Origin of the sequence: Gulosibacter sediminis (assembly GCF_014904065.1) — a bacterium.
In the GTDB taxonomy this organism is placed as follows: Bacteria; Actinomycetota; Actinomycetes; order Actinomycetales; family Microbacteriaceae; genus Gulosibacter; species Gulosibacter sediminis.
Genome location: NZ_JACXJG010000021.1, coordinates 134 through 43,447, shown reverse-complemented (window position 1 = coordinate 43,447; position 43,314 = coordinate 134). Strand labels below are relative to the sequence as shown.

Genomic DNA, 43,314 nt, shown 5'->3' with positions numbered 1-43,314 from the left:
TGAAGAAGTCGTACCACTCAATGGTGGTGCCGACGATGGTCGCGCCGACGACGCGCCGGCGCTCTTTCGCAGAGCGCTGCTCCGCGGAGGTTTCAGACATGGGGGACTCCTTTGTCAACCACGATGCAGCGTGGCTTGGTGAGGTTCGCTTCTTCTGCGACGGAGCATGCGGGCGCTCGTCGACCGCGGAAGAAGTTGCCTCCTCAGTTTCCGTCGAATCGTATTTGAAATCAAATCTAATTCTGGGAGGATCTCCGGCCGCCTCTACGCTCGACTGGCTACGATGAGGGGCAAATGTCGCAGGCATGGATGGACACCGACGTCACCGAGGGCCCCGATGGTGCGCCCACCGGTGCTATTCACGTGCCCGGCGGCGGGCGCGACTCGTTCGACCCGGTGAACCTCACGCTCGCGCAGTTTCAGGAGGAAGTAAACGCCTCGTTCGTGCCGCTCATCGTGACGAGCGGGCTCGGCGAGCGCTTCCGCGGCCGCATCAACGGCGTCAACGTGCACGGCGTCGGCTTCACCGACGTGCGCGCCGACCCGCAGCTCGTCGAGCGCACGCCGGAGCAGATTGCCGAGGCGACCGAGCACTTCTGCAAGATCTCGTTGCACCTCGAGGGCACGGGCACGCTCCGCCAGAGCGGCCGCAGCGTCACGCTCTCCCCCGGCGACCTCGCGATCTATGACACCTCTGTGCCCTACGAGCTCGAGTTCACGCACCGCTTCCGCTCGCTCGTGATCATGCTGCCGCACGCGCGACTCAGCGTGCCGCACCGCCTCTCGTCGCAGTTCACGGCGATCCGGCTCGCCGGCTCGGAGGGGCTCGGCCGCGTGGTCTCGCCGTTTCTCGCCACCCTTGGCACGAACATGCACGAGTTGCGCGGCCCCGCGGGCGCGAAACTCGTGCAGAACGCGGTCGACCTGCTCGACACTCTGCTCTCGAACGAACTCGACCTCGTGAAGTTCGCCGCCGACCCGCACCTCTCGCTGCTGCAGCAGGTGCGCGACCGGATTGACGACAATCTGGGAGATCCGGGGCTCAGCCCGAACTCGATCGCCGCCGACGCGTTCATTTCGGTGCGCCACCTTCACAACCTCTTCCACGACCAGGGCCAGACGGTCGCGTCGTACATCCGCACGCGCCGCCTCGAGCGCACCTACCTTGACCTCACGAGCCCAGAACACGCGGATGTCTCGGTCGCCGCGATCGGCAGCCGCTGGGGCTTTAAGGACCCGGCCCACTTCTCTCGGGCCTTCAAACAGGCGTACGGCGAATCGCCCCGCGACGTGCGCCGGCACGCGCTCGGCCGCTAGCCGCGCATCCGCCCCCACCTTTCTCGTGGCGAAGGGCGCCCCACGTACAGTACGATTGGATCCAATCAGCAGATCAAGGGAGAGGCTGCATGGGACCCAACGACGCGACCCACACCACGACGGCGCCACGCATCGACGAGCTCGAAGCGCTCGCCCGCGAGGGCCGCTGGCACGTCATCAACACCGTCACCGCCTCGAAGGCCGGCCATGTCGGCGGCCCGCTCTCGGCGATGGACTTGCTCGTCGCGCTCTACTTCGCGCAGCTGCGAGTCGACCCGGAGAACCCCCAGGACCCGGGCCGCGACCGCTTCATTCTCTCGAAGGGCCACAATGCGATCGGCCTTTACTCGGTGCTCGCGATGCGCGGATTCTTCCCCATCGACGAGCTCGCGACGTTCGACCACGGCGACTCGCGCCTGCAGGGGCACCCCGACATGCGGCTCACGCCCGGCGTGGACGCGTCGACCGGCTCGCTCGGCCAGGGCCTCTCAGCTGGCGCAGGCATGGCACTCGGCGCGAAGCGACTTGGATCCGATAACCACGTCTGGGTGATGCTCGGCGATGGCGAGATGGAAGAGGGGATGGTGTGGGAGACCGTACTCTCGGCGCCGCGCTACCGCCTCGACAACCTCACCGCGATCATCGACCTCAACGGCCTCCAGCAGTACGGCTGGCCCGCGAACGACGACGACCGCTTCGACCGCAGCGAGCCGCTCGGCCACGTCGACCTCGCCGCGGTGTTCGCCGGCTTCGGGTGGCACGTGCTCGAAATCGACGGGCACGACTTCGCCGAGATCCTCGACGCGTTCAGCACCGTCACCGAGGCGCGCGACCGCGACGGCCGCCCATCCGTGATTCTCGCGACCACCTCGAAGGGCCGCGGCATCTCGTTCACCGAGGGCACCTACGCGTGGCACAACGGCATCGCGACCCCCGAACAACTGGCGCAGGCGCGCCTCGACCTCACGCAGGAGCAGGCATGACCGCGCAACGAAGTGTGTGGGGCGAGACCCTCGCCCGCCTCAGCGTCACCGATGAGCGCGTGATCGTGCTCGACGGCGACCTCGCCACCTCGACGAAGGCCGACACCGTCGCGAAGCAGAACCCGAAGGCGTTCGTGCAGGTTGGCATCGCCGAGCAGAACCTCGTCGGCATGGCCTTCGGCCTCGCGACGATCGGCTACCGTCCGTGGCTGTCGACGTTCGGGGTGTTTCTCACGAACCGCGCCCTCGACCAGATTCGCATGCTCGTCTCACAGACGAAGGTGCCGGTGCGCCTCTGCGCCGCCTACTCGGGCCTGCTCAACGGCTCGAGCGGCAAGACGCACCAGGACATCGAGGACTTGGCGATCATGCGTGCGATGCCGAACATGACGGTGCTCGCTCCCGCCGACGAGCACGAGGCCCGCGCGGTCACCGAATGGGCCGCTGGCTTCGACGGACCCGTCTACATTCGCTACGCCCGCGACGCGGTCGCCCCGGTGTTCGACGCCGACTACGAGTTCGAGCTCGGCGCGGTGCACACGCTGCGTCGCGGCGGCGACGTCACGCTCGTGTCGACCGGCGTGCAGGCCTCGCGCGTGCTCGAGGCGGCCGAGCTGCTCGCGGCGGCTGGCGTCGACGCGCAAGTCGTGCACCTGCCCACGCTGAAGCCGCTCGAGGACGCGCGGGTGCTCGCTGTGCTCGAGGGTGCGCCGATCGTCGTCTCGGTCGAGGAACACACCGAGATCGGTGGCCTCGGCGGCTTGCTCGCCGAAATGTTCGCGCGCCACGACGTGTCGACGCCGTTGCGCGTGCTCGGCCTCGCCGACGCCTGGTCGGAGTCGGCCCCGAACGACTTCCTGCTCGACAAGTACGGCCTCAGCCCCGAGCGCGTCGCCGAGCGAGTCCGCGCGCTGCTCTAGGAGGACTAGCGGCGATCGCGGGCGGGGGCTCCGTCGATCGGCAGGTCGATGCCGACGCCGCGTTCGGCGGCCCGGGCGGCGGCGACGGCCGCGAGCGCCGTGTCCCACGAGCCGGCGCCCTGCGAGACGAAGGCGGTGATCGCATCCGCGTCGCCGCGCACCTCGCCGAGCGCGAGCAGTTCGCCGAGCTCGCGCACGTCAGCCCAGTCGATCGCCCCGGCCTCGGCGGCGCGGATGAGCGTGCCGCCCTCGCGNCTGCGCGGCCACGACATCGTCGGTCACGAGCAGGTCGATCTCACGCATCGCCTCGGGCTCGACCTCGGAGTTGGCGGGGTTGTTTGAGCCCGCGAAGATGTAGTGCTTGCCCGGCAGCATGTGCCGGCGGAGGATCACCGGGTCGTGCGCGCTCGTCATGGTGATGACGACGTNNCGTCGGCGATCGCCTCGTCGATGGTGTCGAAGCGGCTCGCGGTCACGCCCGTGCGCTCGGCAAGCAGCGCGGCGAAGGCGTCGGCGCGCTCGGCGTTGCGGCCGTAAACGTGCAGCTTCGTCGCGCCGAGGGCGAGCAGCACCGCCTCGGCCTGCGTCTGCGCCTGGTACCCGGTGCCAACGATCGCGACGGTGTCAGCGCCGCCGGGCGCGAGCTCGCGGGCCGAGACGCCGCTCGCAGCGCCGGTGCGCAGCTGGCCGAGCCGGTCGGCCTCGTAGAGCGTCGTGAGCGCGCCCTCGTCATCGAACAGCAGGCCCCAGAACTTCGCGGCGCCGTTGCCGGTGACGTACACCTTCGCACCGATCGCGTTCGCGCTCGCGACGCTGCCGCCGAGCACGTTGAGCACGAGCGGCCCGAGCTTCGCGCGCGTTCGCGGCGCATTGCCCGAGTCGCCGCGACCCTGGTCGCGCAGCGCGTCGGTCACGGCCTCGAGCGCGTCGCGCTGGTCGACGAGTCCGTCGATGTTGGCCTCAGTGAGAAAACGAACCACGATGGTCTCCTTCCAACCGGGAGCATCCCGGGATGCTACGCCGAGAACACGACGACCGGCTTCACGACGGTCGCGTCGGCCGCCGCGCGCAGCGCAGTCACGGTCTCGGCAATGGTGAACTCCTCAACGATGGCGTGGAGCGCGTCGGCGCGCTCCCCCACGATGCGCTCGGCCGCCGCGAAGTCCTCGCGGGTGTAGGCGTACGAGCCACGCAACGTGAGCTGGCCGCGCACGATCGCGTTCATGTCGAGCGCGACCTCGGCCGCGAACATCGCGGGCACGCCGATGACGCCGCCGCGGCGCACTCGAGGTAGCGCCCCGCGCAGGGCGACTCCGGCGCCGGAGGCGTCGAGCCACGCGTCGAACTCGCGGCCGGGCGCATCCGCCCGCATGTCGAGCGCGAGCGCCGCTGCCATGCGCGACTCGGCGCCCGAGGGCGGTCCGCTGATCGTGACGTTCGCGCCGGCGGCGAGCGCGGCGCAGCCGGCGAGCAAGCCAACGGCACCGGGGCCGCTCACGCAGAGTTCGACACCCCGCAGCGGCTCGATCCCGGCGGCCTCGGTGTCGAAGGCGGTCGCGATGCCCCGCAGCGCCTGGTGCGCGACGGCCATCGGCTCGATGAGCGCGGCGAGCCGGGCGTCGAGCGACTGCTCGGCGAGCACGTGCAGGCGGTCGGCCGCGAACACGAACGACTCGGCGAGGCCGCCGTCGAAGTGCATGCCCATGCAGTTGCGCTCGAGGCAGCGGTTGGTGTGCCCGGCGCGGCAGACCGCGCAGTGGCCGCAGCCGTCGATGGCGATCGGCACGACCCGACGGCCGACGAGCGCCGCGTCGATGCCCTGGGCCACCGCATCCACCACGCCCACCACTTCGTGGCCGATGACGACGTTCTCGGGCACCCACTCGTACCCCGCGTCGGCGCGCACCGCGTGCACGTCGCTGCCACAGAGGCCGACGGCCTCGGTGCGGATGCGCACCTCGCCCGCCGCGGGGCTCGGCTCGACCACGCGGTCGATCACCACATCCCACGGCGTGCGCGAGCGAAGCCGCGCTGCGAGCTGCTCAGTTGCCAAAGTACGACTCTCGCACCACGTCGCTGTCGAGCAACTCGCGCGCTGTGCCGCTGAGGCGCGACTGCCCGCCCTCGATGATGGTGCCGTGTTCGGAAACCTCGAGCGCGTTCTGCACGTGCTGCTCGACCAGCAGCACCGTCATGTCGGCAGTCGCGATCTCGCGCACGAGCGCGAACATCTGCTCGACGATCACCGGGGCAAGGCCGAGTGACATCTCGTCAATCATGAGCACCTTCGGGTTCGCCATGAGCCCGCGGCCGATGGCGACCATCTGCTGCTCACCNGCCCGAGAGCAGCCCGGCCTCTTGCTTGCGCCGCTCGAGCAGACGCGGGAAGTGGTGGTAGACCTCGTCGAGCCGCGACTGGGCGTTGCCGTCCCCGCGGCTGACGAAGCCGCCGAGCAGCAGGTTGTCTTCGACCGACATCGACCCGAAGAGCTTGCGCCCCTCGGGCACCTGCACGATGCCGAGCTCGACGCGGCGCTTCACCGGCGCGTTCGTGATGTCCTCACCGTTGAAGATGATCTTGCCGCTCGCCGCCTTGAGCAGGCCCGAGATGACCCGCAGCGTCGTCGACTTACCGGCCGCGTTCGGGCCGAGGAAGGCGGTGATGCCGCTGTCGGGCAGCGTCAACGACACGTCTTCGATGGCCTGGGCGTCGCCGTAGAAGGCGCTGATGTGCTGAACCTCAAGCATTGGATTGGCTCCCTCGCTGCTCGGCTTCCGAGATGATGTTGCTCGCGATTGTGTCGTCGGTGTGCTTCGTGCCGAGGTACGCCTCGATCACCTTTGGGTCGGTGATGACGTCCTGCGGGTCGCCTGCGGCGAGCACCTGGCCGTTGTTGAGCACCATCATCTGGTCGGAGACCTCCATGACGGCCGCGACGATGTGCTCGATCATGAGAATCGCGACGCCGCGGTCGCGCACCCGCGTGACGAACGGCAGCACCTCGGTGACCTCGCGGCTGTTCAGGCCGGCGAGCACCTCGTCAAGGAGCAGCAGCTTCGGCTCGGTGCCGAGCGCCTTCGCCACCTCGACGCGCTTGCGCATCGCAAGCGTGAGCGACTCGGTGGGCCGCTCGGCGATATCGGCAATGCCGAGCTCGTCGAGCAGTTCCATCGCCTTGGCTCGGGCGACGGATGGGCGGGGATGGTTGATCAGCACCGGCACCATGACATTCTCGACGACGGTCATGCCCGAGAACGGACGCACGACCTGGAACGTGCGGCCGATGCCGCTGCGGGCGCGGGTGGGCAGGTCGGTCTTCGTGATGTCCTTGCCATCGAACTCGATCGTGCCCGAGTCGGCGGGGAACAGCCCCGAGATGAGGTTGAAGAACGAGGTCTTGCCAGCGCCGTTCGGCCCGATGATGCCGATGATCTCGTCACCGCCGAGTTCGAGCGAGACGTCGTTGACCGCCTGCACACCTCCGAAGCGCTTGCTGACGTTGCTCACCTTGAGCAGAGTGTCATTCGCCATTACTACTCACCGTCCTTCTTGTTCGAGTTCGCGCCCCGGCGCATCCAGCCGCGCAGCTTCTTCCAGCCGTCGACGAGGCCACCGGGCATGAGGCGCANGATGACGATGAGCGCGACGCCGTAGATCATGAAGTTGAGGCCCTGCACACCCGAGAACGAGGTGCGCAGCCATTCACCGAGCGGCGTCATCAGCACCGCACCGATGATCGGGCCGACGATCGTGCCCATGCCACCGATGATGCCGTTCAGGGCCGGCTGCACCGAGTAGAGCGTCATCGAGAACTGGGTTTCGGGTTCGATCACGAACAGGTAGAGGGCAGCAAACGCGCCGAACGCGCCGGTGATCGCCGCCGAGACGGCGAGCGTGCCCACCTTGAGGCCGTTCGTGTGCACGCCGAGCGCACGGATCGCCTCTTCGTCGGTCTTCATCGCGCGCAGGTGATAGCCGATGCGCGAGTTGTAGAGCCAGACCGAGAACGCGACGGCGACAATCACCATGGCGAGCACGATGAAGTAGTACGGCTCGCGATTCTCGAACGAGATGAAGGCGAAGCCCTGGTCGGGCGGGGTCGTGATGCCGACCGAGCCGTTCGTGAGCGGCACCGCCCAGATCGCGAGCAGGCGCAGCACCTCGACGAACGCGAGCGACGAGAGGGTAAAGAACGGCCCGCGCAGCCGCAGTAGCGGCACCGCGAGCACCATCGACGCGGCGGCAGCCATGACCATGGCGGCGAGGATGCCGACCCACGGGTTGACCCCGAGGTTCACGTAGAGGATCGCCACCGTGTAGGCGCCAACACCGAAGAACGCGGCGTGGCCCAGCGAGAGTGTGCCGCCGATCGCCATGAGGTTCCAGGCGACGGTGACGCCGACGTAGATAAGGGTGATGACGGCGATGTGGAGCACGTACTGGTCATGCACGACAAGGGGCAGGAGCAGCGCGACGAGGCCGGCGATGCCCAGGCCGAGTATATTGCGGTTCGACATTACTTGAGCCCCACTTCTGCGTTGCGAGCCGAGCCACCGAAGATGCCCTGGGGGCGCACGATCAGCACGACGATGAAGACGGCGAACACTGCGACCTGTTGCAGCGCCGGGTCGATGTAGGTTCCGGTGAGGGTCTCGATGACGCCGAGGAACAGGCCGCCGATGAGCGCGCCGGTCATATTGCCGAGGCCGCCGAGCACGACGACGACAAACGCCATGAGCGTGTAATGCGCGCCGACAAGCGGGTATGCGGCCTGGAACGGGATGATCAGCACGCCGGCGATGCCGGTGAGGGCGGCACCAAGGCCCATCGCGATCATGTAGTAGCGCTTGACCGGGATGCCGAGCATCCGGGCGGTGTCGCGGTCTTCGGCAATCGCGCCGAGCGCCTTGCCGAGCATCGTGCGCTTCATCATCCAGAACAGCGCGACGACGAGCAGGATCGCGACGACGAAGGCAATCACGCGACCGTAGGTGGCGCTCACGCCCCCGACCGAGATCGACTGCTCCGCCCAGCCCACCGTGACGGTGCGGAACTGGCCGCCGAAGAGGAACAGCGCGAAGTTCTGCAGGAACACCGAGAGCCCGAGCGTGACGAAGATTTTCATGTTCGCCGAGGATTCCTGCATCGGTTCGAGGATGAACTTCTGCAGCAGCACGCCCGAGATGAACATGATGGGCGTGACGATGAGCAGCGACACATACGGGTTGACGCTCCACGAGGTATAGAGGAACCACGTGAAGTACATCGCGATCATCACAAGCTCACCGTGCGCGAAGTTCGTGATCTTCACGACGCCGAAGATGATGTTGAGGCCGACCGCGACGAGCGCGTAGACCCCGCCGAGCAGGAGCCCGGCGACGAGGGCTTGAATGAGGAATGTCATGGCTTCGCTGACCTCACTGTCCGAACGGGCTGGTGTGTTTGGGCTCGGAGACGGCGACCTCGGTCGGGAACACCGTGACGAGCTCGTTGTCTTGCCACTGCATGACGTAGTCCTCGGAGCGCTCGTTCTGGTTGTTCGTGCCCATCTTGTAGCCCCAGGTGTTGACGCTCTGGCTGTTCGGCGCCTCGTACTTCAGTGCCGCTTCGTGGAAGGCGTCGGGGTCGTCACTGCCGCCGGTGAGCTCGAGGATGTCGAGCACGTACGAGGTGCCCGCGTAGTTGCCCTGCGGGTAGCCCGAGCTCGGGAACTTGTTGTACCTCTTCTCGTAGCGCTCGAGGAAGCCCGCGAGCTCGGGCGCTGCCTCAGGGCTGAGGCGCGGCTGCGGGAAGTCGCAGTCGTAGACGCCCTCGGCGGCCGAGCCGAGCGCATCCCCGAACTCCTGCAGCGTGTAGCCGCCGCCGATGCCGATGAACGCGCCGACCTTGACGCCGGCGTCGCGCATCTGGCGGCCGAGGAGCACGGCGTCGGAGGCATAGGACACGGCAAGGATGACGTCGGGCGCGGCCTGCTTGATGCGCGCAACGGTCGACGAGAGGTCGGTCTGCTTTGCCGAGTAGGCCTCGTGGTCAGCGAACGACATGCCGAGCGCTTCGGCGTTCGTGTCGGCGCTCGCCGTGACCGACTGGCCGTAGTTCGAGTCCTCATGCACCATCATGAGTTTGAGGTCGGATGGCTTCTTGTCGAGCTTCGGCGCGAGCACTTCGGCAGTGAACTTCAGCGCCTGCTCGGTCTGCTTCGTCGAGGCAGGGTTGATGCGGTAGACGCGCGGGTAGCCGCGGTCGGTGATACCGGCCGCGACGGCGCCGAGCTCGACGAAGCTGTTGCCGGTGCGGGCGAAGACCTCGCTTGCCGCGGTCGACAGCGACGAGCTGTAGGTGCCGAGGCCGAGCTTGATGTTGTTGTTGAAGACGAGACGGCGGGCCTCGGAGGTCGCGGCGTTGACGTCGGGCACGTCGGCGAGTACGACTTCGACGCGCTTGCCGGCGACGCCGCCGCGTTCGTTGCGGTCGGCGACCGCCATCTCGACGCCCTCCCAAGAGGCCTGGCCGAGGAGCGCATTCGTGCCCGACATCGGCATCATGACGCCGAGGCGAAGCACCTCCTCGGTCGTGCCGGGCGCCGAACAGGCCGCGAGCGAGCTGCCCGCCGCGACGGCGACGGCGGCCGCACCGCCGAAGCGGAACAGGCTTCGCCGATCGAAACTTGCATGCAGTGGATTCATCTGAACTCCGTTGTTCTGAGGAGCTGGCCGAGGTGAGCCAGAGCGAGGGGAAGGGTGCAGATTAGGCGGCGGTCCAGCCGCCGTCGACGGTGATGAGCTGCCCCGTGAGGTACGAGGCGGCGTCGGAAGCAAGGAACACGGCGGCGCCAGCGAGCTCCTCCGGGTCGCCGAAGCGGCCCATCGGGATGCGTGCGAGCATTTCGGCGTACCGCTGCTCGTCGGTGAACACGGCCTCGGTGAGCTCGGTGCGGAAGTAGCCGGGCGCGATCGCGTTCGCGCGGATACCGCGGCCCGACCACTCAGAGGAGAGGCTGCGGGCGACGCCATAGACGCCGGACTTTGTCGCGGTGTACGCCGAGATCTGCGGCATCGAGATCGTGCTCGTGAGCGAGCCGATGAAGATGTGCGAGCCACCCGTGCCGCGGTCGAGCTGGCGGCGGCCGAGCTCCTGGCTCAGTGCGAACGGCGCCGTGAGGTTGATGCGCAGCAGGCGCTCCCACTGCTCGGGGTCGAAGTGCTCGGCGGCCTGGCGGTGCTGCCCGCCAGCGGCGTGGAGCACGATGTCGAGCGGCGCGCTGAGGGCGACCTCGGCGTCATCGAGCAGCCGCGCGGGGGCGGCGGTGACGTCGGCCGCGATACCGATCGCGCCGAGCTCGTCGGCGGTGGCGGCCACCGCATCCTCCGAGCGCGCCACCACGACGACGCGCGCGCCGGCGTCGACGAGGCCACGGGCCATCGCTTTGCCGAGCCCGCGACTACCGCCGGTCACGATGGAGGTCTTGCCCGCGAGCGAGAAACGGTCGTGAAGTGACATGCTGCTGCTTTCTAGTGCGTGCGAATCGCGACGGCCTTGGTGCGGGTGTAGAACTCAAGGGCGACCTCGCCCTGTTCCTTGTAGCCCGAACCCGAGTCTTTGAACCCGCCGAAGGGGTGGTGGATGTCCCAGCCGCTCGTGGGCTGGTTGACCGACACTTGGCCGGTGTCGATCTGTGCGACAAACTGCATCGCCGAGCCAAGGTTCTTCGTAAAGATCGCGGCCGAGAGACCGTAGCTCGAGTCGTTCACGGCCTCGACCGCCTCCCCGAAGCTGTCGACCTCGAGCATCCCGACGACTGGGCCGAACACCTCGGTGCGCCAGATATTGTGCTCGCGCGTGACGTCGAGCAGCGTTGGCTCGACGAAGGCACCGGCCTCGGCGGCCGCGCCCGTGAGCTCAGTGCGGGCCACGACGGTCGCGCCCTCGGCGACCGCGCGCTCGACATGGCCGCGAATCTCCTGCTGCGCGCCCTCGTCGACGACGGGGCCCATCGCGACGCCCTCGGCGGTGCCCGGCGCGACGTTGATGCCGCGCACGTAGTCGGCGAGTCGCTCGCGCACCTCGGCGGCGACTTCACGCTGCACGATGAGACGGCTCGTCGCGGTGCAGCGCTGGCCGGCCTGGCCGTAGGCGCCCGCGGCGATGGTGGGAATTGNCGAGGTCGAGGTCGGCGTCGGCGAGCACGACCGCGGCGTTCTTGCCACCCATCTCGGTCTGCACGCGAATGCCGCGGCCCGCGAGCTTGCGCTGCAGCTCGAGGCCGACGGCGGTCGAGCCGGTAAACGAGACGGCACGAATCGAGTCGTCGACAAAGAGCGTGTCTCCGAGGTCGCGGCCGCGACCCGTGACGGTGTTGAGCACGCCCGCGGGCAGCCCGGCCTCCTGGAACAGCTCGGCGAGCTTGAGCAGGATGAGCGGGGTCGCCGATGCTGGCTTGATCACGACCGCATTTCCCGAGATGAGCGCCGGGCCGAGCTTGCGGGCCGGGGTGAGCAGCGGGTCGTTCCACGGCGTGACGAGCACGACAACGCCGAGGGGCTCCTGCACGCGCGCCGCGAAGGTGTTTGGGCGGCCGTCGGCGAGGAGGCCGCCGAACTCGTCACGCCCCATGCCGCCGTAGTACTCGAAGAATTCGGCGGTCTTGCCGACCTCGCCCGCCGCGTCGGCGACGGTCTTGCCGAGCTCGGCAACGATGACGTCGCGCAGCTCGGTCGCGTGCTCGCGGATCAGCGCGGCGGTGCGCAGCAGCACCGCGCCCCGGGTGAGGCCGTTCGCCCGGCGCCACTCGGCCGCGCCCGCGCGGGCCGCCTCGAAGACGGCGGGGAGCTCGTCGGCGGTCATCGCCGGCACGCTGCCGACGATGTCGCCCGCGGTCGCGGGGTTCGTCACCTCGAGGGTGCCACCAGCGCTGGCATCGACGAACTCGCCGCCGATGAGGTTCTTCAGGTGTCCGATCTGCATGTGGAGTGCTCCTCAGGTGCTCAGTTGGCGGTGGCGGCGAAGGCCGCGTCGAGGTCGCCGGTCTCGACTGCGGCAAAGAGCGCGCGCAGGCGCGGCTCGTCCATCGCCTCGGGGTTGGTGGGGCGCTGGTATTCGGCGTTGCAGTAGCGGGCGAGCTCGTCGACCTGATCGGCGCCGATGCGCGCCTCGCCGAGCGTCGTCGGCAGGCCCATGCGCCGCGCGAGCTGCTGCACGGCGTCGGCGGCGTCGCGCAGCGAGGCGCTCGCGCCGTTCGTCAGCGCGAGGGCGATGCGTTCGGCAAGCCGCGGCTCGAGGTGCTGGTTGTAGGCGATGCAGTACGGCAACGCGAGGGCGCACGAGACGCCGTGCGGCATCGGGGTGACGTGCGCGAACGAGTACGCGATCGAGTGGCCGACGACGACACCCGCGTTGAGCGCCTGCCCACCGAGGTGCGAAGCCCACTGCGTGCGCGCGAGCGCCTCGGCGTCGCCGTTGTAGGCGGCCTCGAGGTTCGCGACGAGCAGCTCCATGGTGTGGAAGGAGGCGTGGGCCGAGAGTATCGACGCCTTCGACGACATGAGTGCCTCAACGGCGTGCGCGAGCGCATCCATGCCCGTCGCCGCGATCACCTTGTTCGGCAGGCTGCCGACGAGCTCGGGGTCGAGCACGGCAACCTCGGGCACGTAGCTGCTGCAGACCGAGGCGCGCTTGGCGCCGTCGACCGTGACCATGGCGATGTTCGTCGCCTCGGAGCCGGTGCCGACCGTGGTGGGCACGAGCACAAGCGGGGCGAGGGCGAGCTCGTCGGCAACGGGGCCGACCCAGTCGGCGCTCGTGCCGCCCTGGCGCAGCATGAGCGCGATGAGCTTCGACGAGTCGAGCACCGAGCCGCCGCCGATACCGATGACTGCGGTGGCCCCGGCGTCGCGGGCGACCTGTGCGACCTTATCGACGACCTCGGCCGTGGGCTCGGCGCCGAAACCACCGCGCACGAGCACATCGATGCCGCCGTCGCGCAGGCCCGCCTCAATCGGGTGGATGAGCCCGGCGCCGACAACCGCGTCGTCAACCGCGAGCAGGACGGTGCCGCCCTCGTAGCTCGAGTGCTTGCGGAGGGTGTCGGGCAGGCGTCGGGCGCTGCCGGCGCCGCCAACGACGGCGGCGGGAGCGAGGAAGATCGAGTCGGAAACCGGATTCGGCCACCAGGGTGCGGACGTCATCGTCGCTTCTTTCTGTGCTCGGTGCGGGAACTGCGCAGGGGACGCGATGCGCGCCCCAGGGATCCATCATTGGATCCAACAGTTCCCGATCGAACCACAGTTGCACGCAACCGTCAACCCGATTGGATCCAGCTACCCCTCGCCGAGTGCCTCGATGCTCGCCTCGCCGAGGATGCGCGTGCGGCGAATGTGCAGGCGCAGCACCTCGCCGAGCGACTCGGCATCGTTGTGGTCGATGTAGTAGGAAATGAGCTGGTGGTCGGCGTGCGTTGCGACGTTGTCGGCGTTGGTGAAGCGCGGCACCGTGATGCGGCGATAGCGCTGGGTCTTATTCCACAGCTGCACGACGCGCTCGTAGAGCGACTCCTCGCGCACGCCGGCGAAGGTCGCGAGGTGGAACTCGCGGTCGCGGCGCGTGAACTCCTCCACCACATCCAAGCGACCCGTTACCTCGGCCGTGGCCGCCGCCAACTCGTGGATACGCTCGCGGTGTTCATCGGTCAACTTCGGCAAGCTGGCGCGAATCGCGAAGGGCTCGAGCACCTCGCGCAGCTGGTACGTCTGCACAAAGTCCTCGTGGTCGATGCTGCTCACCCAGGCACCCGCGTTGGGACGGAGCAGCACGAGCTCCTCAGCCTCGAGCTGCTTCAGCGCGACGCGCACCGGCATGCGGCTGGTCTCGAAGCGCTCGGCGAGTTCCTCCTGCCGGATGCGCTCCCCCGGTGCGAGCTCACCCGTGAGAATGAGCGTGCGTAGCGCGTCGGTGATGCCCTCGCTCCCGCTGGCGTCGCTGGTCCTCACACGTCGCTCCCTCTCTGGTGCCGGCAACCTTCGCATTCATCATGCCGCGAGTGCCGCGGAATTGCATCCAGCATAAGGTCGGCATTCGCCCATTTGGATCCAATTTGCAATTTCGGAGTAGGGTTTCGGGCAGAACCTCGACTACCCGCACGAAGGAGTGCTCTGTGACCGAGCCCGACCAGATTCTCGCTATTACCGGCGGTGCCAGCGGCATCGGCTTTGCCACCGCGACGCGCTGGCTGCGCGACCCCGCGCGCCGCGTGGTGCTGCTCGACCTCAACCGATCCACCCTCGACGAGGCGGTCGCACAGCTCGGTGACCGCGCGCGGGGCATCGTCGTCGACGTGACCTCGCGCGAGAGCGTCGATGTGGCGTTTGCCGACATCGCGACGACCGAGGGCGTGCTGCACGGCCTCGTGAACAGCGCGGGCGTCGCCCGGCCCCGCCCCACCGCCGAGCTCAGCGATGAGGACTGGAGCTTCCTCATCAGCGTGCACCTTGACGGCACAATGCGCGCCTCCCGCGCCGCCTATCCGCTGCTATGCGCGGGCCGGGGCGCGATCGTTAACCTCACTTCGGTCGCGAGCAAGGTGGGCATGCCCCAGCGCGCGAGCTACAACGCGGTGAAGCACGGCATCGATGGGTTCACGAAGACCCTCGCGGTCGAGTGGGCACGTGACGGCATTCGCGCGAACTCGGTCGGCCCCGGCTACGTCGACACCCCGTTCAACCGCAAGCTCGAAGCCGAGGGACGCCTCAATACCGAACTCATCAGCCGGCGCATCCCGATGCGACGCTTCGCCGACCCAGCCGAGATCGCGGGCCCCATTGTCTTCCTCCTCGGCGCCGAGGCGAGCTACATCAGCGGCCACAACCTCATGGTCGACGCTGCGATGACCGTCGCCGGCGAGTGGTACGAGGAGGCGTAGTCATGGTGCGCTTCACCGACAAGACCGTCGTCATCACCGGCGCCGCGGGCGGCATCGGCTCTGCACTCGCGCTCCTGCTGCGCGCTGAGGGAGCGCGGCTCGTGCTGCACGACCTCTCCCCCGACGCGCTCGCGGCCTTACCGGCCGAGCTCGCCGCATCCGCCGAGGTCGTGCACGTCGCCGGCGACGGCACCGACGACGAGGTGCAGGCGCGCATCGTCGCGGCGGCCGAGGCGCTCGGCGGGGTCGACGGCTTCGCACCCGCTGCGGGCATCTACCTCGAGGCGCCCCTCGCCGAGCTCACCTTCGCGCAGTGGCGGCAGACGCTGTCGATCAATCTCGACGCGGTGTTCGCGCTCACGAGCAAGCTGCTGCCGAGGCTCAACGACGACGCCGCAATCGTGACGTTCGCCTCAGTCGCTGGGGAGCGCGGCTCGCGCGGCCACGCCCACTACGCCGCGTCGAAGGGCGCGATCGTCGCGTTCACCCGCACCCTCGCGCTCGAGCTCGGTTCGCGCGGGATCCGCGCGAACGCGGTGTCGCCGGGCATCATCCGCACCCGCATGACCCATGACTCCGTGTCGAAGCACGGCCACGAGTGGGCCGCCGACACGCCGCTCGGCCGCCANGGTGAGCCCGAGGAGGTCGCCCGCGCGGTCGCGTTCCTGTTGTCGCCCGATGCCTCCTTCATCACGGGCGTGCAGCTCGACATCAATGGCGGCCTCTACATGGCGTAGCGCTTGCAGCATCTTGAGTTGCATGCAACACTGCAAGAGTTACATGCAACTTGCGAGGAGGGTGAGGATGCGCGGACTAGACCAGCCGTTCGAGCGCAACCAGCGCATCCGGCGCGCCAAAGTCGGCACGGCTCGCCGACTCCTGCCGCAGCAGCAGCTCGGCGGTGTTGAGGATATGCGAGCGCATCGCCGCCCCCGCTGCCTCGCCGTCGCCGCTCGCCACCGCGTCAACAATCGCGCGGTGATCCTCGGCGCACTCGACCGTGCTGCGCATGTGCGGCACCGTGCCGACGCCGGTCTTCAGCACCATGTTTCGTTGCTCGGTGAGCACCTCGACGGCGCGCACATTGCCGGCAACCTCGAGCAGGCCCCGGTGAAAGTCGCGGTCGCAGCGCAACGTCGCGTCGACGTCGTCCGACTCGGCCACCTCGACGAAGTGCGCGAACTGTGCGGCAATCTCGGCGCGCTGCTCGGGCGTCGCCGCACTCGCCGCGCGGCGCGCGAGCGGCACCTCGAGCATGAGCCGCACTTCGAACCCCTCAACGAATGCCTCAAGACTGGTCGGCAGCACGCGGATGCCCCGGTTGCGCTCGACCGACACGAGGCCGAGGCGCGCGAGCTCCTGCGTGGCCTCGCGGATGGGCGTGCGCGACATGCCGAAACGCTCGCCGAGTTCGGTTGCCGAGTACCGCTCCCCCGCCTCGAGTTCGCCGAGGACAATCGCCCGTCGCAGCTGCCCCACGGCACGCTCGCTCAGTGTCGGGCCTCGATCATTCACCGTCGCCATGGCGACAGTCTCTCATTCTCCACAACGTCTCTCAGAAAGGGGCTCCCCCTATGACCACCCCAACCACCCGTATCGCTGTGATCGGCGCCGGCATCATCGGTGCCGCGGTCGCGCGCGAGCTCAAGCAGCGCTACCCGCAGTCGCACGTCGTGCTCTTTGAGAAGGAGGATCACGTCGCTGGCCACCAGACCGGCCACAACTCCGGCGTCGTGCACGCCGGACTCTACTACCAGCCCGGCAGTCTCAAGGCGCGGCTGTGCCGCCGCGGCGTCGACCTCATCACGAACTTTGCTGTCGAAAACGACGTCGCGATTGACGAGTGCGGCAAGGTCGTCGTCGCGCAGAACGAGGTCGAGCGCGAGCGCCTCGTCGAGATCCACAAGAAGGCGACCGCGAACGGCGTGCCCGACGTGGCCCTCATCGGCGCCGAGCGCCTGCGCGAGCTCGAGCCCAACGTCGTCGGCGAAGCCGCCGTGCACTCGCCCCACACCGCGATCATCGACTACACCGGGCTGACCATGGCACTCGTCGCCGACTTCGAGCGCGACGGCGGCGAGATCCGCCTCAGCACCGAGGTCGAGCGAGTCCAGAGCGCGAACGGATTCGTCACCGTGATCAGCACGACGAGCGCCGAAGTCTTCGACCACGCGATCGTCTGCGGCGGGCTGCAGTCCGACCGGCTCGCGCGCGCCTCCGGCGCCGGTGCCGACCCGAGCATCCTGCCGTTCTTCGGCCAGTACTTCATCCTCGAGCACGAGCACGCCGACGTCGTGAACGGGCTCATCTACCCAGTACCCGACCCCGCATATCCGTTCCTCGGTGTGCACATCACCCGCCGCATCGACGGCGAGCTCATGATCGGCCCGAACGCGTTTCTCTCGTTCGCTCGCGAGCAGTACAAGGGTTTTCCGTTCAGCCTGCGCGACTCGCTCGCCATCGCGAAGGATGCGGGATTCTGGAAGTTCGCATCGCAGAACGCCGGCGCCGCGCTGCGCGAACTCGGCGGCGTGATCTCGATGGACCGCTTCGTCGAGGGTGCCGCGAAGTTCGTGCCGCAGCTCGAAGGCGCGAAGGGGAAGCGTGCGCCCCGAGGTGTGCGCGCCCAGGCCGTCGACCGCCAGGGCAACATGGTCGACGACTTTGTAATTCAGCAAAGCGGTGGCGCGATGTTCCTGCGCAATGCCCCGTCGCCCGGCGCGACCTCGTCGATGGCGATCGCCGAGTACCTCGTCGACGAGCTTGCCGAGCGCTACGAGCTCGGCACGGCGCGCGCGGCGTAGGCACCGCGGCCGGAGCGTCGACTAGCGTTCCCGTATGGCGAGAACGACGACGTTGCCCGCGGTCAACCGCTACGCACGCACGAACCGGGCCGTGCATCCAGACCGAGCCTGGGTGCGCATCCTGCGCCTCGCGCTCGGCCTCGCTGCGCTCGCCGGCGTCGCCTGGAACTTCTACCGCGCCGCGAACGGCATGGTCGAGTCGACGCTGATCGAGTCGATGTCGCAGTTCACGAACATCTCGAACCTGCTGTTCGGCATCGTGCTCATCGTCGGCGCGCTGCGCGCCCGCGCGAGCCTGCCGCTGTGGTGGGACGACCTGCGCGGCGCCGCCGCGTTCTACATGGTGATGACCGGCCTCATCTACGCGATTCTCGTCGCTGCGCCGGGCGAACTGGCGCGCTGGGATCTCGAGTGGTCGAACATCCTGCTACACCGCATCACGCCGATGCTCGGCTTCGTCGGCTGGCTCGTCATCACGCAGACGCGCCGCGCCTCGTGGGGTCGGCCCCTCGCCTGGCTCGCCTACCCGCTGCTCTACCTCGTCTACACGTGGGTGCGCGGCGGCATCGTCGGCTGGTACCCGTACGCCTTTCTCGACCCGACCGGGCCCGGCGGCTGGGGCTCGGTGATCGCGACGTCGGCGCAGGTGTTCGTCGCGTTCCTCGCCGTCGCCGTCGTGCTGCACGTGCTCGGGCTGCTGCGGGTGCGGCTCGCTAGTCGGCCAACAGCTCGCGCACGCGCGGAATGACCTCTTCGCCGTAGAGCTTCNAGCGACGACATCGCGTACTCGTGGGGCATCTGGCCCGACTGATACTTGAGGTCGAAGCGCTGGGCGCCGAGCGAGCGCATGCCGAATGCGATCTTGCGAGCGACGGTGTCGGGGCTGCCGACGTGCAGGGCGCCGTCGCCGGCGATGCCCGATTCGAACTGCTCGCGCGTGGCGGCCGGCCAGCCGCGCTCGGCGCCGATGCGTGTGGTGCTCGCCTGCCAGAACTCGAAGAGCTGCTCCTTCGCCTCGGCGTCGGTCGCGGCGATGTGGCCCGGCGAGTGGTAGCCGATCACGGCGCTCTCGTGGCCGAACTTCGCCTGCGCCTGCCGGTAGAGGTTCGCAAACGGCGCGAAGCGGCTCACGCCACCGCCAATGATCGCGAGCATGAGTGGGAAGTCGTAGTGCGCTGCTCGGATCACCGACTCGGGCGAGCCGCCGACCGCGACCGCCGTCGGTAGCACCCCCGGGGTACCGTCGGCCTGCGGCTCGACGGGCGGGTAGACCGAGACGTCGGTGAGGGGCTTGCGCACCGAGCCGGTCCAGGTGACGGGGCCGCCGGCCGCGAGCTGCGACCAGAGCTGCGCCTTTTCTTCGAAGAGGCGCTCGTAGTCCTGCATCTCAAAGCCGAACAGCGGGAACGACTCGGTGAACGAGCCGCGGCCGATCATGATCTCGGCGCGACCCTGCGAGAGCGCGTCGAGGGTCGACCAGCGCTCGTAGAGGCGCACCGGGTCGTCCGAGCTCAGCACCGTCACGGNCGAGCCGAGGCGGATGCGCTCGGTCTGCGCCGCGATCGCCGCGAGCACCATCTCGGGCGACGACACGGCGAAGTCGTCGCGGTGGTGCTCGCCGATGCCGATGAGGTCGATGCCGACCTGCTCGGCGAACACGCCCTGCTCGACGATCTCGCGAATGGTCTGCGCGTGGCTATTCAGCTCACCATCGGCGCGCTGCGTGAGGTCGCCGAACGTGTTGATGCCGAACACGAGGGCATCGGGGTCTACCTCGGCCGGGATCTCGGCCGCGCTGGTCTGGTCGGTCATCGCTCGCTCCAATTTGCTTGAAAAGTCATTCACCACAATTGAACACGGGCCGACGCGCTTCCATTCCCAGGATGCGCACCGGCCCGTGCGCGAACGAGCGCCTAGCTGAGCTCGTCGACCCCGACGACCTCAGTCTTCGGGGTCATTTCGGCACCGATGAGCGCGTACCGCTCGGGCCGCGCGCCGCGGAGCCAGAGCGTGTAGAGCACGCCGACGATGCCCGGCACGATGATCAGCGCGGGCAGGATGAACGTGGTCGCGTTCGACTCCTCCCGGCCGAGCATGAGGTCGAAGTTCATGAGCACGAGCGCAAACACGACCGCGAGCGCGACGCCCGAGATCGCCGGCGCGACGAGCCGCGACCAGATGCCGACGCCCCGAGCATCCCGCCGGAAGAACGNCGATGACGGCGATGGCGACGAGCACCATAAGCAGCACGAGGCCGAAGGCGCCCGTGTTCGTGAGCCACGTGAACATCGTGAGCACGGGGAACAGCGGGTCACCGGTGTCGGCGATGATGAAGCCGATCGTCGCGAGCAGCGCGAGGAGGCTCTGCGTGAGCGAGCCGACGACGGGCGAGCCTGAGCGGTTGAGGCGGCCGAAGGCCTTCGGCAGCACCTCCTCGCGCCCGAGCTCCGAGAAGTAGCGCGAGACGGCGTTGTGGAAAGACATGAGCGCCGCGAACAGGCTGGTAATGAAGAGGACATTCGCGAAATCGACGAGGATGCTCGCGGCGTGCTCTCCGAGGAACGCGAAGAGTAGGCCGGGGCCAAGATCGGCCGATTGCTCGACGATGTTCGACTGGCCGTAGGCAACGGTGAGCGACCACGCCGAGATGGCATAGAAGACGCCGATGACGATGACCGCGAGGAAGGTCGCGCGGGCGATCGTGCGGCGAGGGTCCTTCGCCTCGTTCGCGTAGATCGCCGCCGATTCGAAGCCCATGAACGCGGCCACGCCGAAGGCGAGAAGCACACCGACGCCCGGGGTGAACAGCGACGCGGGGTTGACCGGCTCGAGGCTGTACCCCTCGGGCGCGACCGTGAGGGCGATGATGTCGAACACGAGCACGACGAGGAACTCGAGCGCGACGAGCACGCCGATGACCTTCGCCGAGAAGTCGACGCGGAACAGCCCGAGGGCGCCAACGATGACGATGCCGACGAGCACCCAGAGCCACCACGGCGTGGTGATGCCGAAGCGGCTAGACAGCCAGTCGGCGATGCTGAAGCCGAACATCGCGAAGATGCCGATCTGCATGCAGGCGTAGGCGACGACGNGCCGAGACCGCGGTGCCGACGCCCATGGGGCGGCCGAGGCCGCGGGCGACGTAGGCGTAGAACGCGCCGGCGTTCTCGATGTGACGGGCCATTGCGGCGTAGCCAAAGGCGAACACAGCGAACACCGCGGCGAGCACGATGTAGCTCGCGGGCACGCCCGTGAGCCCGCTGACGGCGAAGCCGGTCGGTGCCCCGCCCGCGATCGCGGTGAGGGGTGCCGACGCGGCGATGATCATGAAGGCAATCGCAAGCACGCCAAGGCGGCGCTGCGGCAGAGGTGACGACGTTGTCATCGGAGTGCTTTCTTTTCGGTTCGGTCGGGGAGGGTTAGTGCCCGGTGCCCGAGTAGGCACCGTGCTCGGCGAGGTAGTCGAAGTGGGCGGCGAGGGTGAACGCCTCGTTGCCGAAGCGCGCCTCGCCCTCGAGGGCGAGCTCGGTCGCGGCGGCGCCGAACGCTGTCGCGAACTTGAAGCCGTGGCCCGAGAGTCCCGCCGCGACGATGATGCGCTCGCTCGGGCTGAGGTCGAGCACCGGCAGTCGGTTCGGGGTGTAGGCGCAGTGGTGCACGCTCGCGCGCACCGGCTCGGGGTTGATGCCATTGAGCAGTTCGGCGGCACGCTGGCCGAGCAGGTTGAGCTGCTCGGACGTGTACTCGGTGGGCACGTCGGCGACGTCACGCTCGACCGGCCACACCGGATTGCCCGAGGCCTTGATGCTGTAGCCGTCGAGCGTGGGCACGCCGAAGAAGTGGGTGCTGCCGTGGTCCCGCAGGAACGTTGGAAACTTGTCGGGGGTGAACTGCGAGGGGTCCTTCACCATGAACCAGGTGAGGCCGAGCGGCAGCAGGCGCAGCAGCGCGTCGAGCCCGGGCAGCACTCGCTTCGTCCACGAGCCGCTCGCGACGATGACCTTGTCGGCCTGAATCGTGCCCCGCGAGGTGCGCACCGCGACGCCGCCGGGCTGCTNGTCGAGGCCGAGCACCTCGGTGTTGAAACGGAGGTCGGCGCCGGCGTTCTCGGCGAGTTCGAGGGCCGACATGATCGCGACCTCGGGGCGCAGGCCGCCGCCGTACTCGTCGAGCACGGCCACGTCGCCGTCAAAGATGTTGTGCTGCGGGTACGCCTTGCGCAGCTCCTCGGTGCTGAAGACCCGGTGCGGCAGGTCGTAGTCGCGCACGCACTCGAGGGTGGTCTGGAACTCGGGCTGCGACTCCTGCGCGATCGAGAGCGTGCCGGCCTCGAGATAGATTTCGCGACCCGACTCGACCTGCAGCTCGCGCCAGAGCTCACGCGACTCGAGCAGCATCGGCACGTAGAGGCCGCCCTCGTGGTACGCGGCGCGGAACACGCGGGACTCCCCCGCGTACGAGCCGTGCGAGTGCACGCGGCCGTACTGCTCGATGCCGATGACGTTCGCCTCCTGGCGTTTCGCGAGCTGCCAGGCGGTCATCGACCCGACCGAACCGAGGCCGATGACGACGATGGTGGGCTTGTGCTGTGCCATCTTGCTGTTCCTTATCTACGCGCGCGCCGGCGCATCCCAGAGGTTGAGCGAGGTGCCGATGCCGCGCTCGACGGCGTTGCGGTAGACCGCGGNTGCCCCACGCGACGTCTTCGATCGGCATGCCGCCGACCGAGAAGAGGATGATCTCGTCGTCGTTCCGGCGCCCTTCCGCGGTGCCGTTGAGCACATCCGGCAGGTTTTCGAAGCGCTCGGACGCGAGCGTGCCGGCGCCGACGCGGTCGAGCAGATACATGCCGAGCAGGCCGACGTATTCGTGCGCGGGGGCGGGCAGCTCGCGCTGCCACTCCTCGTAGAGGCCGCGGTGGTCGGCGAAGTGGCGAGCACCGTCGACGAGCGCCTCGTCGATCATGATGTCGGCGGGCAGCGACACGAACGCGCCGGGCTTGAGCCACTCGCGCTCGAGGCGGAGGTAGTGCTCGCTGCCGGCGGGAGTCGTCGGCGCGATCGAGACGATGTCGCTGTCGCGCACCGCCTCCTCGACCGTGTCGACCGTCCGCACGTCGAGCTGGGGGAACGTCGCGCGCGCCCAGTCGACGAACGCCTGCGTGCTGCCCGCGCTGCGACCCTTCACCTTGACCGTCGTGATGCTCGGGCGCACCGCGACGAACGCCTCGAGCGAGGTCTGGTTCATGACGCCGGGGGCGACGATGCCGACCGTGCGCGCATCCCGGGTCGCGAGGTGGCGCGCGCCGACGCCCGGCACCGCGCCGGTGCGGTAGGCGCTGAGCAGGTTCGCCGACATGTAGGCGATGGGGGCCCCGGTGTCGGCGTCCGAAAGCGTGAACATGAGGATCGAGCGGGGCAGGCCGTGCNGTTCGCGAGGTTCGAGCCGTAGAACTTGCAGCCCGACATGCGGAAGCTGCCGCCGAGGTACGCCGGCATCGCCATGAAGCGGCGGTGGGGGCCGTCGGCGGGCATGCCCTCGTGCTCGGGTTGCGCCGGGAACGTCACCATCGCGCCGTGCGAGTTGCCCTCGGCCCCGGCCATCCGAAAGTCGCCGCGGCCCGCGAGCTTCAGGGTCTCCTCCATGACGTCGACGCACTGGGGCATCTCGGTGACGCCGGCCGCGATCATGTCGGGTTCGTTCAGGTACAGAAAGTCGATGCGGGCTCCATTGCCGCTCGAAGTCAGTCCTTCGAGGTTGCGTCGACGGATTCCGCCTTGTGGGCGGACGGCCTCGCTGCCGTTGAGCGTTAACGCTAGGCCGGGCCGCGGCGCCGCAGGCCGGTTTGGGCGCGCCTGTGCGCTCGGGGCAAGCGTTGGGCCGCCCGAGTCATCCCGCGGCAGTTACGCGTAAGGTCGCGCGGCGGGTGTCGGAAACACGGCCGGCCCACCGCATCCGCCCTCGTCGGGGTGGATGCGGTGGGCCGGCTTGGTGGGGTTGTGGCGCTAGTTGCCGAGGATGAAGTCGGCGCCGCGCTCGCCGATCATGACCGACGGCGCGTTCGTGTTGCCGCTCGTGACCGAGGGCATGACCGAGGCGTCGATGACGCGCACGCCCTCGAGGCCGCGCACCTTGAGGCTCGTCGGGTCGACGACGGCGAGGTCGTCGCTGCCCATGCGGCAAGTGCCGACCTGGTGGTGGTAGGTCACGCAGTTCTTGCGGGCGTAGGCGGCGATCTCTTCGTCGGTCTGCACCTCGGGGCCAGGGTAGACCTCGACGGCGCCCCACCCCTCGGCGAGCGGGGCCTGCGCCGCGATTTCGCGGCACTGCTTCACCGAATTGACAAGGCTCGTGATGTCTTCGTCGGTCGAAAGAATCTGCGGGTCGAGCAGCGCGACGTCGTGCGGGTCATTCGACGCGAGGCGGAACGTGCCGCGCGAGGTCGGGCGCACCAGACCGGCGTGGAGGGTGATCGCGTTCGGGATCGGCTCTTGGAACTCGCTCACCATCGGCACGTCGAAGTAGATTGGCTGGGTGTCGGGCACGTCGGAGCCCTCGCGGAACGTCGTGAAGTGGTGCATCTGTGAAACCGGCTCGTTGACGTCGCGCTCGGGGATGTCGCGGGTCGTGGTCTGCGCAATGACCGGCGCGAGCACGTGGTCCTGCAGGTTCTCGCCGACGCCCGGCAGCTCGTGCTGCACGTCGATGCCGACCTCGGTGAGGTGGTCGCGCGGGCCGATGCCGCTGAGCAGCAGGATTCGCGGGGTGTCGAGCGCGCCGGCCGAGAGGATGACCTCGTCGGCGGTGAACTGCTCGGTCGCGCCGTCGATTTCGGCCTCGATGCCGGTGACGCGGTCGCCATCAAGCAGCAGCTTCGTCACCCACACGCCGGTGCGGATCGTGAGGTTCTCGTGGTCCTTGATCGGGTCGACGTAGGCGCGGTAGGAGCTGCGGCGCTCGCCGTCACGCACGGTGAGTTGCTCCCAGCCGACGCCCTCGATTGACTCGCCGTTGTAGTCGGGGTTCGCGGGCACGCCGGCCGCGACCGCGGCCTCGTGCATCGCTTCGAAGACCGGATTGTGCCGGTAACCGTCGACGGTGATGTCGAGCAGTCCGTCGCGGCCCCGCAGCTCGTCGTCGCCGACCGTGGTCTTTTCTATGCGCTTGAACACGGGCGCAACGTCAGCCCAGCTCCAGCCCTCGGCGCCCTCGCGCTCCCAGCGGTCGTAGTCGCCGTGCGCGCCGCGCACCCAGATGGTGGCGTTGAGCGAGTGCGAGCCGCCGAGCACCTTGCCTCGCGGCCAGTGCAGCTTGCGGTCGGCCGCGCCGGCCTGCGGGGTCGTGAAGTAGCCCCAGTCGTCCTTGCTGAGCCAGAGCTCGCCGAGGCGGCCGACGTCTTGAATCGCGGGGTTGACGTCCGACCCACCGGCTTCGATCAGGGTGACCTGGTGGCCCGCATCGATGAGGCGGCGGGTGACGACCGAACCGGCCGAACCGGCGCCGACGACGATGAAGTGCGACATGTACTCTCCCTTGAGTTGGCGCCAGCCACCATGGATGACGCGGTAAGCGCGACTCTACGAAAACTGACTGAAGAGTCAGTATTTTCGGACGGCGGGCTGCGCGCGTTGTGAAGGACCGTGCGCTGGGCGACAAGTGGGGTCGCGGCGGGTGCGGTCGCAACCGCAGCAAACCTAGAAAACCGCATCGGATAGTCAGAGCCGTTGCCCTCGCGGGTGACGTTGACCGCACAGGGTGTCCCCGACATCCCACTTTTCGCGGANAAAGTGGGATGTTGGGGACACTCTGCGGCAGGAAAGCCGCCCCAGCGCCCTACTCGACGACGCAGGCGACGGTGTGGGTGCCGTCGGCGGCCGTGCCGAGGCCGTGGGTGATGCCGTTGAAGCCAGGGAACTGCGCCGCGAGCTCAGCCTCGACCCGCAGGTACTCGACGATGCGCTCGGTCACCCGCTCCCCCGGCACGAGCAGCGGGATGCCCGGCGGGTACGGCGTCAGCAGCACGGCGGTAACGCGCCCCGCGAGGTCGTCGATCGCGACGTGCTCGATGCGGCCCGAGGTCATCGCGGCCCACGCATCCGTCGGCAGCAGCGCAACCTCCGGCGCATCCAGGTAGATGTCGGTCGTGAGGTTCGCGATATCNGAAGCCGCGGTAGGCCGCGTGCAGGCGATCGCACAGCTCGCGCAGACCGAGCTCGGCGTACTGCGGATGCTCATCGGCGAACTCGGGCATCGCCTCGCGCACCTCAACGTCGCGGTCGTAGAGCCGCTTGAAGCGGTGCAGCTCGGCGATGAGCGTGTTCCAGCGCCCCTTCGTGACGCCGATCGTGAAGAGAATGAACAGCGAGTAGAGCCCCGTCTTCTCGACGACGACCCCGTGTTCGGCGAGGTACTTCGAGAGCACAAGCCCGGGAATCCCGCTCTCGCCAAACTCCCCCGAGGTCGACAGACCGGGCGTCGTCAGCGTCACCTTGATCGGGTCGAGCATCGTGAAACCGTCATCGACTGCGTCGAAGCCGTGCCACGTCTGCTCGCTCGTGAGCTCCCACTCCGAGCGCTCGGCGAGCCCCTCGCGCGGCGGAGTATCGGGCCCCCACACGCCGAACCACCAGTCGCCCTCCGGCTGCTCGTCGCCGATGCGGATGATCGCGCGGCGGAACTCCATCGCCTCGGTGATCGCCTCCTCGATGAGCGCGTGCCCGCCGACGCCGCGCATCATCTCGGCCGAGATGTCGCAGCTCGCGATGATCGCGTACTGCGGCGAGGTCGAGGTGTGCATGAGGTACGCCTCGTTGAAGATGTTCGTGTCGAGCCTCGACGACTCGGCGTTCTGCACGAGAATCTGCGACGCCTGCGACAGCCCCGCGAGTAGCTTGTGCGTCGACTGCGTCGCGTACACGAGCGAGCGTTCGGTGCGCTCGGCGCGATCGTCGACCGCGTGCATTCCGCGATAGAGCTCGTGGAAGCGCGCGTGGGGCAGCCACGCCTCGTCGAAGTGCAGCACATCGACATGCCCGTCGAGCGTGCGCTTGATCTCGGCGGCGTTGTAGACGATGCCGTCGTACGTGCTTTGGGTGAGGGTGAGGATGCGCGGGGTGCGAGTCTTGTCGGCGATGAACGGATGCGCCTCGATCTTGCGTCGGATCTCGGCCGGGTCGAACTCGCTGCGCGGGATCGGCCCGATGATGCCGGCGCGGTTGCGCGTGGGCATGAGGTAGATCGGAATCGCGCCGGTGAGCATGATCGCGTGGAGGATCGACTTGTGGCAGTTGCGGTCGACGAGGACGATGTCGCCGGGGCCGACGGCCGAGTTCCAGACGATCTTGTTCGAGGTCGACGTGCCGTTCGTCACGAAGTAGAGGTGGTCGGCGCCAAAGGTCTCGGCGGCGCGGGCCTCGGACTCGGCGACCGGGCCGGTGTGGTCGAGCAGCTGCCCGAGCTCCTCAACCGCATTGCAGACGTCGCTGCGCAACAGGTTTTCGCCGAAGAACTGGTGGAACAGCGTGCCGGCCGGCGACTTGAGAAACGCGGTACCGCCCGAGTGCCCCGGGCAGTGCCACGAGTAGGCCCCGTCGTTCGCGTAGTTCGTCAGCGCGCGGAAGAATGGCGGCGCGAGCCGTTCGACGTAGCGCGTCGCCTCGCGCTGCAGGGTGCGCGCGACAAATTCGGGGGTGTCCTCATAGGCGTTGATGACGCCCTCGATTTCGCGCAGCACCTCGGTCGGCAGTTGGCGGGCGGTGAGCTGCTCGCCAAAGAGGAACAGCGGCAGCTCGGCGTTCACAGCGCGGATCGCGCGCACGAACTCGCGCAGGTCGCCATGCTCGGCCTCGCCAGCCGCGTCCGGCACGACGTAGACGACGAGCGCCTTGTCGTTGAGGGTGCGCGCGAACGCGCTCGGGTTCGCGACCGAGGTGACGTCGACCGCGGCCGAGCCGAGCTCGCGCAGCTCGGCCATGAGCCGTGCGATCGAGGCGGTGAGTTCGGTGCCGACCGGGCGCGTGCCCGCGGCAAAGGCGACGGAGAGTCCGGAGTGTTGCACTGTCGTTCCTTTCTATAGAGATGGGCGCGGCTACCAGCCGCCGAATTCGGTGAGGATGCTGCGGGGCACGTCGCCCGCGACCGCGTCGTCGGCGGCGCGGAGGATGANTCGAGGCCGGCGTCGAGCTCGACGTCGGTGATGCCGAGCGGCGGCGTGATTTCAAGCACGTTGTCGCGCACGACGTAGAGCACGCAACCGAGCTCCCACGCGCGGTACACGGTGAGGGCAGCGAGTTCGGCGCCCGTGCTGCCACCGGCGTCACCGAACTCGACGCCGAGCAGCAGGCCGCGGCCGCGCACCTCGGTAATCGCGGCGGCACCGGGCCGCCCGGCCGCCCGGGCCCCGGCGAGCCGCTGCCGCGCAGGCGCCTCGAGCCCGGCTGCGTTGCGGGCGAGGTTGCCGTNCGGCGAGCAGGTCGAGCACCGCGTGGGCTGCGGCGACCGGCACCGGGCTGCCCGCGGTGGTGAGCAGGGCGGATGCGCGCGGTGAGCCGAGCGCCGACGCCGGGCCGACGACGGCCGAGATCGGCAGGCCGCCGCCGAGCGACTTACCGAGCGTGACGAGGTCCGGCTCGATACCGCTCGCCTCGAAGGCAAACAGGCGGCCGGTGCGGCCGAGGCCCGCCTTCACCTCGTCGACGATGAGCAGCGTGCCGGTGTCGTCACACGCGCGGCGCAGCGTCGGCAAGAAGTCGGCGTGGGGCACGCGCACGCCGCCGTCGCACTGCACCGCCTCGACGATGACCGCGGCGGTCTCGCGTGCGGCAAGGGCAGCCTCGAGCTCGGCGGTGACGCGCTCCAGACCGGCCACGTCGGTCGGGTAGTCGAGCACATGGCCGTGCGCGCTCGCACCGGGCTCGACCCCCATGCCCGAGACCGCAGCCGAGGGGCCGTGCCCGCCGTGGTAGCTCCCGCTGAACGACAGGATGCCCGCGCGGCCCGTCGCGCTGCGGGCCGCGGCGATGGCGACCGTGTTTGCGTCGGTGCCGCCGAGGCCGAGGTAGGCGCGCTCGGCGAGCCGCACCGGCACGAGGTCGACGAGGCGCTGCGCGAGCCGGGTCGTCTCGGTGACCGCCGACGAGAGCACCGAGGCACCGGCGCCACGCAGCGCGGCCGCGTGCACCGCAGCCGCAATCGCCAGGTTGCCGTGCCCGAACGCCGACGCGGTCCAGCTCGCCGAGAAGTCGAGCAGCTCGCGGCCCGCGGGGGTGACGAGCGTGCAGCCGTGGCCCGACGCGACCACGAGCGGGAAGAAGCGGAGGTGCTCGACGCCGGCCACCGCATCCTGGTCGTCGGCGTAGGCGGCGAGCTCGACCTCGCGCGCGGCGTCGGTGAGTGCCTGGGGCGCGGTCATGAGTCCTCCCGGATGCCCGACTCGAGTTCGGTGCGCAGTGGATCGATTTGGCGCAGGCGCGCGATGCCGGCGTCGCCGAGTTGCTCGACAGCGAGCTCGCAGAGACCCTCGACGAGGGCGAGGCCCGGCACGAGGCTGTCGGAGGGGCCGTTCGCCTCGACGCGACAGCTCATGACGACGTCGGCGATGGCAGCGATCGGCGAAAGCCAGCGGTCGGTGATGAGTGCGACGCGCGCGCCGTGCGACTTCGCCTGCCGCACGATGCGCTCGGTCTCGGTGGTGTAGCGGCGGAAGTCGAACACGACCCATACGTCGGTCTTCGCGCCGGTGTCGACAAGCTGCGTCGCGAGCTCGACCGGGTCGCGCGGGCATTCGAGCACGTTCGGGCGGAACAGCAGGAGCTCTTTCACGAGGTGCTGCGCGAGCAGGCCCGAATAGAGCCCGCCTCGCGCCGTGATGCGCAGCTTCGGGTCGGCGAGCCAGCTCACGAGCTGGCGCACCTCGTCATCGCGGAGCGAGTCGAAGGTGCGCTCAATTCCCTCGGTGAAGGCGCGTTGCGAGGCCGCGAGCGTGCCGACCTTGACGCTGCCCGACGCGGATTCGCGCCGCAGGGCCTGGCTCAGCGCCGAGTCCTCGCGCGTGCCGAGCTCGTGGCGCAGGCGGTCCTGAAACTCGCGGAACCCATCGAAGCCGAGCGACTGCGCGAATCGCACGATCGTCGCGCTGCTCACCGCGGCGCGTTCGGCGAGCTGCGTCACGGTGCCAAGTCCCGCCGCCGGGTAGTCGGCGACGAGCGCGCGGGCGGTGCGCTTCTCGGCGGCCGTGAACTCGGCGAAGTGCAGCTTGATCAGCTCGGCGACGCTGCGGTCGGCCGCCGTCTCGTCACTCACGGGGCGCCCCCTCGGCCTCGAGCCGGTGGCAGGCCGCGAGATAGCCGGCGATGAACGTGCGCGCGACGCGCTCGAGTGCGCCGTCGTCGGGCAGGAAGGTCGCGTCGTGCAGCGAGGCCTTGCCCGCGCTGCGCACGCCGACGAAGCACATCGCGCTCGGCACGACCTCACTGAAGAACGAGAAGTCGTCGGCACCGAGCGAGCGCATCGGCTCGGTCGGCTGCAGCCCGGCCCGCTCGATCTCGGTGTCGAGCACCTCGACGAGCTCGTGATCGTTGATGAGCGCCGGCTCGCCCTCGGTGTGGCGAAGGGTGCCGGTGCAGTCGTACGCCGTGGCCTGCGCGGCGACGAAGCGGCTGATCGCCTCGACGAGCCGCTCGGTCGTGTCTGGCCCCGTCGTGCGAATCGTGGCGAGGATACGCCCGTGATCGGGCAGCACGTTTGCCGCGCCGTTGCCGACCTGGATCGTGCCGACGCTGATGACGACCGGCTCCATCGGGTCGACAATGCGGCGCAGCATCTCGGGCAGGCCCATGACAATCTGCGCGACCGCGGCGGCGACGTCAGCGCCCGCGTGCGGGTACGCGCCGTGGCCGCCCTGGCCCGCGACCTCGATCTCAAGCTCGCCGGCCTCGGCGTTGACGAAGCCCGCGCCAGTCGACACCGCCCCGAGCGCGACGCCCGGATGCACGTGCACGCCAATGACGTGCGCGACGCGTTGGGCACCGAGCACGCCGGCCTCTTCAATGTCGCGGGCGCCCGAGGGATACGCCTCCTCGCGCGGCTGCAGCAGCGGCACGAGTGCGTAGGGCAGCTCGAGCCCGCGGGCCGCGCGCGCCACCGCGGTGAGCGCGGCGAGGTGCACGTCGTGCCCGCACGCATGCATCGCGCCGTTCGTCGACGACCAGTCAAGGCCGGTCGCCTCGGCAACGGGCAGCGCATCCAGTTCGCCGCGCAGGCCGACGCTCGGGCCGGTGCGGGGGCCGATGCGGCCGTAACCGCCGGTGTCGGCGACCGGCGTGATCTCGATGCCCATTACTTCGGCGACACGCTTCGCGGTGCCGGCTTCGGCGCCGCTGAGCTCCGGCGTCTGGTGAAGTTCGCGGCGCAACTTCACGGCGCCGGGGAGCTCGGCCGCGAGCGCGGTGAGCCACTGCTCGCGCAGGGTGTCGAGTGCCTCGCTCACCGGCCCGCCTCCCGGTCGTCGACGCCATAGAGCCGGGCGGCGTTGTCGTAGCCGATCATGCGGGCCACGCGACGGCACTCGTCGACGGGCCAGCCGTCGACCTCATGGAAGCGCCGGAGCGTCTCGGCCAGGCCAGCACGGAACAGCTCGGTGCCGAGGTAGTAGAGCTCGGCCGCGCCGAACGCGTCGCTCGAGAACAGGATCTTGCCGAACGGCGCGAGCTCGATCGACTCGGCGACGATCGCGGCCGAGCGGGCGCCGGTGTAGTTCACGGCGAGCCCGACGTCGAAGTAGACGTGCGGGAACACGTCGGCGAGGTAGCCCGCCTCGCGGTGGAACGGGTAGCAGTGCAGCAGCGCGAAGCGGGCGCCGGTGTCGGCGGATGCGCGCAGCAGCTTCGTGAGCAGCAGCGGGTTGCAGCGGTCGAGATCGACGTCGTCGTCGCCGTAGCCGATGTGGAACTGCAGCACGCACGCCCGGTCGATGGCGAGCCAGATGAGGTGGCGAATCATGACCGGGTCGTCGAGCCGCAGCGGCGCGCTCGCCTGCAGCATCCGCCCGGCTGCGGCAACCGCCTCGGCTTGCGTGGGCCGCGCGGCGTCAAAGTCGAGGCCGATGCGGTACGCCGCGATCGACTTGACGCCGACCGCGTGCTCGAGCCGCGCATCCAGTTCGGCCTCGATTCGCTCGAGTAGCTCGGCCGCCGTTGCGCCCGAGTCGTGCGCGGCCTCGGCCACCTGCTCGGCGAGGCGCTCGAGGCGCACGATCTCGTGGGCAGTGCCGCCGGTGAGCCGCGCCATGTCGTCGACGGTGTTGATCGTATCGGCGGCGTGGCCGGTTTCGATGCCGAGCGTGCGGATGTGCGCGGCGCGTAGGAAGCGCGTATTGACCTCGTCGGCGCCGAGCTCGCGGCGACGTTCGAGGTACGCTTCGGGCGTCGCGAATGGCTCGAGGTCGAGCACCGGCGCGCACTTCGCGCGAATCTGGAAGCCCACCTGCGAGTCGAAGCGGGTCGTGCCGACGGTCGCCGGGCGCGAGGATTCGGAGATGAGCGCCTCGAACTCTTCTCGGTCGAGGTCGTTCGTGACGACGCCGTGGCAGTGGTGGTCGAACAGCGCGACGTCGTCGAGGCGCGCGAGCGGGTCACCGTTAGAAGACACGGTTGTACACCTCACAGCGCTCGGCCGGGCTGAGCGGTTCAACATGCTCGAGCTCGTCGCGCTTGACCGCAACGAACGTGTCGATGAGGTTCGGCGAGAACCAGCCGCGCACGGTCTCGTCGGCGAGCAGCGTCTCGATGGCTTCGGGCAGGCTCTTTGGCAGGCAAGTCAGGTCGCGGTGTTCGCCCTCGAGGTCGACCTCGCCGTGAATGACCGGGGCCGGCTCGAGCTCGCCGCGCAGGCCCGCGATGCCCGCGCGCAGGATCATGCCGAGCATCAGCCACGGGTTGGCGCCGATGTCGCCGCCGCGGAACTCGAAGTGGAGCTGGCGCTCGGGGTCGCGGCCGTCGACCTCGTTGGTCGGGCAGACGCGCACGAGCGCCTCGCGGTTCTGCAGGCCGAGGAAGGCGGATGCGGTCGACCAGTTGTGCGGCGCGAGCCGGTCGTAGCTCGTGACGAGCGGCGCGAACAGCGCGGTCATGGCCGGCGCGTGGGCGATGATGCCCGCGGCGAAGCGGCCCGCGAGCTCGGAGACGCGGCCGTCGCGGCTCGCGTCGAACACGAGCGACTCACCGTTCGGGCCGTAGAGGCCGAAGTGCACGTGCACGCCGTTGCCGCCCGAGCCGGGCGAGGTAGTCGGGGCGAAACTGACGCTGCGGCCGTTCGCGTCATAGACGTCGCGCACGATGTCGCGCACGAGCACGGCGCGGTCGGCCGCGGTGAGCGGGTCGGACGGCTTGACCGTGATCTCAAACTGGTGCGGCGCGTACTCGGGCAGCCAGTTCTCGGGCTCGACGCCGGCACGGTGCAGCACGTCGACGAGCTGTGAGCCGACCGGCTCGGCGTTGCGGAAGTCCTGCAGCGAGAACGGGTGCGGGTCGCTCGTCGCGCTGAGCTCGACGAACTCGTGCTCGAAGGCCGAGGTCACCGTGATGNCCGAAGTCGCGCTCGAGCTCGGCCACCGCATCCTTGAGGAAGGTGCGCGGGCACGACTCCCACGGCCGGCCGTCGGTCTCGACGATGTCGGCGAAGATGAGGTCGAACGCCGGGCGGCCCGCCACACCCTCGATGCGGGTGCGCGAGCTGAGGTCGGGCTTGAGGCGGAGGTCGCCCGAGGACCCGTATGGGATGCCCTCGACGATGTGACCGAGCGGGCCGATGCCGAGGTTCGCGGGCACCCAGCCGAGGGTCGTGTCGTCGTCGAAGTCGGCGGCACGCATCGCGCGGCCCTTCGTGCGGGCGGCGAGGTCGCTCGTCGCGAAAAAGACGAGCTCGTCGTCGCCGGGCTGCTGCTGGGGCTGCTGGCTGGTGCTCATGCGTCAATCTCCTCAATGGTGAGGCGGCCGCCGATGCGCTTCGCGAGCGCGGGCCAGCTCACCACGATGATCAGGCCGACGAGGCACCAGGCCCCGGCGATCCACGGGAAGTAGGTATATGGGGCGACCTGGCCGGCCACCTGAATGACGTAGACGTAGACCAGGTACACGAGGCCGGCGATCGGGAAGATGAGCTCCCACTTCGCGATGCCCGAGTTGGGGCGGAAAGTGTGGCGGATCACGCCGACCGAGGTCATGCCGTAGGCGATGACCATGCAGAGCGTGCCGATGGTGGCGTACCAGTAGTACGCGTCGACGCTCGTGGCGCCGAATGCACCGAGCGCGAGCGCCATGAGGGTCGTGAGCACGACCGCGACCGAGACGGCCACCGTCGGCACCTTGGTCACGGGGTGCTGGCTGGCGAGGCGCTTCGGGCCGAAGCCGTCACGCGCGAGCGCGAAGAGCAAGCGGGATGCGGCGGTCGACGAGCTGAGGAACGCACCGAAGGCGACGAGGAACGCGATGATCGAGATGAGCACCGCGAACCACGAGCCGATGTAAGTCGACGCGAGGGTCGTCAGCGTCGACGCGGCGCTCGCGAATGCCTCGATGCCGGCGGCGTCGGTGCCAAAGCCGAGCGTCTGCGCGAACATCATGAACACGTAGACAAGGCCACCGATGATGACCGCCATGAGCAGCGAGCGCGGGATGACGCGCTTGGGGTTGTCAGTCTCTTCGCCGAGCGAGGAGCCCGACTCGAAGCCGGCCCAGCTGAGGAAGCCGAAGACCGAGGCGGTCATGATCGCGGTGATCGGGGCGTCGCCCGGCGTGAGCGTCGAGAGGTCGATGCCGGTGCTGACCGGGGCGTTGCCGGTGGCGATGGTCACGAGGATCACGACGGCGAGCACGAGCATTGCGGCGACGCCGACGAAGCCAATGCCGAGCAGCGTGCGGGCGACGATTGCCGACTCGCGCAGGTTGAGCACGAGGGCGATGACGCCGACGACGACCGCGACGATCATCCACGTGCCCGGGGCCATAACGACGCCCATTTCACCGAGCATCGCCTCGAAGAACACGGCACAGGCACCGACGATGCAGGCCGCGAAGAAGATGTAGGTGCCGAGCAGCGCGAAGCCGCCGAAGAAGCCGGCGCGCGGGCCGAGCGTGATGCCGGCGAGCGCGTAGACCGAGCCGGCGTGGGTGATGCGGCGGGTGAGTCGCACGAAGCCGTAAGCGACGAGCAGCGTGCCGATGAACGAGATGAGGAACGTGAAGGGGACGGCCTTGCCGACGAGTCCCGCGACGCCGATGCCGTTGAGCGACATCGCCATAACGGGGCCCATAAAGCCGATGGAAATCGCCGTGATTTCCCAGGTGTGCAGCGGGCGCTTTGCTGGCGCGCTNGTGGTGGTGACGACGTCGTCGTGTGCCATGGGATGGCCTTTCATCCGCAATGCGTGGTTGTGAAAGGTACGTTACAACAGCGCTTCGTTATATGGCTATTGAAATTCTTGATTCAGTCGATCGTTAGCGGAAAATCTCGGGATGCTCGGCGAGGTTGAGGCGCGTGCGCCGCACGTGCAGCTCAATGATCTGGCCGGCCTCGTAGACGTCGCGCGCCGCGCACGCCTTCACCAGCAGCTGGTGGTCGTGATCCGACGCGCGATCACCATGCGGCCGCGCGTTGTTCACGTATTGGCGCCGATAGTGCTGGGTGCGATCCCAGAGGTTTCGCACCGTGTCGGCGAGCAGATGCGTCGAGCCGGGTGCGTAGGTGATGTCGTGAAACTCGCGGTCGAGCTGAACAAATCGCTCAGGATCCTCGGTCTCGGCCATCTCATCCGCAAGCCGCTGCAGCTCCGCAAGCTGGTCGCCGGTGAGCTGCGGCAGGGTGTATTCGAACAGCAGCGGCTCGATCCGCTCGCGCATCCGATAGAGCTCGGCGCACTCGTCGGCGCTCAACCGGGTGACCCGCGCCCCGGCGTTCGCGACGTGCGAGACGAGGCCAGTCGCGGCGAGGATACGCAGGGCGTCACGGATCGGTGCTCGCGTCGTGCCGTACCGATCGGCGAGGTCGACCTGCCCGAGCCGCGCGCCGGGAAGGAACTCGCCCGAGAGAATGTCGTCGCGCAGCAACTGCGCGATATGCTCGCCCGTCTGCCCGTGCGCGGCGGACGCGAGGTTCATCGACTCAGATGCCATGTGGTGATTATCGCGGAGCCGCGCGCCGCTCGCGCTTTGGCGCCATTTTTGGAGATTTGGGCGAGATGTATCCGGCATCGAAGTGTAATTGGCGACAATACTGACATACGATGCTCTCTGTCGCGGGTTGCCCATCCCTCGACCCGACTCGGCAACGTCGCCAGCACATCCACCCGGTGCACTGACGCGCCGCAGCCGAACTCCCCCGGCCCACCCCACCACCCTGCCGCGCGCACCGTCGAGCGCGACACCGATGAAAGGACGCCGTGATGGCACAGACCACCACACACGACCCGTCACCGTCGAGCCACACCACCATCTCGCTCGCAGAGCGCCGGCGATCCTCTCGGTGTTCGCCGTCTTCGCCGTCGGCTTCCTGATGCGACCCATCGGTGGCATCTTCTTCGGCTGGCNGCGACCGCATCGGCCGCAAGGCCGTGCTGCTCACCACGATGCTCATGATGGCGGCCGCCTGCTTCCTCATCGGCCTCATGCCGACCTTCGCGATGGTCGGCGTGTGGGCCTCGGTATTCCTCCTCGTGCTGCGCTGCGTGCAGGGATTTGCGCACGGTGGCGAGTCCACCGCGTCCATCACCTACATCGCCGAGATCGCGCCGAACGACCGGCGCGGCCAGTGGGGCTCGGTAACAGGCGTGTCGATCATCGGTGGTAGCGTGCTCGCGTTCCTCGTCGGCGCGCTGCTCAACTCGACGCTCGGCGACGAGGCGATGGGCGAGTTCGGCTGGCGCATTCCCTTCTTTGTCGCCGGCGTCATGGCACTCGTCGTGCTCTGGATGCGCCGCAAGATGAGCGAGAGCGACGTCTTCGAGAATGCCGCTCAGGAGGTCGAGCACCCGAAGGTGCCGCGCCGCCGCGTCGTCGCGATGACGGTGCGCATCATCGCGCTCATCTCGGGCGTCACCTGCTTCAACTACGTGTGGATGACCTATATGACCACGTACGCGATCAACGAGCAGGGCATGGACTCGAGCGCGGCGTACTGGGCGACTGTCATCGGCCAGCTCGCCTGCGTCGTTGTGAGCCCGTTCCTCGGCCGCCTCAGCGACCGCATCGGCCGCAAGCCGATGTACGTTCTCTTCGCGGTGCTCGCGATTGGCGTGACCGTGCCGTTCAGCCTGCTCGTCAACGACCAGCCGTGGACGCTGACGTTGACCGTCGGCCTCGCCCTGTCGATCTGGGCGCTCGCGAACTCGCCCCTCGCCGCGGTGCAGGCCGAGAGCCTGCCGACCTACGTGCGCGGCCGCGGCATCGGCTTCGCCTACTCGCTCGCCGTCGCCGTGTTCGGTGGCACCGCGCCGTACCTGAACCAGCTGTTCGTGTCGCTCGAGCAGCCGTGGCTGTTCAACGCCTACGTCATGGGGCTGTGCGGCGTGACGCTGATCGCGTCGTTCTTCTTCCGCGAGACGAAGGGCGCCGACCTCAACAAGCTTGAGGTGTAAGGGGTCGGAGTTCGCTGCCCGAAGCCGCCAGGTTGTGAGGCCCGACGGCTTTTGGCGTTTCCGGGGTAGGTGGCGGTTCGCGGTGGTGCGGTTTTGGGCAAGGACGAGGGATGTGGACGGGGCGTTGGCAGGGCTGGTTCGGTGGGGCGCGGGGTGTGTCGGTGGCTCTCGAGGCTGGCTTCGGCCAGCGCGCGGCCGGGGCCGCACGGATGGCCCCACCGCATCCGGATGCTGGCGACAGCTGAGCGCGCACCTCGCGCTGGCCACGCAGGGTGTCGCCGAANTCCCACTTTTCGCGCGAAAACCGGGACATTGGGGACACTCTGCGCCACCTCGATGAGACAACCCGGTCGTGACCACCACAGGGTGTCCCTGAGATCCCACTTTTCGCGAAGAAAGTGGGATGGCGGGGACACTTTGCGGCTTGGGTGCCGCCTAAGCGGCAGCGTCACTCCCCGCCCGCGTTGAGGCGACGCTCCGACTCGCGCGCTAGCGTGGCCAGGGCATCCAGCAAAGCAAGTGAGTAAGGGACCTGGCCGCACCTGCGGGTGAGTCCGCGCCGCGCATCCGACCCACCGACAACGCGCCAAGCCACGCCAACCAGCGCGGCCGAAGCCACGACGTCGGCCGAACCGGCGCACCCGAACGAGCCCAGCGCACCAGCCCAGGCGCGCGCATCCAGCACGAGCCCGCGCTTCGGGCCCCGGCCAAACCACCGGCCCAAACCCCCAAAACTGAGCCTCTGCTGAATGCCCCTTGCGCTCGGCAGGCGATCGTATATCATTTCGTATATCAGCTGCTCACCCGCAGCAGCATCGCAGCGACGCGAAGGGAAACGCAATGTCAGTCGACTTCACCGACCGCACCAACCGCCCCGGCAAGATTCTTGCCTTGCACCTGAACTACCTTTCACGCATCGCCGAGCGCGGCCGCTCCCCCAAGTTCCCCGGCTACTTCATCAAGGCCGGCACGTCGATCGCCAACACCGGCGACACCATCGAGCGACCAAAGGGCACCGAGCTGCTCGCGTTCGAGGGCGAGATCGCCCTCATCATCGGCGAGACCTGCCGCCGCGTCAGCCCCGAAGAGGGCTGGTCGAAGGTCAGCGGCGTCACCGCCGCGAACGACTGGGGCCTCTACGACCTCCGCCACGCCGACAAGGGCTCGAACGTGAAGAACAAGTCGGGCGACGGCTTCACGCCGCTCGGCCCCGAGGTCATCCCGGCCGCCGACCTCGACCCGCAGGCCCTGCGCGTGCGCACCTGGCTCAACGGCCAGCTCGTGCAAGACGACACCACGGCCGAGCTCGCGTTCCCCTTCGGCCAGCTCGTCGCCGACCTCTCGCAGCTCATGACGCTCGAGGCGGGCGACATCATCCTCACCGGCACGCCCGCGGGCAGCTCGGTCGCGCAGCCCGGCGACGTCGTCGAGGTCGAGGTGGATGCCCCGTCCGCGCCCGGCGCCCCGTCGAGCGGCCGCCTGGTCACCAACGTCGTCGAGTCGGCGTACGAGATGGCGGCATTCGGGGCGCAGCCGAAGGTTGACGACACCCAGCGCGAGGAGGCGTGGGGCTCGAAGGCGAAAGACGGACTCACCGACCCGCGCGCCGTCATCACGCAGGAACTGCGCGAGAAGGTCGCCGAGACCGCCGTCGCCACGCTCTGGGCGCAGCTGCGCAAGCGCGGCGTCGAGAACTGCTCGATCGATGGCCCGACCACGAACCACCCCGGCCGTCGCATCCTCGGCTACGCGAAGACTCTGCGCTACGTGCCGAACCGTGAGGACCTCTTCAAGAAGTTCGGCGGCGGCTACAACGCGCAGAAGCAGGCGATGGACTCGGTCAANCCCGGCGACGTCGTCGTCATGGAGGCCCGCGGCGAGAAAGGCACCGGCACCCTCGGCGACGTGCTTGCCCTGCGCGCCCAGGTGCTCGGCGCATCCGGCGTCGTCACCGACGGGGGCGTGCGCGACTCGGCCGCGGTCGCCGAGCTCGACATCCCCGTCTACTCGAACGGTTCGCACCCCGCCGTGCTCGGCCGCCGCCACGTGCCGTGGGAGTTCGACGCGACGATCGCCTGCGGCGGCACCACGGTGCAGCCCGGCGACGTCATCGTCGGCGACGACGACGGCGTCATCGTGATTCCGCCGCACCTGTTCGCAGAGGTCGTCAACGACGCGTTCGAGCAGGAAAAGCAGGATGCGTGGGTCTTTGACCACGTCAAGGCCGGCAACAAGGTCGACGGCCTCTTCCCTCCCACCGGAGAGTGGAAGCAGAAGTACGAGGCCTGGAAGGCCGGCGAATAATGACCACCGCCGTCGAACCCTCGAAGACGCAGCAGGCGTACAACTACTTGCGCGAACGCATCACCTCGGGTGCGTTCGGCCCTGGCTACCGACTCGTGCTCGCGCAGATCTCGAACGATCTCGGCTGCTCGACGGTGCCGGTGCGCGAGGCGATTCGGATGCTCGAGGCCGAGGGCGCGGTGACGTTCGTCCACAACGTGGGCGCGCAGGTGACGATGCTCAACAGCGACGTCTACCACGAGACGATGGAGACGCTCAGCCTCGTCGAGGGCTACGCCACCGCGAAGTCGGCGCCGAAGCTCACGCCCGAGAACCTCGCCGAGGCGCGCGAACTCAACGCGCAGATGCGCGCCCTCACTGAGCTCGAACTCCTCGACGCCGCGAAGTTCACGCGCCTCAACCAGGAGTTCCACGGCGTGCTGTTCCAGCACTGCGACAACTCGCACATCGCCGACCTCGTGCGCCGCGGCTGGCACCGGCTCGAAACCATGCGCGAATCGTCGTTCGCGTTCGTGCCCGGCCGCTCCACCGCATCCGTCGAGGAGCACGAGGCGCTCATCGCACTCATTGAATCCGGCGCATCCCACGACCAAATCGAAACCCAGGCGCGCGAGCACCGGCTCAACACCATGAACGCGGTGCTGCGCTCGCTCAACGCCAAGACCGACCAGGCCCGAGGCCCGCGCGCCTAGCCACATCACCCACCAAGTAAGGAAAATCGCATGACTACTCGTCCCGCAGATCTCCCGAGCCACATCCAGCTCTACATCGACGGTGAGTTCGTCGACGCCAAGTCCGGCAAGACCTTCGACGTGATCAACCCCGCCACCAACGAGACCTACATGACCACGGCCTCGGGCGACAAGGACGACGTCGACCTCGCCGTCGCCGCCGCCCAGCGCGCCTTCGACGAGGGCAGCTGGTCGCGCGCCCTCAACCGCGACCGCTCGCGCGTGCTGCACAAGATCGCCGACATCATCGAGTCGCGCGACGAGCGCCTCGCCCTCATCGAGAGCTGGGACTCGGGCCTGCCGATCACCCAGGCGAAGGGCCAGGCCCGCCGCGCGGCCGAGAACTTCCGCTTCTTCGCCGACCTCATCGTCTCGCAGCAGGACAACGCGTTCCGCGTGCCCGGCCGCCAGATGAACTACGTCAACCGCAAGCCGATCGGCGTCGCCGGCCTCATCACGCCCTGGAACGTGCCGTTCATGCAGGAGTCGTGGAAGCTCGCGCCGGCCATCGCGACCGGTAACAGCGTCGTGCTCAAGCCCGCCAGCTACACCCCGCTCTCGGCCGCCCTGTGGCCCGAGATCTTCGAAGAAGCCGGCCTACCAAAGGGCGTCTTCAACCTCGTGTTCGGCTCGGGCAGCACCGCGGGCGACGCGCTCGTGAAGCACCCGAACGTGCCCCTCATCTCGTTCACCGGCGACAGCTCGACCGGCGCGACCCTCTCGACGAACGCCGCGCCGATGCTCAAGGGCCTNCCGCCGTCGTGTTCGCCGACGCCGACATCGAGGCCGCGCTCGACGCGACCGTCTTCGGCGTCTTCAGCCTCAACGGCGAGCGTTGCACCGCCGGTTCGCGCGTACTCGTGCAGCGCGACATCTACGACGACTTCGTGGCTCGCTTCGCCGAGCGCGCGAAGAACATCATCGTCGGCGAGCCCGGCGACCCGAAGACCGAGGTCGCGGCGCTCGTGCACCCGACCCACTTCGAGAAGGTCATGGAGTACATCGAGATCGGTAAGTCGGAGGGTCGCCTCCTCGCCGGTGGCGGTCGCCCCGAGAACTTCCCCGAGGGCACCTACGTCGCGCCGACTGTCTTCGCCGACGTGAAGCCCGATGCCCGCATCTTCCAGGAAGAGATCTTCGGCCCGGTCGTGGCGATCACCCCGTTCGACACCGATGAGGAGGCGCTCGAGCTCGCGAACAACACGAAGTACGGCCTCGCCGCCTACGTGTGGACCTCGAACCTCAAGCGCGCGCACAACTTCGCCGGCGCGATCGAGTCGGGCATGGTGTGGCTCAACTCGAACAACGTTCGCGACCTGCGCACCCCGTTCGGCGGCGTGAAGGCGTCGGGCCTTGGCCGCGAGGGCGGCTACCGCTCGGTCGACTTCTACACGACGCAGCAGTCGATTCAGATCACGCTGAACGAGGCGCACAGCCCGCGCTTCGGCACCGGCAAGTAGTCCCGCATCCCCACCACATAGCTACACGGAAGTAGAACAATGTCTGCATTTAGAGAAGAAGACCGCACGTCGGCCGGCTTCTACGTCACCAAGGAAGCCCCGATCGAGCCCGCGAACCCAGTCGCGACCCCGAAGGCCGAAGCGCCGGACATCCTGCGCTGCGCCTACATGGATCTCGTCGTCACCGACCTCGCGCAGTCGCGCGAGTTCTACGTCGACATTCTTGGCCTGCACGTGACCGAGGAGGACGACGAAGCGATCTACCTGCGCTCGACCGAGGAGTTCATCCACCACAACCTCGTGCTGCGCCAGGGNCCCGTTGCCGCCGTCGCCGCGTTCTCGTACCGCGTGCGCACGCCGGAAGACCTCGACAAAGCCGTCGCCTTCTACGAGGAGCTCGGCTGCCGCGTCGAGCGCCGCCCCGAGGGCTTCACGAAGGGCATCGGCGACTCGGTGCGCGTTGAGGACCCGCTCGGGTTCCCCTACGAGTTCTTCTACGAGACCGACCACGTCGAGCGCCTCTCGTGGCGCTACGACCTGCAGATTCCGGGCGAGCTCGTGCGCCTCGACCACTTCAACCAGGTCACCCCGGATGTGCCGCGCGCCGTGCGCCACTACCAGGACCTCGGTTTCCGCGTGACCGAGGACATCCAGGACAAGGACGGCACCGTCTATGCCGCCTGGATGCGCCGCAAGCCGACCGTGCACGACACCGCCGCGACCGGCGGCGATGGCCCCCGTATGCACCACATCGCATTCGCGACGCACGAGAAGCACAACATCCTCGCGATCTGCGACAAGCTCGGCGCGCTACGCCGCTCGGATGCGATCGAGCGAGGCCCCGGCCGCCACGGCGTCTCGAACGCGTTCTACCTCTACCTCCGCGACCCCGACGGCCACCGCGTCGAGATCTACACGCAGGACTACTACACCGGCGACCCCGACAACCCCGTCGTCACCTGGGATGTGCACGACAACCAGCGCCGTGACTGGTGGGGCAACCCGGTCGTGCCCTCGTGGTACACCGACGCCTCGCTCGTGCTCGACCTCGACGGCAAGCCGCAGCCGGTGATCGCCCGCACCGACGCATCCGAGATGGCGCAGACCATCGGCGCCGACGGCTTCTCGTACACCCGCGAGGGCGACGACACCAAGGGCTTCAAGGTAGGCAACCAGCTCTAACGAGCATCCCGCCGCTCGTCAAGGCCGCCCGGGCCGCCCGGTGCATCCGCCCTGCCCTGAGCGGCGCCACC

The 43,314-nt window shown here is 68.7% G+C and carries 37 protein-coding genes and 6 pseudogenes (1 of these 43 running past the window's edge); 12 read left to right on the top strand and 31 right to left on the bottom strand.

The window, feature by feature from the left end:
* A pseudogene (locus tag ID132_RS10985) lies at nucleotides 1-100 on the bottom strand (MFS transporter); it reaches 1,336 nt to the left of the window's first position.
* A gap of 194 nt (nucleotides 101-294) precedes the next feature.
* On the opposite strand from ID132_RS10985, the gene ID132_RS10980 reads away from it, so the two are divergent.
* The 3 genes from ID132_RS10980 to ID132_RS10970 all read left to right on the top strand — a co-directional run bounded on the left by ID132_RS10980 (nucleotide 295) and on the right by ID132_RS10970 (nucleotide 3,220).
* On the top strand, nucleotides 295-1,317 hold the full coding sequence (locus ID132_RS10980; protein ID WP_235988511.1) for an AraC-like ligand-binding domain-containing protein: 1,023 nt from the start codon (nucleotides 295-297) through the stop codon (nucleotides 1,315-1,317).
* A gap of 89 nt (nucleotides 1,318-1,406) precedes the next feature.
* Nucleotides 1,407-2,300 carry a transketolase gene (locus ID132_RS10975; RefSeq protein WP_193128626.1) on the top strand — a complete coding sequence of 298 codons (894 nt, stop codon included), beginning with the start codon at nucleotides 1,407-1,409 and terminating at the stop codon, nucleotides 2,298-2,300.
* Complete coding sequence (locus ID132_RS10970) at nucleotides 2,297-3,220, top strand: transketolase family protein (RefSeq protein WP_125107732.1); 924 nt, start codon at nucleotides 2,297-2,299, stop codon at nucleotides 3,218-3,220. Before ID132_RS10975 ends, ID132_RS10970 begins: the two co-directional genes overlap by 4 nt.
* 5 nt (nucleotides 3,221-3,225) lie before the next feature.
* Here ID132_RS10970 and ID132_RS10965 read toward each other — a convergent pair whose 3' ends face one another.
* The 14 genes from ID132_RS10965 to ID132_RS10905 form a co-directional block, all read right to left on the bottom strand.
* The gene (locus ID132_RS10965) at nucleotides 3,226-3,417 is read right to left on the bottom strand and encodes a hypothetical protein (RefSeq protein ID WP_211198394.1); all 192 of its coding nucleotides are present in this window, start codon (nucleotides 3,415-3,417) and stop codon (nucleotides 3,226-3,228) included.
* A gap of 213 nt (nucleotides 3,418-3,630) precedes the next feature.
* On the bottom strand, nucleotides 3,631-4,200 hold the full coding sequence (locus tag ID132_RS10955; protein WP_193128623.1) for a hypothetical protein: 570 nt from the start codon (nucleotides 4,198-4,200) through the stop codon (nucleotides 3,631-3,633).
* Nucleotides 4,201-4,235: 35 nt separating this feature from the next.
* Nucleotides 4,236-5,273: a zinc-dependent alcohol dehydrogenase gene (locus tag ID132_RS10950; RefSeq protein ID WP_193128622.1), complete on the bottom strand. Its 1,038-nt coding sequence runs from the start codon at nucleotides 5,271-5,273 to the stop codon at nucleotides 4,236-4,238.
* On the bottom strand, nucleotides 5,263-5,544 hold the full coding sequence (locus tag ID132_RS14075) for an ATP-binding cassette domain-containing protein (protein ID WP_235988509.1): 282 nt from the start codon (nucleotides 5,542-5,544) through the stop codon (nucleotides 5,263-5,265). Before ID132_RS14075 ends, ID132_RS10950 begins: the two co-directional genes overlap by 11 nt.
* 7 nt (nucleotides 5,545-5,551) lie before the next feature.
* A complete protein-coding gene (locus ID132_RS14070; RefSeq protein ID WP_235988507.1) occupies nucleotides 5,552-5,968 on the bottom strand; it encodes an ABC transporter ATP-binding protein in 417 nt (138 codons plus the stop codon).
* Nucleotides 5,961-6,752, bottom strand: coding sequence for an ABC transporter ATP-binding protein (locus ID132_RS10940; RefSeq protein ID WP_193128621.1), 792 nt, complete (start codon nucleotides 6,750-6,752; stop codon nucleotides 5,961-5,963). Before ID132_RS10940 ends, ID132_RS14070 begins: the two co-directional genes overlap by 8 nt.
* Nucleotides 6,753-6,754: 2 nt before the next feature.
* Entirely contained in the window at nucleotides 6,755-7,738 is a 984-nt protein-coding gene (locus ID132_RS10935; RefSeq protein WP_193128620.1) for a branched-chain amino acid ABC transporter permease, read from the bottom strand.
* Nucleotides 7,738-8,625 (bottom strand): branched-chain amino acid ABC transporter permease, encoded by an 888-nt coding sequence (locus ID132_RS10930; protein WP_193128619.1) that lies wholly within the window; start codon nucleotides 8,623-8,625, stop codon nucleotides 7,738-7,740. The genes ID132_RS10935 and ID132_RS10930 overlap by 1 nt, the downstream gene beginning before the upstream one ends.
* A gap of 13 nt (nucleotides 8,626-8,638) precedes the next feature.
* The gene (locus ID132_RS10925; protein ID WP_193128618.1) at nucleotides 8,639-9,907 is read right to left on the bottom strand and encodes an ABC transporter substrate-binding protein; all 1,269 of its coding nucleotides are present in this window, start codon (nucleotides 9,905-9,907) and stop codon (nucleotides 8,639-8,641) included.
* A 61-nt stretch (nucleotides 9,908-9,968) separates the two neighbouring features.
* Nucleotides 9,969-10,721: an SDR family NAD(P)-dependent oxidoreductase gene (locus ID132_RS10920; protein ID WP_193128617.1), complete on the bottom strand. Its 753-nt coding sequence runs from the start codon at nucleotides 10,719-10,721 to the stop codon at nucleotides 9,969-9,971.
* A gap of 11 nt (nucleotides 10,722-10,732) precedes the next feature.
* Nucleotides 10,733-11,368, bottom strand: coding sequence for an aldehyde dehydrogenase family protein (locus ID132_RS14465; protein WP_328744303.1), 636 nt, complete (start codon nucleotides 11,366-11,368; stop codon nucleotides 10,733-10,735).
* Nucleotides 11,298-12,185: an aldehyde dehydrogenase family protein gene (locus ID132_RS14460; protein ID WP_328744281.1), complete on the bottom strand. Its 888-nt coding sequence runs from the start codon at nucleotides 12,183-12,185 to the stop codon at nucleotides 11,298-11,300. Before ID132_RS14460 ends, ID132_RS14465 begins: the two co-directional genes overlap by 71 nt.
* A gap of 20 nt (nucleotides 12,186-12,205) precedes the next feature.
* Nucleotides 12,206-13,405, bottom strand: coding sequence for an iron-containing alcohol dehydrogenase (locus ID132_RS10910; RefSeq protein ID WP_193128616.1), 1,200 nt, complete (start codon nucleotides 13,403-13,405; stop codon nucleotides 12,206-12,208).
* Between the two features lie 132 nt (nucleotides 13,406-13,537).
* Nucleotides 13,538-14,206 carry a GntR family transcriptional regulator gene (locus tag ID132_RS10905; protein WP_193128615.1) on the bottom strand — a complete coding sequence of 223 codons (669 nt, stop codon included), beginning with the start codon at nucleotides 14,204-14,206 and terminating at the stop codon, nucleotides 13,538-13,540.
* Nucleotides 14,207-14,370: 164 nt separating this feature from the next.
* Here ID132_RS10905 and ID132_RS10900 point away from each other — a divergent pair, with 164 nt between their 5' ends.
* Both ID132_RS10900 and ID132_RS10895 read left to right on the top strand, forming a co-directional pair.
* Nucleotides 14,371-15,135: an SDR family NAD(P)-dependent oxidoreductase gene (locus ID132_RS10900; protein WP_328744278.1), complete on the top strand. Its 765-nt coding sequence runs from the start codon at nucleotides 14,371-14,373 to the stop codon at nucleotides 15,133-15,135.
* Between the two features lie 2 nt (nucleotides 15,136-15,137).
* On the top strand, nucleotides 15,138-15,872 hold the full coding sequence (locus ID132_RS10895; protein ID WP_193128613.1) for an SDR family NAD(P)-dependent oxidoreductase: 735 nt from the start codon (nucleotides 15,138-15,140) through the stop codon (nucleotides 15,870-15,872).
* Between the two features lie 76 nt (nucleotides 15,873-15,948).
* On the opposite strand, the gene ID132_RS10890 is transcribed toward ID132_RS10895, so the two are convergent.
* Nucleotides 15,949-16,659, bottom strand: a complete 711-nt coding sequence (locus tag ID132_RS10890) for a GntR family transcriptional regulator (protein WP_193128612.1) — start codon at nucleotides 16,657-16,659, stop codon at nucleotides 15,949-15,951.
* A gap of 50 nt (nucleotides 16,660-16,709) precedes the next feature.
* Here ID132_RS10890 and lhgO point away from each other — a divergent pair, with 50 nt between their 5' ends.
* A complete protein-coding gene (gene lhgO, locus ID132_RS10885; protein WP_193128611.1) occupies nucleotides 16,710-17,939 on the top strand; it encodes an L-2-hydroxyglutarate oxidase in 1,230 nt (409 codons plus the stop codon).
* 34 nt (nucleotides 17,940-17,973) lie between these two features.
* Nucleotides 17,974-18,687, top strand: coding sequence for a Pr6Pr family membrane protein (locus tag ID132_RS10880; protein WP_193128610.1), 714 nt, complete (start codon nucleotides 17,974-17,976; stop codon nucleotides 18,685-18,687).
* Here ID132_RS10880 and ID132_RS10875 read toward each other — a convergent pair.
* The 15 genes and pseudogenes from ID132_RS10875 to ID132_RS10810 all read right to left on the bottom strand — a co-directional run bounded on the left by ID132_RS10875 (nucleotide 18,653) and on the right by ID132_RS10810 (nucleotide 36,106).
* Nucleotides 18,653-19,751: pseudogene (locus ID132_RS10875) on the bottom strand (LLM class flavin-dependent oxidoreductase). The gene ID132_RS10880 and the pseudogene ID132_RS10875 overlap by 35 nt on opposite strands.
* A gap of 129 nt (nucleotides 19,752-19,880) precedes the next feature.
* Entirely contained in the window at nucleotides 19,881-20,990 is a 1,110-nt protein-coding gene (locus ID132_RS10870; protein WP_459562486.1) for an APC family permease, read from the bottom strand.
* Between the two features lie 368 nt (nucleotides 20,991-21,358).
* Nucleotides 21,359-22,480 (bottom strand): N-methyl-L-tryptophan oxidase, encoded by a 1,122-nt coding sequence (gene solA, locus ID132_RS10865; RefSeq protein ID WP_459562484.1) that lies wholly within the window; start codon nucleotides 22,478-22,480, stop codon nucleotides 21,359-21,361.
* 211 nt (nucleotides 22,481-22,691) lie between these two features.
* Nucleotides 22,692-23,584 (bottom strand): annotated as a pseudogene (locus ID132_RS10860) (tyramine oxidase subunit B); the annotation flags it as partial.
* Nucleotides 23,585-23,944: 360 nt separating this feature from the next.
* Nucleotides 23,945-25,462, bottom strand: a complete 1,518-nt coding sequence (locus ID132_RS10850; RefSeq protein WP_193128608.1) for a GMC family oxidoreductase — start codon at nucleotides 25,460-25,462, stop codon at nucleotides 23,945-23,947.
* Between the two features lie 310 nt (nucleotides 25,463-25,772).
* Nucleotides 25,773-26,174 (bottom strand): Orn/Lys/Arg family decarboxylase, encoded by a 402-nt coding sequence (locus tag ID132_RS14065; RefSeq protein WP_235988503.1) that lies wholly within the window; start codon nucleotides 26,172-26,174, stop codon nucleotides 25,773-25,775.
* A gap of 154 nt (nucleotides 26,175-26,328) precedes the next feature.
* A pseudogene (locus tag ID132_RS10845) lies at nucleotides 26,329-27,912 on the bottom strand (Orn/Lys/Arg decarboxylase N-terminal domain-containing protein); the annotation flags it as partial.
* 342 nt (nucleotides 27,913-28,254) lie between these two features.
* Entirely contained in the window at nucleotides 28,255-29,349 is a 1,095-nt protein-coding gene (locus ID132_RS10840) for an aminotransferase class III-fold pyridoxal phosphate-dependent enzyme (RefSeq protein ID WP_193128607.1), read from the bottom strand.
* Nucleotides 29,346-30,239, bottom strand: a complete 894-nt coding sequence (locus tag ID132_RS10835) for a MurR/RpiR family transcriptional regulator (RefSeq protein ID WP_193128606.1) — start codon at nucleotides 30,237-30,239, stop codon at nucleotides 29,346-29,348. The genes ID132_RS10840 and ID132_RS10835 overlap by 4 nt, the downstream gene beginning before the upstream one ends.
* On the bottom strand, nucleotides 30,232-31,425 hold the full coding sequence (locus ID132_RS10830) for a M20 metallopeptidase family protein (RefSeq protein ID WP_193128605.1): 1,194 nt from the start codon (nucleotides 31,423-31,425) through the stop codon (nucleotides 30,232-30,234). The genes ID132_RS10835 and ID132_RS10830 overlap by 8 nt, the downstream gene beginning before the upstream one ends.
* Nucleotides 31,422-32,585 carry an amidohydrolase family protein gene (locus ID132_RS10825; protein WP_328744269.1) on the bottom strand — a complete coding sequence of 388 codons (1,164 nt, stop codon included), beginning with the start codon at nucleotides 32,583-32,585 and terminating at the stop codon, nucleotides 31,422-31,424. Before ID132_RS10825 ends, ID132_RS10830 begins: the two co-directional genes overlap by 4 nt.
* Nucleotides 32,575-33,513, bottom strand: a complete 939-nt coding sequence (locus ID132_RS10820; RefSeq protein ID WP_459562483.1) for a type I glutamate--ammonia ligase — start codon at nucleotides 33,511-33,513, stop codon at nucleotides 32,575-32,577. Before ID132_RS10820 ends, ID132_RS10825 begins: the two co-directional genes overlap by 11 nt.
* A gap of 127 nt (nucleotides 33,514-33,640) precedes the next feature.
* Nucleotides 33,641-33,805: pseudogene (locus tag ID132_RS15585) on the bottom strand (glutamine synthetase); the annotation flags it as partial.
* A gap of 92 nt (nucleotides 33,806-33,897) precedes the next feature.
* Entirely contained in the window at nucleotides 33,898-35,337 is a 1,440-nt protein-coding gene (locus tag ID132_RS10815) for an APC family permease (RefSeq protein WP_125107720.1), read from the bottom strand.
* A 94-nt stretch (nucleotides 35,338-35,431) separates the two neighbouring features.
* Nucleotides 35,432-36,106 (bottom strand): GntR family transcriptional regulator, encoded by a 675-nt coding sequence (locus tag ID132_RS10810; protein ID WP_193128603.1) that lies wholly within the window; start codon nucleotides 36,104-36,106, stop codon nucleotides 35,432-35,434.
* A gap of 452 nt (nucleotides 36,107-36,558) precedes the next feature.
* On the opposite strand from ID132_RS10810, the gene ID132_RS10805 reads away from it, so the two are divergent.
* From ID132_RS10805 to hpaD, 5 genes and pseudogenes are all read left to right on the top strand, one after another.
* Complete coding sequence (locus tag ID132_RS10805; protein WP_459562485.1) at nucleotides 36,559-37,566, top strand: MFS transporter; 1,008 nt, start codon at nucleotides 36,559-36,561, stop codon at nucleotides 37,564-37,566.
* A gap of 840 nt (nucleotides 37,567-38,406) precedes the next feature.
* The gene (locus ID132_RS10800; RefSeq protein WP_193128601.1) at nucleotides 38,407-39,870 is read left to right on the top strand and encodes a fumarylacetoacetate hydrolase family protein; all 1,464 of its coding nucleotides are present in this window, start codon (nucleotides 38,407-38,409) and stop codon (nucleotides 39,868-39,870) included.
* Nucleotides 39,870-40,562, top strand: a complete 693-nt coding sequence (locus ID132_RS10795; RefSeq protein WP_125107717.1) for a GntR family transcriptional regulator — start codon at nucleotides 39,870-39,872, stop codon at nucleotides 40,560-40,562. Before ID132_RS10800 ends, ID132_RS10795 begins: the two co-directional genes overlap by 1 nt.
* Before the next feature lie 30 nt (nucleotides 40,563-40,592).
* Nucleotides 40,593-42,061, top strand: a pseudogene (locus ID132_RS10790) (aldehyde dehydrogenase).
* Nucleotides 42,062-42,100: 39 nt separating this feature from the next.
* Nucleotides 42,101-43,243: a 3,4-dihydroxyphenylacetate 2,3-dioxygenase gene (gene hpaD / locus ID132_RS10785; protein ID WP_193128600.1), complete on the top strand. Its 1,143-nt coding sequence runs from the start codon at nucleotides 42,101-42,103 to the stop codon at nucleotides 43,241-43,243.
* Nucleotides 43,244-43,314 lie beyond the last annotated feature (71 nt).

Excerpts from the sequence above, each read along its gene's own strand:
- ID132_RS10980 (WP_235988511.1), top strand. The coding sequence starts at position 295 with ATGTCGCAGGCATGGATGGACACCGACGTCACCGAGGGCCCCGATGGT.
- ID132_RS10975 (WP_193128626.1), top strand. The coding sequence starts at position 1,407 with ATGGGACCCAACGACGCGACCCACACCACGACGGCGCCACGCATCGAC.
- ID132_RS10970 (WP_125107732.1), top strand. The coding sequence starts at position 2,297 with ATGACCGCGCAACGAAGTGTGTGGGGCGAGACCCTCGCCCGCCTCAGC.
- ID132_RS14075 (WP_235988509.1), bottom strand. The coding sequence starts at position 5,544 with ATGGTCGCCATCGGCCGCGGGCTCATGGCGAACCCGAAGGTGCTCATG.
- ID132_RS10940 (WP_193128621.1), bottom strand. The coding sequence starts at position 6,752 with ATGGCGAATGACACTCTGCTCAAGGTGAGCAACGTCAGCAAGCGCTTC.
- ID132_RS10930 (WP_193128619.1), bottom strand. The coding sequence starts at position 8,625 with ATGACATTCCTCATTCAAGCCCTCGTCGCCGGGCTCCTGCTCGGCGGG.
- ID132_RS10925 (WP_193128618.1), bottom strand. The coding sequence starts at position 9,907 with ATGAATCCACTGCATGCAAGTTTCGATCGGCGAAGCCTGTTCCGCTTC.
- ID132_RS10920 (WP_193128617.1), bottom strand. The coding sequence starts at position 10,721 with ATGTCACTTCACGACCGTTTCTCGCTCGCGGGCAAGACCTCCATCGTG.
- ID132_RS10910 (WP_193128616.1), bottom strand. The coding sequence starts at position 13,405 with ATGACGTCCGCACCCTGGTGGCCGAATCCGGTTTCCGACTCGATCTTC.
- ID132_RS10890 (WP_193128612.1), bottom strand. The coding sequence starts at position 16,659 with ATGGCGACGGTGAATGATCGAGGCCCGACACTGAGCGAGCGTGCCGTG.
- lhgO (WP_193128611.1), top strand. The coding sequence starts at position 16,710 with ATGACCACCCCAACCACCCGTATCGCTGTGATCGGCGCCGGCATCATC.
- ID132_RS10880 (WP_193128610.1), top strand. The coding sequence starts at position 17,974 with ATGGCGAGAACGACGACGTTGCCCGCGGTCAACCGCTACGCACGCACG.
- ID132_RS10850 (WP_193128608.1), bottom strand. The coding sequence starts at position 25,462 with ATGTCGCACTTCATCGTCGTCGGCGCCGGTTCGGCCGGTTCGGTCGTC.
- ID132_RS10810 (WP_193128603.1), bottom strand. The coding sequence starts at position 36,106 with ATGGCATCTGAGTCGATGAACCTCGCGTCCGCCGCGCACGGGCAGACG.
- ID132_RS10805 (WP_459562485.1), top strand. The coding sequence starts at position 36,559 with ATGCTCATGATGGCGGCCGCCTGCTTCCTCATCGGCCTCATGCCGACC.
- ID132_RS10795 (WP_125107717.1), top strand. The coding sequence starts at position 39,870 with ATGACCACCGCCGTCGAACCCTCGAAGACGCAGCAGGCGTACAACTAC.